General features: G+C 37.9%; 52 protein-coding genes and 1 other annotated feature (2 of these 53 running past the window's edge). Of the genes, 9 read left to right on the top strand and 43 right to left on the bottom strand.

The window, feature by feature from the left end:
* From priA to NV349_RS04795, 5 genes are all read right to left on the bottom strand, one after another.
* A protein-coding gene (gene priA / locus NV349_RS04815) for a primosomal protein N' (RefSeq protein ID WP_036124935.1) crosses the window boundary here: on the bottom strand, positions 1-1,742 show its 5' portion. 670 nt of this gene lie to the left of the window's left edge; the window shows 1,742 of its 2,412 coding nt (coding positions 1-1,742); its start codon is at positions 1,740-1,742; its stop codon lies off the left edge, out of view.
* Positions 1,739-2,743 carry a bifunctional phosphopantothenoylcysteine decarboxylase/phosphopantothenate--cysteine ligase CoaBC gene (gene coaBC / locus NV349_RS04810; RefSeq protein WP_271912496.1) on the bottom strand — a complete coding sequence of 335 codons (1,005 nt, stop codon included), beginning with the start codon at positions 2,741-2,743 and terminating at the stop codon, positions 1,739-1,741. The genes priA and coaBC overlap by 4 nt, the downstream gene beginning before the upstream one ends.
* 125 nt (positions 2,744-2,868) lie before the next feature.
* Positions 2,869-3,096: a DNA-directed RNA polymerase subunit omega gene (rpoZ, locus tag NV349_RS04805; RefSeq protein WP_036125003.1), complete on the bottom strand. Its 228-nt coding sequence runs from the start codon at positions 3,094-3,096 to the stop codon at positions 2,869-2,871.
* 4 nt (positions 3,097-3,100) lie between these two features.
* Entirely contained in the window at positions 3,101-3,718 is a 618-nt protein-coding gene (gene gmk, locus NV349_RS04800) for a guanylate kinase (RefSeq protein WP_036125005.1), read from the bottom strand.
* A gap of 43 nt (positions 3,719-3,761) precedes the next feature.
* On the bottom strand, positions 3,762-4,637 hold the full coding sequence (locus tag NV349_RS04795; RefSeq protein WP_036125007.1) for a YicC/YloC family endoribonuclease: 876 nt from the start codon (positions 4,635-4,637) through the stop codon (positions 3,762-3,764).
* A 261-nt stretch (positions 4,638-4,898) separates the two neighbouring features.
* Here NV349_RS04795 and NV349_RS04790 point away from each other — a divergent pair, with 261 nt between their 5' ends.
* From NV349_RS04790 to NV349_RS04760, 7 genes are all read left to right on the top strand, one after another.
* Complete coding sequence (locus tag NV349_RS04790) at positions 4,899-6,593, top strand: Rqc2 family fibronectin-binding protein (protein ID WP_036125010.1); 1,695 nt, start codon at positions 4,899-4,901, stop codon at positions 6,591-6,593.
* A gap of 247 nt (positions 6,594-6,840) precedes the next feature.
* Positions 6,841-8,526: a methyl-accepting chemotaxis protein gene (locus NV349_RS04785; protein WP_036125015.1), complete on the top strand. Its 1,686-nt coding sequence runs from the start codon at positions 6,841-6,843 to the stop codon at positions 8,524-8,526.
* Positions 8,527-9,435: 909 nt separating this feature from the next.
* Positions 9,436-11,091, top strand: a complete 1,656-nt coding sequence (locus NV349_RS04780; protein ID WP_271912495.1) for a peptide ABC transporter substrate-binding protein — start codon at positions 9,436-9,438, stop codon at positions 11,089-11,091.
* 128 nt (positions 11,092-11,219) lie between these two features.
* Positions 11,220-12,149: an ABC transporter permease gene (locus tag NV349_RS04775; RefSeq protein WP_036125020.1), complete on the top strand. Its 930-nt coding sequence runs from the start codon at positions 11,220-11,222 to the stop codon at positions 12,147-12,149.
* Positions 12,149-13,069, top strand: coding sequence for an ABC transporter permease (locus NV349_RS04770; RefSeq protein ID WP_271912494.1), 921 nt, complete (start codon positions 12,149-12,151; stop codon positions 13,067-13,069). Before NV349_RS04775 ends, NV349_RS04770 begins: the two co-directional genes overlap by 1 nt.
* 13 nt (positions 13,070-13,082) lie before the next feature.
* Entirely contained in the window at positions 13,083-14,138 is a 1,056-nt protein-coding gene (locus NV349_RS04765; RefSeq protein ID WP_271912493.1) for an ABC transporter ATP-binding protein, read from the top strand.
* Positions 14,131-15,057 (top strand): ABC transporter ATP-binding protein, encoded by a 927-nt coding sequence (locus NV349_RS04760; RefSeq protein WP_271912492.1) that lies wholly within the window; start codon positions 14,131-14,133, stop codon positions 15,055-15,057. Before NV349_RS04765 ends, NV349_RS04760 begins: the two co-directional genes overlap by 8 nt.
* A 390-nt stretch (positions 15,058-15,447) precedes the next feature.
* Here NV349_RS04760 and NV349_RS04755 read toward each other — a convergent pair whose 3' ends face one another.
* From NV349_RS04755 to NV349_RS04735, 5 genes are read right to left on the bottom strand one after another with little or no spacing between them, the layout of a single operon-like run.
* Positions 15,448-17,280 carry an oligopeptide ABC transporter substrate-binding protein gene (locus NV349_RS04755; RefSeq protein ID WP_271912491.1) on the bottom strand — a complete coding sequence of 611 codons (1,833 nt, stop codon included), beginning with the start codon at positions 17,278-17,280 and terminating at the stop codon, positions 15,448-15,450.
* 17 nt (positions 17,281-17,297) lie between these two features.
* Complete coding sequence (locus tag NV349_RS04750) at positions 17,298-18,197, bottom strand: ABC transporter permease (RefSeq protein ID WP_036125031.1); 900 nt, start codon at positions 18,195-18,197, stop codon at positions 17,298-17,300.
* A 35-nt stretch (positions 18,198-18,232) separates the two neighbouring features.
* Positions 18,233-19,195: an oligopeptide ABC transporter permease gene (opp4B, locus tag NV349_RS04745; protein ID WP_036125033.1), complete on the bottom strand. Its 963-nt coding sequence runs from the start codon at positions 19,193-19,195 to the stop codon at positions 18,233-18,235.
* 1 nt (position 19,196) lies between these two features.
* Positions 19,197-20,132 carry an ATP-binding cassette domain-containing protein gene (locus NV349_RS04740; protein WP_271912490.1) on the bottom strand — a complete coding sequence of 312 codons (936 nt, stop codon included), beginning with the start codon at positions 20,130-20,132 and terminating at the stop codon, positions 19,197-19,199.
* The gene (locus NV349_RS04735; RefSeq protein ID WP_089931966.1) at positions 20,129-21,142 is read right to left on the bottom strand and encodes an ABC transporter ATP-binding protein; all 1,014 of its coding nucleotides are present in this window, start codon (positions 21,140-21,142) and stop codon (positions 20,129-20,131) included. Before NV349_RS04735 ends, NV349_RS04740 begins: the two co-directional genes overlap by 4 nt.
* A gap of 736 nt (positions 21,143-21,878) precedes the next feature.
* Here NV349_RS04735 and NV349_RS04730 point away from each other — a divergent pair.
* A complete protein-coding gene (locus NV349_RS04730) occupies positions 21,879-22,667 on the top strand; it encodes an MBL fold metallo-hydrolase (protein ID WP_036125068.1) in 789 nt (262 codons plus the stop codon).
* Between the two features lie 74 nt (positions 22,668-22,741).
* On the opposite strand, the gene pyrE is transcribed toward NV349_RS04730, so the two are convergent.
* The 14 genes from pyrE to NV349_RS04660 all read right to left on the bottom strand — a co-directional run bounded on the left by pyrE (position 22,742) and on the right by NV349_RS04660 (position 38,001).
* Entirely contained in the window at positions 22,742-23,371 is a 630-nt protein-coding gene (pyrE, locus tag NV349_RS04725) for an orotate phosphoribosyltransferase (RefSeq protein WP_036125070.1), read from the bottom strand.
* 3 nt (positions 23,372-23,374) lie between these two features.
* Positions 23,375-24,079: an orotidine-5'-phosphate decarboxylase gene (gene pyrF, locus NV349_RS04720; protein ID WP_058843479.1), complete on the bottom strand. Its 705-nt coding sequence runs from the start codon at positions 24,077-24,079 to the stop codon at positions 23,375-23,377.
* On the bottom strand, positions 24,079-24,990 hold the full coding sequence (locus NV349_RS04715; protein WP_036125043.1) for a dihydroorotate dehydrogenase: 912 nt from the start codon (positions 24,988-24,990) through the stop codon (positions 24,079-24,081). The genes pyrF and NV349_RS04715 overlap by 1 nt, the downstream gene beginning before the upstream one ends.
* The gene (locus NV349_RS04710) at positions 24,987-25,760 is read right to left on the bottom strand and encodes a dihydroorotate dehydrogenase electron transfer subunit (protein ID WP_089931963.1); all 774 of its coding nucleotides are present in this window, start codon (positions 25,758-25,760) and stop codon (positions 24,987-24,989) included. The genes NV349_RS04715 and NV349_RS04710 overlap by 4 nt, the downstream gene beginning before the upstream one ends.
* A gap of 1 nt (position 25,761) precedes the next feature.
* Positions 25,762-28,959, bottom strand: coding sequence for a carbamoyl-phosphate synthase large subunit (gene carB / locus NV349_RS04705; protein ID WP_089931960.1), 3,198 nt, complete (start codon positions 28,957-28,959; stop codon positions 25,762-25,764).
* Positions 28,952-30,052, bottom strand: coding sequence for a glutamine-hydrolyzing carbamoyl-phosphate synthase small subunit (gene carA, locus NV349_RS04700; protein WP_271912489.1), 1,101 nt, complete (start codon positions 30,050-30,052; stop codon positions 28,952-28,954). The genes carB and carA overlap by 8 nt, the downstream gene beginning before the upstream one ends.
* Positions 30,052-31,329 (bottom strand): dihydroorotase, encoded by a 1,278-nt coding sequence (locus NV349_RS04695; RefSeq protein WP_089931957.1) that lies wholly within the window; start codon positions 31,327-31,329, stop codon positions 30,052-30,054. The genes carA and NV349_RS04695 overlap by 1 nt, the downstream gene beginning before the upstream one ends.
* Position 31,330: 1 nt before the next feature.
* Positions 31,331-32,209: an aspartate carbamoyltransferase catalytic subunit gene (locus NV349_RS04690; RefSeq protein ID WP_271913535.1), complete on the bottom strand. Its 879-nt coding sequence runs from the start codon at positions 32,207-32,209 to the stop codon at positions 31,331-31,333.
* Between the two features lie 194 nt (positions 32,210-32,403).
* Positions 32,404-33,714, bottom strand: a complete 1,311-nt coding sequence (locus tag NV349_RS04685) for a uracil-xanthine permease family protein (protein WP_058843474.1) — start codon at positions 33,712-33,714, stop codon at positions 32,404-32,406.
* Positions 33,715-33,731: 17 nt separating this feature from the next.
* The gene (gene pyrR / locus NV349_RS04680; protein WP_089931954.1) at positions 33,732-34,277 is read right to left on the bottom strand and encodes a bifunctional pyr operon transcriptional regulator/uracil phosphoribosyltransferase PyrR; all 546 of its coding nucleotides are present in this window, start codon (positions 34,275-34,277) and stop codon (positions 33,732-33,734) included.
* A gap of 240 nt (positions 34,278-34,517) precedes the next feature.
* Positions 34,518-35,429 carry an RluA family pseudouridine synthase gene (locus NV349_RS04675; RefSeq protein WP_036125153.1) on the bottom strand — a complete coding sequence of 304 codons (912 nt, stop codon included), beginning with the start codon at positions 35,427-35,429 and terminating at the stop codon, positions 34,518-34,520.
* The gene (gene lspA / locus NV349_RS04670; RefSeq protein WP_036125155.1) at positions 35,426-35,905 is read right to left on the bottom strand and encodes a signal peptidase II; all 480 of its coding nucleotides are present in this window, start codon (positions 35,903-35,905) and stop codon (positions 35,426-35,428) included. The genes NV349_RS04675 and lspA overlap by 4 nt, the downstream gene beginning before the upstream one ends.
* Positions 35,906-36,072: 167 nt before the next feature.
* Positions 36,073-37,641 carry a sodium/solute symporter gene (locus tag NV349_RS04665; protein WP_036125158.1) on the bottom strand — a complete coding sequence of 523 codons (1,569 nt, stop codon included), beginning with the start codon at positions 37,639-37,641 and terminating at the stop codon, positions 36,073-36,075.
* 24 nt (positions 37,642-37,665) lie between these two features.
* The gene (locus NV349_RS04660; protein ID WP_036125161.1) at positions 37,666-38,001 is read right to left on the bottom strand and encodes a DUF485 domain-containing protein; all 336 of its coding nucleotides are present in this window, start codon (positions 37,999-38,001) and stop codon (positions 37,666-37,668) included.
* Between the two features lie 203 nt (positions 38,002-38,204).
* Here NV349_RS04660 and NV349_RS04655 point away from each other — a divergent pair, with 203 nt between their 5' ends.
* The gene (locus NV349_RS04655; protein ID WP_271912488.1) at positions 38,205-39,401 is read left to right on the top strand and encodes a helix-turn-helix transcriptional regulator; all 1,197 of its coding nucleotides are present in this window, start codon (positions 38,205-38,207) and stop codon (positions 39,399-39,401) included.
* 104 nt (positions 39,402-39,505) lie between these two features.
* Here the strand turns inward: NV349_RS04655 and ileS are convergent, their stop codons facing one another.
* The 19 genes from ileS to mraY all read right to left on the bottom strand — a co-directional run.
* A complete protein-coding gene (gene ileS / locus NV349_RS04650; RefSeq protein WP_249645912.1) occupies positions 39,506-42,274 on the bottom strand; it encodes an isoleucine--tRNA ligase in 2,769 nt (922 codons plus the stop codon).
* A gap of 111 nt (positions 42,275-42,385) precedes the next feature.
* Positions 42,386-42,609, bottom strand: a binding site (T-box leader).
* A gap of 96 nt (positions 42,610-42,705) precedes the next feature.
* Positions 42,706-43,230, bottom strand: coding sequence for a DivIVA domain-containing protein (locus NV349_RS04645; RefSeq protein WP_036125171.1), 525 nt, complete (start codon positions 43,228-43,230; stop codon positions 42,706-42,708).
* A 95-nt stretch (positions 43,231-43,325) separates the two neighbouring features.
* On the bottom strand, positions 43,326-44,114 hold the full coding sequence (locus tag NV349_RS04640; protein ID WP_058843471.1) for a YlmH family RNA-binding protein: 789 nt from the start codon (positions 44,112-44,114) through the stop codon (positions 43,326-43,328).
* A gap of 273 nt (positions 44,115-44,387) precedes the next feature.
* The gene (locus NV349_RS04635; protein ID WP_058843470.1) at positions 44,388-44,669 is read right to left on the bottom strand and encodes a YggT family protein; all 282 of its coding nucleotides are present in this window, start codon (positions 44,667-44,669) and stop codon (positions 44,388-44,390) included.
* A 20-nt stretch (positions 44,670-44,689) separates the two neighbouring features.
* Positions 44,690-45,187 (bottom strand): cell division protein SepF, encoded by a 498-nt coding sequence (locus NV349_RS04630; RefSeq protein ID WP_036125175.1) that lies wholly within the window; start codon positions 45,185-45,187, stop codon positions 44,690-44,692.
* On the bottom strand, positions 45,171-45,875 hold the full coding sequence (locus tag NV349_RS04625) for a YggS family pyridoxal phosphate-dependent enzyme (RefSeq protein ID WP_305791377.1): 705 nt from the start codon (positions 45,873-45,875) through the stop codon (positions 45,171-45,173). Before NV349_RS04625 ends, NV349_RS04630 begins: the two co-directional genes overlap by 17 nt.
* Positions 45,876-45,993: 118 nt before the next feature.
* Positions 45,994-46,236, bottom strand: a complete 243-nt coding sequence (locus NV349_RS04620) for a PRC-barrel domain-containing protein (protein WP_230593885.1) — start codon at positions 46,234-46,236, stop codon at positions 45,994-45,996.
* A 128-nt stretch (positions 46,237-46,364) separates the two neighbouring features.
* Complete coding sequence (sigG, locus tag NV349_RS04615) at positions 46,365-47,138, bottom strand: RNA polymerase sporulation sigma factor SigG (RefSeq protein ID WP_004227313.1); 774 nt, start codon at positions 47,136-47,138, stop codon at positions 46,365-46,367.
* Positions 47,139-47,252: 114 nt separating this feature from the next.
* Entirely contained in the window at positions 47,253-47,960 is a 708-nt protein-coding gene (gene sigE / locus NV349_RS04610) for an RNA polymerase sporulation sigma factor SigE (protein WP_009373518.1), read from the bottom strand.
* Between the two features lie 13 nt (positions 47,961-47,973).
* The gene (locus NV349_RS04605; RefSeq protein ID WP_036125177.1) at positions 47,974-48,807 is read right to left on the bottom strand and encodes a sigma-E processing peptidase SpoIIGA; all 834 of its coding nucleotides are present in this window, start codon (positions 48,805-48,807) and stop codon (positions 47,974-47,976) included.
* Positions 48,808-48,998: 191 nt separating this feature from the next.
* Entirely contained in the window at positions 48,999-50,156 is a 1,158-nt protein-coding gene (gene ftsZ, locus NV349_RS04600) for a cell division protein FtsZ (RefSeq protein WP_058843469.1), read from the bottom strand.
* A gap of 53 nt (positions 50,157-50,209) precedes the next feature.
* A complete protein-coding gene (gene ftsA / locus NV349_RS04595; protein WP_036125235.1) occupies positions 50,210-51,493 on the bottom strand; it encodes a cell division protein FtsA in 1,284 nt (427 codons plus the stop codon).
* Positions 51,494-51,588: 95 nt separating this feature from the next.
* Complete coding sequence (locus NV349_RS04590; protein WP_036125237.1) at positions 51,589-51,960, bottom strand: small basic family protein; 372 nt, start codon at positions 51,958-51,960, stop codon at positions 51,589-51,591.
* Positions 51,961-51,963: 3 nt separating this feature from the next.
* Positions 51,964-52,683, bottom strand: a complete 720-nt coding sequence (locus tag NV349_RS04585) for a DUF881 domain-containing protein (RefSeq protein WP_058843468.1) — start codon at positions 52,681-52,683, stop codon at positions 51,964-51,966.
* Between the two features lie 121 nt (positions 52,684-52,804).
* Positions 52,805-53,530: a DUF881 domain-containing protein gene (locus tag NV349_RS04580; protein ID WP_036125243.1), complete on the bottom strand. Its 726-nt coding sequence runs from the start codon at positions 53,528-53,530 to the stop codon at positions 52,805-52,807.
* Entirely contained in the window at positions 53,511-54,341 is an 831-nt protein-coding gene (locus tag NV349_RS04575) for a cell division protein FtsQ/DivIB (protein ID WP_036125245.1), read from the bottom strand. The genes NV349_RS04580 and NV349_RS04575 overlap by 20 nt, the downstream gene beginning before the upstream one ends.
* A 20-nt stretch (positions 54,342-54,361) precedes the next feature.
* Positions 54,362-55,441 (bottom strand): putative lipid II flippase FtsW, encoded by a 1,080-nt coding sequence (gene ftsW / locus NV349_RS04570; RefSeq protein ID WP_058843467.1) that lies wholly within the window; start codon positions 55,439-55,441, stop codon positions 54,362-54,364.
* Between the two features lie 40 nt (positions 55,442-55,481).
* Positions 55,482-56,831, bottom strand: coding sequence for a UDP-N-acetylmuramoyl-L-alanine--D-glutamate ligase (murD, locus tag NV349_RS04565; protein ID WP_036125250.1), 1,350 nt, complete (start codon positions 56,829-56,831; stop codon positions 55,482-55,484).
* Positions 56,831-57,671, bottom strand: partial view of a phospho-N-acetylmuramoyl-pentapeptide-transferase gene (gene mraY, locus NV349_RS04560; RefSeq protein ID WP_036125252.1) — the 3' portion only. The gene runs 131 nt beyond the window's last position; only the last 841 of its 972 coding nucleotides appear in the window; the start codon falls outside the window, past its right edge; the stop codon is at positions 56,831-56,833. The genes murD and mraY overlap by 1 nt, the downstream gene beginning before the upstream one ends.

The following is a 57,671-nucleotide window of genomic DNA, read 5'->3' as shown; positions in this document are numbered from 1 at the left end:
AACACTCTTGCCTCAGGAAATAGTTTAAAAAGTTCTTCCTCGACTTTTTGTGTACCTGTACCAAAGTAACGAATATGATCGCTTTGACATTGTGGACATATTTTAGGAACAGATTCCTCGTAACCGCAATAATGGCATTTTAATTTCTCCGTTGTCCGATGATAGGTTAAGGAAATGTCGCAATTTGGACATTGTACAACCGTACCACAATCCCTACATAGAACAAACGATGAATAACCACGACGATTTAAAAACAGCACCATCTGTTCTTTTTTCTCAAGTCTTATACGAATCGCCTCAGCAAGAGAGTCTGAGAACATCGAACGATTTCCTTGACGAAGCTCTTCACGCATATCTGCAATAAAAACAGTCGGCAATGCTTGGTGTAAAGCACGTTGCGTTAATGAGAGTAGCGTATATACGCCCTTTTTAGCTCTGGCAAATGACTCTAGAGCTGGTGTTGCACTACCCAAAATAATAGGACATTTATAAAATTCGCTCCTCCATATGGCGACATCTCTTGCATGATAACGCGGCGAGTCTTCTTGCTTATACGTTGATTCATGTTCCTCATCCAAAATAATAAGACCAATATTCGTAAAGGGTGCAAAAATAGCGGAACGAGCACCAACTACTACTTTCACTTTACCTTGTTGAATTTTACGCCATTCATCATACTTCTCTCCAACAGATAATCCACTATGCATAACAGCAACCATCTCACCAAAGCGACTGCGGAATCGCTCAGTCATTTGAGGTGTTAAAGAGATTTCAGGTACCAACATAATGGCTTCTTTCCCTTCATCTAGCACCTTTTGAATAGCCTGTAAATAAACCTCTGTCTTACCGCTCCCTGTTACACCATGTAGCAAAAATGTTTGCGCTTGTTGCTGCTCTATAGCTGTAGTAATAGCTTGAAGAGCACCCCTCTGCTCCTCTGTTAATTGTAAGGCCTGTGTACGAGAAACTTTCTTCGTAAATGGATCACGAAAAACTTCCTCTTGAATAAACTGGGCAGCTCCTTTTTCAATTACTGCCTCTAATACCGATATCGAGACTCCTGTTTCCTCACAAATGTGCTGGGGTGATAAAATTTCTCCTAGATGTTGACACATCCATTGTAGTAATAGACGTTGTTTAACGGCTCTTTTTGACTGTTCCAAAGCCTGTTCTACAAGTTGCTGGTCTTCTGTAATTTGAACCATTCGGATTTCTTTTACATTGCCCTGCTGCTTCACAACATTCTCAATTGAAACAATGCTCTCTGCAACCAACTGCTTTAATAAAGGAAGTAAACCTGCTCGCTCAAATTCTTTAAAGTTAGCTTGTTGGCGTTTACCAAAAATGTACTGTACTTCTTCTGGTAGACTTTGAGACTGTTGTAATTTAATTATTTTTTCATACTTAGCCCGAAGTGCAGATGGTAACATCACTTGCAAGGCATCTATTTCATAGCAAATCGTGTTGTTCTTTAACCATTTCGCCATTAGCAGCATTTCTTCTGTCAGGACCGGCTCCATGTCTAAAATTTGAGTGATAGCCTTTAATTTATTCAGTGGTACATCTGTTTCCTTTTTCAAGCCAACGATAAAGCCTAAAACATTTCTTGGACCAAATGGCACTTTCACACGACAGCCTAATTCTATTACGTTTACCCATTCGAGAGGTACTTGATAATCAAAGGGACGGTCTACATGGTAGGTAGAGACGTCTACAATGACCTCTGCTATTAAAAAGCTCATTGCACCTCATCCTTTGTAATATGAGACCAGAGTGTCTGTGCAAAAAGCTGGGGATTTGTCGTAGCCAAAAATTGTCCATTAAGCTGAGCATTTTCACTAAAATCAATCCAGCTATCAGAAAGTATATTGATCATTGGTTTACCTTGCACTTGCTGTCCGAAAGTGATTGCATTCGTTCCTTCTACAGAAATAATCGGCGTTTCGTCGATGGTTGGTACATTCGCTGCATGTATAAAAAATGCTTGGGGATATTGGATTTTATAGGCTTCCAGTTGTTGAATAACATCATACAAATTGCTATTTTCAATTTCAATCACATGTGCCCCACGTATCCTTGCCTCATTCGCTAATGCTCGTCCAATAATGCCACTTGCCTGTGGGCTAATCATATGCTTTTCATCTAATGGTACTTGCAACGCACCTGCTGTCACAATTACGGTTTTACCTTTTAATGGTTTGGATTGTCCTGAAAAAAAAGCCTTTACTAGGGCCGTTATTTTTTCAGGTTCCTCTAAACGTCCCTTCCCGACATAGCCACATGCTAAAAACCCCTCTGAAGGCTCAATGAATTGGTATCCATCAGCTGATAGCCGATCTAAATTTCGTTTTACCGCTGGATGGTCATACATGTGTACATTCATAGCTGGTGCAATCCAGACAGGGGCTGTAGTAGCAAGCAAGGTTGTTGTGACCATATCATCAGCAATACCATTGGCTAATTTGCCAATCATATTGGCCGTAGCGGGAGCCACTAAAATCAAATCAGCCCAATCTGCTAAATCGATATGGGCAATCACACTTGAATCTTTTTCATCAAACGTGTCAAAATAAACGTCATTTTTGGACATCACTTGAAAACTTAATGGATTCACAAACTGTCTAGCAGAAGCTGTCATCATAACTTTTACATTGGCCCCTGCTTGTGATAGCTTGCTAACGAGCGCAACAGCCTTATATACTGCAATTCCGCCTGAAACACATAGTAAAATATTTTTATTCATGCTAGGTGTCGTCCTTTCAAATGATAAGCTCCCAAAGAAGGATTCCCTGGGAGCTCTCGGCATTCTGTATAATCAAAATCTACTGCGAACTAGCATGCATGTAACCCAACTACGTTACATGTATGTTAAATTTCGTCTTCGTACACAGCGGACTCATCCTGTGATACCTTCGTAAGTACACCTGCCGCTACTTCTTCAAGTGCTCTTCCTACGTATTTATGAGAAACATACTTGTGTAAACGTTCTGTATCTTGCTCTTCTTGCATTTGGCGAGCACGTTTAGAAGCAAGGCTCACTAATGAATATTTTGAATCGATTTCTTTTTTTAAAGCGTCCACTGATGGGTATAACATTGTTTTATTCTCCTCTCAACATTGACAAATATCTTTTTTCAACACGTTCTCTACGACAATGCTCGGCTTTAATAATCGCATTTATACGATCACAGGCATTCGTCACTTCATCATTCTCCACAACATAATCATACAAGCTCATCATTTCAAGCTCTTCACTTGCAGTAGCTATGCGTTTCGCAATGATATCCTCTGTTTCCGTCCCACGCCCAACTAAACGGTCTTTTAATTCCGTTAAACTTGGAGGGGCCAAAAAAATAAATAAGGCATCTGGTGCTTTTTTACGAATTTGTGCTGCACCCTGCACTTCGATTTCTAAAAATACATCACGACCTGCATCCAGTGTTTCATTCACATAGGCTAGTGGTGTTCCATAATAGTTACCAACAAATTCAGCGTGCTCTAATAAGCCACCTTGTTCAATTAACGTTTCAAATGCTTCACGTGTCTTGAAAAAATAGTCTACACCATCTACTTCCCCTTCGCGAGGATTTCGTGTTGTCATCGAGATGGAATACTCATAATTCGTATTCGGCTGAGAAAATAATTCTTTTCGCACTGTCCCTTTACCTACACCAGATGGGCCAGACAGAACAATTAATAATCCACGTTCTTTTATCATTTATTCTCTATATCTCCCTTAATTTATAACAGACACGTGCAAGTTATTCGATGTTTTGCACTTGTTCACGCATCTTTTCTAAAATTGTTTTCGCCTGAACAACAGCAACCGCTGCTTCTGTAGATTGATTTTTTGAACCAATCGTATTAATTTCGCGATGTATTTCCTGCATTAAAAAATCTAATTTACGTCCAACTGAAATGGTTTCAAGTAATGTTTCCTCCAGCTGATTAAAGTGACTATCTAGTCTGTCTAATTCTTCGGAGATGTCTACGCGTTCTGCAAAAATCGCTACTTCTGCTAGTAAACGATCATCTAGCAATGTGCCATCTGCGACTTCAGCAATTCGTTCTATTAATCGTGTACGATATTTTTCAACAGCAAGAGAAGAGCACAAACGAATCTGATTCACTTGTTCCATCAACTGTTCTTTATATTGTACAACAACTTCTTGTAATTCTTGCCCTTCACGTTCCCGCATTTGTACGAGCTGTTTAATTGCTTGTGAAATCGCTTGTTCAACAGCACTTAGCAAATCCTCTGGTGTAAGCTGTGGCTTTTGCTGTACAAGTGCCTGTTCTAGCGATAAAAGCTCTTGCATCGTCCATTTTTCTTCAAGTGGTACTTTACTTGCTAATTGCTCTTTTGCCTTACGATACGCTTCAATTAATGACCAATTAATTTCAATAGATTGCTCTACGTTCTCTAAGTCTTTCACATATACCATCACATCAATTTTGCCGCGTGACAAAGCTTGTGAAATTAGTTTCTTTGCAAAAATTTCTGCTTCAAGCCATTCTTTCGGAAATTTTGCGTTAATTTCTAAAAAACGATGGTTGACCGAGCGCATTTCCACGGTTAATTGAAAGTCTCTAGTTGTTGTGACACCTCTGCCAAAACCAGTCATACTACGCACCAAGGTTCGTCACACCTTTCTTTGCATACTGGGATTATTATAACATAAGCTCTGTCGATTATGACGACTCTCCCAAAAAAATTGGTTAGAATAAAAGCTAATTCTACCACAATTGAAGCTATATTTTAATATTCACCTAAAAAATGCTATGATAAACATACAAATTGTGTATTTGTCGGAGCTGACAGATAGCGAAAGCAACTACACCATGAAAAAAATACGAAAGTACCAAGATGCTTGATATCGTTGGAAAGAGGAATTCATATGGCATTTGATGGCTTATTTACTTATTCAGTAACGGCCGACCTACAACAGCTTGTCACTGGTCGGATTACAAAAATACATCAACCTAATGCACAAGAAGTTGTGTTACATGTGCGGGCAAACGGAAAAAATCAAAAACTACTGTTCTCCATCCACTCTTCTTATGCACGTGTCCATCTTACGGAGCATACGATTGAAAATCCAGCAGAGCCTCCCATGTTTTGTATGCTTTTGCGTAAACATTTAGAGGGTGGTTTTATTTCATCCATAAAACAACATGATTTTGATCGTATTATAATAGTAGAAATTCACAGTAAAAATGAAATTGGCGATCCTATTGTAAGGGAAATACACGCTGAAATCATGGGTAGACATAGCAATCTACTGTTGATTGATCAAGAACAGGGGAAAATTATTGATAGCTTAAAGCATTTACCTCCATCCGTAAATAGCTTCCGAACTGTGTTACCAGGTCAACCGTATATTGCACCACCCACACAAAATAAATGGAACCCATTAACGGTTACAGATGAAGAGCTAACAATGTTTTTCGCTGAAGCAAAAACGACCAAAGAGATCGTAACACAGTTAGCCGGTTTTTCGCCTCTTCACGCTGAAGAATTATTGTACCGCATGACAACAGCATCTAATGCACCAGCCTGTTTCAAGGAATTTATGACATCCTTTGCAAACGGTGGTATGAAGCCAATGTATGTACTTTCTAATAACAAAACGTATTTCTCACCTATTGAGTTGAGTCATTTGCAGGGAGAAGTAACTGTCTACCCTAATGTTCACGAGCTTCTCGACCGCGTATTTTTTGCACGTGCAGAACGAGACCGTGTGAAACAACAAGCAGGTGATTTAGAGCGCTGGCTACAAAATGAAATTGATAAACTATCCTTAAAAACGAAAAAGCTGACGAAGGACTACGAGCGTGCCTCCAAGCTTGATCAATTTCAGCTTTATGGTGAGCTATTAATGGCAAATATTTATGCCTTTGAAAAAGGTGTCAAAGAGGTAACGGTAACAAACTACTATAGTGAAACAGGCGAAGTGATTACGATTCCAGTAAGTGAACGTAAAACACCGATTGAAAATGCGCAAAGCTATTACACAAAATATACAAAGGCAAAAAACGCCTTGGTTATGGTTCAAGAGCAGCTTGAAAAAACGACAGAAGAAATTGCCTACTTTGAAATGCTGGCACAACAAGTACAGCAAGCTTCTCCAGGGGATATTGAGGAAATTCGCGAAGAGCTGGCAGAGCAAGGCTACTTAAAACTACGTCATGCCAAGAAAAAGAAAAAACAAGTAAAGCCAGAACCAGAGCGCTATGTTTCATCTACAGGTGTATCGATCTCTGTTGGAAAAAACAATAAGCAAAATGATATGTTGACGTTTAAAATAGCAAAACGCACAGATATTTGGTTGCACACAAAGGATATTCCAGGATCTCACGTTGTCATCCATTCAAGTGAACCAGACGACACAACATTACGAGAAGCTGCCACATTAGCCGCTTATTTTTCTAAAGCTAGAGAATCTTCTTCTGTGCCAGTGGATTACACAGAAATTCGACAGGTCAAGAAACCAAATGGGGCTAAACCGGGTTTTGTCATTTACTTTGAACAGAAAACACTGTATATTGACCCTGATGAGGCTGTCATTTTACAGTTAAAAAAACAGTCATAAGATAGAAACCGAGACAAAACATCTCGGTTTCTTCTTTTTTATAGTACAAACACGTAATCCGTACTATAAAACGATGAAAACAGCCATATCTTCATTGTTTTTTACAGACAATCTTCCTTATTATAATAACATTAAAAAAACATATGAATAATCTGAACTGTTTCTCCCATCAGTTATTGACTTCTCCCTTTCAGAAAAGCAATATTTAAATATAAAACTTGAATAGCATCAGAAAGGGCGTATCCACATGTCTGTAGGTAAAAAATTAAGCTTTGGTTTCTTTACAATTATTCTCACGCTAATCATTTCATTAATGATTATGTTCCTGCTATTTTCAAACATTGAAAAAAAGATTGAAAATGCATTAGAAGGACATGTCGCTCTTGTAGAGTTAGCAGATGATATTCAATTTGAAATGGCCATGCAAGGACTTTTCATTCGTGCCATTATCATTGAAGACAATCCAGCAAATAAAGAGAGTTTTACAAAATATGCAAGTATGCTAGATAAGCATGTAGAAGCAATAACGGAAAAAGCGGATTCAGCTGAAATGGAAACATATGCAAACGAGTTAGCTACATATAATGATGCTTTTAACAAGTCGGCAACCGAAGCACTGGCACTATTTGAAGCTGGTAATCTTGAAGGAGCTTTGCAAAAGGTCAATGGTGACGTACAGCAAGCCAATAGAAATATACAGGACATATCAGATAAAATTGGGAACTATCAAAAACAACAGCTTGACACGGTGACAAAAGAATCGAAACAGGCAGTATCCAACTCTCAAATTATTTCTGTCATTGCTATTATTATTGGTATTGCCCTAGGTGTTTTCCTAATATTCTACATACAACGCACTATTTCTCGTCCTTTAAAATCGGTAGTTCAAGCAGCTAACCATATTGCCAGCGGTGAATTGTTTCATGAAAATCTTACTCACTATTCAAAGGATGAAATTGGTCAGCTATCGACAGCTTTTAATGAAATGAAGGGAAATATAAAAAATTTATTAACCCATATTCAAGATAATGCAGAGCATTTAACAGCTTCCGTAGAAGAACTTTCTGCCTCAACTGAAGAAATCACTACCTCTGCAGACGAGATTACAATGCGTATAAATGAAACAGCTAATGCAGCTGTAGCCGCTACAGTTGCAGCCAACGAAAGCGCACATGCTATGGATGAAACGGCAGTAGGTGTTCAACGTATAGCGGAAGCAACTCAACAACTACATCATAATGCTGTTACAACATCTGAATTAGCGACAAATGGCAATAACACAGTAGAAGAAGCTCAACAACAAATGAATGTAATTCATGAATCAACACAAGTAATCAATACCCTTGTTCAAAAGTTGAGCAAACAATCCGAAGAGATTAGTCAAATCACAGCTGTCATTACAGCCATTACCGATCAAACGAATTTATTGGCACTTAATGCAGCGATTGAAGCGGCACGTGCTGGAGAGCATGGGAAAGGATTTGCCGTTGTTGCAGATGAGGTTCGCAAGCTAGCTGAAGAGTCCAAGCAATCAGCCAATCAAATTGTTACATTAACACAGGAAATTCAGGAAGATACACATAATGTAGAAAAAGCAGTTTTCGATGGGCTTCACTCTGTCACAGAGGGTGTAAAAACCATTGGACATGCAGGGCAAGCATTTGAATCAATCGTAAAAGCGATTAATACGATGACAGATCAAATAGAAGATATATCAGCTACTTCTGAAGAAATTTCAGCCAGTGCCGAACAAGTAGCCGCCTCTGTTGCAGAAATTGCTCATGGTGCTTCAACTAGCTCAGACAATACTCAAATCGTAGCAACAGCAAGTAAGGAGCAATCTATTACGATGCAACAAATAAATCAAGTTGCCTCTGATCTAAGTGAAAAGTCCTTAGATTTACAGAATCAAATCAATCATTTCAAACTTTAACTTAAAAAACAGTGCATTTCATATATATGAGAGCACTGTTTTTGTAATTTTCATACATATTATCCTCATGAATCCAGAAGCATATCTTTCTGAAAAGCTAATGAAGGCGGTTTCAATCAATTAAAAATCAGATTTTTAGTAATTATTTGCATAATCAATCCTTGTCAGCAAGACAAATGACATCCTTAAAAAAACACCATTAACATAGTTGGCTGTTTTGGGAGAATATGGTCAAAAATCAAGCAATACTTGAATTAATTGATAGATGAATAAAATAGGTTAGCATTGCATATATGCATGTATAGTCAGTTAGCTAGTAAATTATTTCAAAAAAATATAATTATCATCATTCACTTCTCGTTAAACCCAAAATTTCCTTAGAATGGGTACCTTTTTTCATAGATTTGCTCTATTTTTTCTTGTTCCTATCCACAATTGGTTAATCCTAGAAAATTACAAAACAAGTTTCTTATATATCATTAATAGATAAAAATAATCATGTTTCGCGATCATAAATTACAAGAAATTACCTCCAAAAGAAACTAATTCACTTAGTTTTACACAGATTTTCTACAAATCTATACAAATCCCTCAAGGTATTACATCCATGACTTTTGATTCATTTTTCAAATATCGATAATATTATCAAAAAAATAGGAATTTTCGGTATAGTAAATCATTTTTTTATTTTTGATTTATTTTTGATATTCAAAATAGATAATTATCAAAATATTATCATATAAACACTCTATTCCATTAGAGTGATAAATCAGAAAAATTTATCACTCTATTAAATGTCAGATAATACTATATAAATTTGAATCTTTTTTATTTTGTGCACAATGATTTTTTTGGTATATTAAATAGGAGCTTCACAAAAGGCTTAAAAATTGTATAAGGGGGATTCACATGAATAAAAACAAAAAGTTTTTATTATTAACAGTTCTTGCAGTATTTTCTTTAGTACTTGCTGCATGTGGCTTCGGTGGAGATTCGTCTGAAAAATCTAAAGACGATGGAAAAGATTCAGGTTCTTCTGGGACAGCTTCTAAAGACTTAAACCTAGTTGTAGCTTCTGAACCACCATCTTTACATCCACAACTTGCGACGGATTCTACATCTAGCGCAGTATTAATTAACATTTTTGAAGGTTTAACACGTACAGACAAAGAAGGTAAATCAACTCCAGCAATGGCTGAGAAATGGGATGTAAGTGAAGATGGGCTTACTTACACTTTCCATTTACGTGATGCAAAATGGACAAACGGAGATCCAGTAGTTGCTGGTGACTTCGAATATGCTTGGAAATGGGCTTTAAATCCTGAAAACCTATCGGAATATGCTTCTGTATTCTACCCAATTAAAGGTGCTGAAGCTTACAATCTTGGTGAAGGTTCTGTTGATGATGTAGCAATTAAAGCTGAAGATGATAAAACTTTAGTAGTTACATTAGCAAATCCGACTGCTTACTTCTTAGAATTAACTGCTTTTAAAACGTACGCACCTGTTAATCAAAAAGTAGTTGAAGGTAATGATGAATGGTACACTGATGCTGGTGAAAACTATGTAACAAACGGACCTTTCGTTTTAGATACTTGGAAACATAGTGACTCAATAGTTCTTAAGAAAAATACTGATTACTGGGATGCTGCAAATGTAGATCTTGAAACAGTTAATATCGGCATGGTTGAGAATGAAGCTACGGCAGTAACAATGTTTAAAAATGGAGAAATTGACTACTTAGGTTCTCCATACCAAACAGTAGCACTTGATGCAATTGATGGTTTCAAAGCTGATGGCTCATTACAAATTGAGGATTATGCAGCTATTTATTGGTACAAATTTAATACAAAAGATAAAATTACTGGAAACGCTAACATTCGTAAAGCTTTAACATTAGCAATTGATCGCCAAGGTTTAATTGACAATGTTACTAAAGGTGAACAAAAGCCTGCTCTAGGTATGGTTCCATCTGCAATTTCTGGTTTTGAAGAAGACCGTGGTTATTATAAAGACAATGATATTGAAGGAGCAAAAGCTGCACTTGAAGCTGGAATGAAAGAGCTTGGTATTTCTGATCCAAAAGAAATCAGTATCAACCTTTCATTTAATACAAGTGAAGGACATGCTGCTATCGCTCAATTTATCCAAGAAGGTTGGAGCAAAAACCTTGGAATTTCAGTAAACCTTGATAACTCTGAATGGCAAGTATATTTAGAAAAACTTAACCAATTAGACTATCAAGTTGGTCGTATGGGATGGATTGCTGACTACAACGATGCTTATACATTCTTAGAAATGTACGATACTGCTGCCAACGGTAATAACGATACTGGTTGGGAAAACGCTCAATATAAAGATTTATTGAAACAATCTATTTCAGAAATAGACACTGCAAAGCGTACTGAAATCTTAAAACAAGCTGAAGCAATTGCTATGACTGAATTCCCAGTTGGACCAATTTATTACTACACTAACTTATATGTTAAAGATGATAAAGTACAAAATATGTCTCCAGATAGAATCGGTATCATTCAACTTAAAGATGTTAAAATTGCTGAATAATTCTATTGTTTAATTAAGCTCTATAAAAAGAGAGCTGCCTCGTAGTCTCTTAGGCTCGAGTCAGCTCTTTTTAAAATACGAAGGCATATATTTGTCTGACAATTGACAAATAGAAGGAGGAGTTTTATGTGATTAAATATATTTTGAAAAGGCTGATGTATATACTTCTCGCGCTTTTCGTCATCGTAACGGTTACGTTTTTCTTAATGCGTCTCGCTCCTGGTAGTCCATTTGCGAGTGAACGTAATTTCCCACCTCAAATCGAGGAGAAGTTAAACGAAACGTATGGATTAAATAACCCTTGGTATATTCAATATAAAGATTATTTAATCGATACGGCCTCTTTCAATTTCGGTGAGTCAATGAAGTATAAAGCGCGTTCTACAAATGATATGATTTCTGAAAGTTTCCCTGTGTCTCTAACATTAGGGATTGAGGCTATGCTATTAGCAGTTGGATTTGGAGTTTTAATTGGCGTAGTTTCCGCGCTATACCATAATAAGTTCCCGGATTATTTGGCAACGTCCTTTGCGGTGCTAGGTATTTCAGTACCTTCATTTATTTTGGCGGGTTTAATGCAGTATTTCTTATCCTTTAAATTAGGATTGTTCCCAGTTAGTGGATGGAAAGGCTTTGGTTACAGCATTTTACCTGCCCTTGCGATTGCATTTTCACATATGGGCTTTATCGCAAAATTAACACGTTCCAGTATGCTTGAGCAAAACAATAGTGATTATGTAAAAATGGCTCGTGCCAAAGGAATTGGAAAATGGACAGTTGTTTTCCGCCATACATTACGAAATGCTCTTTTACCAGTTGTAACATACCTAGGTCCATTAACAGCTGGTGTGGTTACAGGTAGTTTCATTGTTGAACAAATTTTCGCTATTCCTGGACTTGGAAAACACTTTGTACAAAGTATTACAAACCGTGACTATACAGTCATTATGGGTACGACTGTGTTCTATTCCATCATCCTTTTATTTGCGGTATTAATCGTTGATATTTTATATAGTGTGATTGATCCGCGTATTAAACTGAAAGGAGCGAAAAAATAATGACACAGCAGCAAATTGAAAAAGATAAGTTCAAAATTGTTGGTGGCAATCATGAAGCAACGGAAAAATTAGCTGATAAATCCGTTTCCTTTTGGAAAGAAGTATTTCTCCGTTTCTCTCATAACAAAATGGCCATCATTGGGATAATTATTTTAATCATTGTTATTTTAATGGCTATTTTCGTACCAATGCTTTCTCCGTATAAATCAAGTGATCAGCTTGGTGTTTACAATGCACCTCCATCTGCACAATTTTGGTTTGGAACAGATGATCTAGGTCGTGATATTTTCGTTCGTATTTGGGAAGGAGCTCGTATTTCCCTATTTATCGGAATTGCAGCGGCAATTATTGACTTAATTATCGGTGTTATTTGGGGAAGTATTTCAGGTTTAGCAGGCGGTCGTGTTGATAATATTATGATGCGTATTGCTGACGTTTTAACAGCTGTCCCTTACCTTTTAGTAGTAATCGTACTGTTAGTTGTTATGCAACCAGGTTTATTCCCTATGATTATTGCCTTGTCTATCACTGGATGGATTAACATGGCACGTATTGTACGTGGTGAAGTATTATCTATTAAAAATCAAGAATACGTTCTTGCAGCTCGTACATTAGGTGCTAGTACAGGCCATTTAATTATTAAACACTTAGTTCCGAATGCTCTTGGTGCTATTTTAGTAACGATGACTTTAACAATTCCATCTGCTATCTTCACTGAATCATTCCTAAGTTATCTTGGTCTTGGAGTTCCTGCTCCAACAGCTTCTTGGGGTACAATGGCTTCTGATGGAAATAAAGCCATTGCGAATGCTCCATGGCGCTTGATTTTCCCAGCAGTATTTATCTCACTAACAATCTTTGCGTTTAACGCAGTTGGTGACGGCTTACGTGATGCCCTAGATCCAAAACTACGTAAATAAGGAGGTGGCCGAAATGAGTAAAACAATTCTTGAAGTTAAAGATTTAAAAATTAATTTTAAAACTTATGCAGGGCTTGTTCATGCTGTACGTGGTGTTAACTTTGATTTAAAGGAAGGTGAAACACTCGCTATAGTTGGTGAATCAGGTTCGGGTAAAAGTGTTACAAGTAATGCATTAATGAAACTAATTCCACAGCCACCTGGTATTTATGAGTCAGGACAAATTTTATTTAATGGCCGTGATTTAGTTCCGTTAACGGATAAAGAAATGTCTAAAGTACGTGGAAATGAAATTGCAATGATTTTCCAGGATCCTATGACAAGTTTGAATCCAACGATGAAGGTCGGACGTCAAATAACTGAAGTAATTTTGCAACACAAAAAGGTTTCCAAAAATGATGCGAAAAAACGTGCCATTGAGCTTTTAACACAGGTAGGTATCCCCTTCCCTGAGAAACGTTATAATCAATACCCACATGAATTTTCAGGTGGTATGCGTCAACGTGTTGTTATTGCGATCGCCCTTGCAGCTGATCCTAAGCTTTTGATTGCCGATGAGCCAACAACAGCCCTAGATGTAACTATTCAAGCACAAATTTTAGAGCTTATGAAGGAAATTCAAAAGAACTCGAAAACATCTATCATTTTCATTACACACGATTTAGGTGTAGTGGCGAATATCGCTGACCGTGTAGCGGTAATGTACGCTGGACAAATCGTTGAATATGGTACTGTAAATGATATTTTCTATAATCCAAAGCATCCTTACACATGGGGCCTACTTGGTTCAATGCCAGATTTAGATAATGATACTGATGAGCTATTACGTACGATTCCAGGCTCACCACCAGATCTTACGAATCCACCTAAGGGTGATGCATTTGCAGCTCGTAACGAGTATGCTATGGCGATTGATTATGAACAAGAGCCACCAATGTTTCAAGTAAGTGAAACGCATTTTGCAAAAACGTGGTTATTGCATCCTGACGCACCAAAGATTCCTCTTCCTGAAGCAGTTGCTAAACGTATTGAAGGGTATTTAGCAAAGGAGGCACAAGAAAATGACTAAAACTGGTGCTAAAAAAATTCTTGAAATTAAAAACTTAAAGCAGCATTTTGGATCACCAAGTAATCCAATCAAAGCCGTAGATGGTATTAGCTTCGATGTTTATGAAGGGGAAACACTTGGTCTTGTAGGCGAATCAGGTTGTGGAAAGTCAACAACGGGTCGTTCAATCATTCGATTATATGATATTACAGGTGGCGAGATTGTTTTCGATGGTGAAAACGTTCATGGAAAAAAATCTAAAAATGAGTTAAAGAATTTTAACCGCCAAATGCAAATGATTTTCCAAGACCCTTACGCTTCTTTAAATCCTCGTATGACGGCTGGTGAAATCATTGGTGAAGCCTTTGATATTCATGGCCTTTACAAGGATAAAAAAGAACGTCGTGCAAAAATTCAAGAGCTACTTGAAGCTGTTGGTTTAAACAAAGAGCACGCGAATCGTTACGCACATGAATTCTCTGGTGGTCAACGCCAACGTATTGGGATTGCCCGTGCGCTAAGCTTAGATCCTAAGTTTATCATTGCTGATGAGCCAATCTCTGCGCTTGACGTATCGATCCAAGCTCAAGTTGTTAACTTGTTAAAACAACTTCAAAAAGAACGTGGCTTAACATATCTTTTCATTGCTCATGACCTTTCGATGGTAAAATACATCAGTGACCGTATTGCTGTTATGTACCGCGGTAAAATCATGGAAATCGGTAAAGCAGATGATATTTACAATCACCCTGTCCACCCGTATACAAAATCTTTATTATCAGCAATCCCACTTCCTGATCCAATGTCAGAGAAACGTCGTCAACGTATTCCGTACAAGCATACTGAAGTTGACGAAAGTGCATCGTATCATGAAGTAGGCAACCAACACTATGTATATGGCACTGCTGATTTAGTTAAAACTTGGGTTAATAATCGATAAAACTTGAACTCCTGTCTACAGTTTTACTACTGTGACGGGAGTTTTTCCTTTTAAAAATCTTCCTCTTCTATATGTATGAAATTCCTTTTTGATATATGACAAGATTTACAATTATTTGGCATAATATGATTAGAATTGTTGAACATTAAAAAATGTACTAAAACTATTTTGTTTGCTTTTATTATGGGAACCAGTCCTACTCCTAATTGTGGCTTCAAGCTTTGCTTAGAGTGGCCTTAACCTCCTATCATTCACTAGACAATAGTCAGCTTATTAGGCTGTTGTTTTACGTTGAATAATTAATCTAATTATTCTTTTTTTAAGCTGTATTATTAAAAAAGCGGCTTTTCTTCTTTGTAGAAAAGCCGCTCTTTTAGATTAATAATAAAACTATTTAATAGGTTGATCAGCTAATAATTCAATTGTTTGAAGATTATCAGTAGTTCCATTATCATAAGAAGCATTCCAGTTTTTCACGCGTTTATTAACAGGAATTATTTCTGTACGGAAGAAAGTCGGCACTACCATTGCTTTTTCACTCATATATTCTTGCCACGCTCGGAATGCTTTTGTACGTGTATCTTGATCCATTGCCTCTTCTGAGTCAATAGCGTCTAATAATTTTGTTAATTCAGGTGATACATAACGGCTAAAGTTAAATTCAGCACCTTCACCATATAAACCTTTAGGAGATGGATTTGTTCCAGTTCCCCATGCAGCTTGATACATATCGATTTCTGGATCATCTGCTTGTACCTTATCATAGAAAGCATTAAATTCGATAAGACGACCTGTTGTTAATTGCACATCTAAACCTACTTCTTTCCAGTTTTGACGGAAATATTCAACAATCGCTTCATCTGTTTCAGAACCAGCCATTGAAGCTAAACGAATAGAGAATTTTTTACCATCTTTATCTTCACGAATACCATCACCATCAACATCTTTAAAGCCCGCTTTATCTAATAGCTCTTTTGCTTTTTCTGGATCATAATTATAGCCTTCTAATGTTGAATCATAGTATGATGCAAATACTGGTGGAATTAAGGAATTTCCGCGCTCACGTAATCCTTGATAGAACTTTTCAGCGACACCTTCAACATCCATTGCATAAGCAACTGCCTGACGTAATTCAATACTGTTCATTTTTGACTTTTCATCAAATACGTTTAGTTTATTTGTTGTATCATATTTTCCTAATTTAAAACCGATATAAGAATATGATAATTCTGGTCGACCTAATAATGCTATATTTTGTAAATCCTTAATGCTATCATACTGATTAGTTGGGTATGATGTAGCAATATCATATTTTCCAGTACGTAAAGCTTCACCGATTGAAGTTGGTGGAACAACCTCAAGTACTACTTTATCAACTTTCGGCTTACCTTTGAAATAATGTTCGTTTGCTACAAACTGCACAGACTCACCATTTACGACTTTATCAATTTTAAATGCTCCAAGTGTTACTGGATTTTTACGTACTGCATCTGAAGCAAGTAAATCTTTCACTGGAATAGATTCTAATTGATGTTTAGGCTCTGCATATGCCCATAAACCATCACCAATTGAATAAATAGCTGGTGATATTTTCTTTAGTTGGATTTTAATACTCTTATCATCGATTTTTGTAATACCTGAAATCGTGTCTGCTTGACCATTATGGTATTCTTCTGCACCAACAATATTTTTGAAATCATCATCATAGCGAACACCTGTATAATCTGGATGACCAATTAGTTCATATGGGAAAATTAAATCATCAGCTGTTAAAGGTGTACCATCTGACCATTTATAATCACCTTGAATTGTGACAGTTGCTGTTTTTGCATCAGCATCAACATCTAATTTTGCAATACCTTTGTCCGTAACAATGAAGTTGCCATCTTGTTCAAAAAGTACATTTGAAGCAAATGCTAAAATTTCTGAATCATAAGCATCTTCGTATAGCTCCCAGTTGAAAATTCCTTGGAATGGAGAGCTTGTTACAAGTCCTACGCGTAAAGTACCACCTTGGATTGCGTCTCCTTCATTTGTTACCTCCATTGGAAGTAACGAATCATTCGTTGCCTCAGATTCACCGGATTTTTCTGTTTCACCTGACTTTTCTGTATTATCTGTTTCTGAGCCTTTTTCAGACCCACTGCCTCCACCACCATTGCAGGCTGCTAAAATTAGCATGAATGCAAAAAGTACGGATAGGAATAACCAATTCTTCTTCATGTGTAAATCCTCCCCTTTTATCCTAATCGTTGTTTTGCGTCAGCCGCACGTCTTAGCGCTTGACCAACATAATTTATACCAAGCATCAAAACTAAAATTAATAATGATGCGGGCAACCAAATCCACCATTTTGTAGATAATACTATCGGGTTTGTTGCATAGCTTACTAATGTCCCTAAGCTAGGTGTAGAAGGAGGTAAACCAAAGCCTAAAAATGATAGACCTGTTTCAATACCCACATTCCCTGCAAAGTTTAACGTTAACTCTACTATTAGCAACGAACTTAAATTTGGTAGTATCCCTTTAAACATAATGGCAAAATCACTAGTCCCCATTGTTTTGGAGGCACTTACATAATCTCGTCGTCCTTCAGATAAAGCTTTACTTCGAACAAGACGTGCAGTACCTATCCATTGAAAGGCACTTAAAATCAAAATTAACTCTAAAACACCATATTTAGGAATAATTGTAACTAATACAATGATAATCATTAATGTCGGTAATGTCATAAGAAAATCAATGATACGCATAAATAAATTATCAATAAAGCCACCATAGTAGCCCATTATTATACCTAGTGCGATCCCTAAAGCATTTGCAATAAGAGTGATAGCAATTGCAATTAAAATAGAATTTTTCGCACCGATAATAAGCTGTCCATACATATCACGCCCAGCTTCATCAGCCCCAAGGATATATCCATTAACGCCAGGCTCTGTAAAGCGCTCTAATAATTTAATTCGTAATATTTCATCCTGGTTCATAAAAAAGGACATAATTAATATCGCAATTATAAGTAATGTTATTCCTATAAATGAAAATAATGCTAATTTATCTTTTCTAAATTCACGTATAACCACTTGAATTCCTGTTGGTGGAGTACTTTCAACTTTCACTACATCATTTTTTTGATCCATTTTATTCACCTCTCCTTATGCGTTCAATTTAGCTGTTAGTCTATGCGGATACGTGGATCAACAATGCTCATAATTATATCTGACAATAGACTACCTAATAACGCTAAGAAGCCATAAAGCATAACAAGAGCTGTAATAACACTATAATCGCGACTTGTTACGGAATGGATGAATAATTGCCCCATGCCCGGGAAGCCAAAAATTGTCTCTATGAATATCGAGCCGCCTAATAAACCTGTAATTGTAAAGCCAAGGAAGGCTGCAATTGGTAATAAGGAGTTACGGAAAATATGTCTTCTATAGATTTTTTTCATCGGTACACCTTTACTACGTGCTGTTTTAACATAATCCTGTGTCTTGGCATCGATAATTTCTGAACGTAAGTATTGAATAATCGTCGTTGTAGCTAAAATTGCATACGTCATTGCAGGTAATATTAAATGATACAAGCGATTCCAATAATACTCGAGTGTTCCAGGCTCTACACCTACATCGACTGTTCCGCTCGTTGGGAACCACATTAAACGGTATCCAAAGATATATAAGAAGATTAAACCCAATACAAAGGTCGGTATTGCATAGCTTATAAAGCTATACAGAGTAATCGACTTATCGTACAAAGTATCCTGTTTACGTCCAGCTATCATTCCTAATGGAATAGCTATTAAATAAACGAGAATGGTACTAAGTAGAGCGAGCCAGAATGTGTTTAATGCACGCTCGCCAATCAATGTGGACACTGCAAGTTTATATGTATAGCTTTGTCCAAAATCGCCCTGAAAGGCATTGATTACCCAATGGTAATATTGTACATACCAAGGGTCATAGTAACCCGCTTGAATTCTTAGTTCTTCAATTCTTGCAGGGTCTGTCTCTGGAGTAATTAACCCTGTAAAAGGATCTCCTGGCATTTGTTTTGCTAGGATAAAAATAATTAAGCTTAACACAAACATTTGAGGAATCATTAAAATTACTCTTCTAATAATTGTTTTCCACATTTCACATTCCTCCCGACATTGCAACCATATGTGTCTCTGAAATGGATTTCAGTGGATAGACTTTTCCATGCTCATCATAATATTTATGTTGCTCTTGTTGATAATTCTCTTCTACTTTTTGTCGAATCAATTTGCGCTCATCCCTAGTCTCTGGTTCGATATTCGGAATGGCTGATAGAAGCCGATTCGTGTAAATATGCTGTGGATTCTTATAAATATCATGTCTTGTACCAGTTTCCACAAAGCGGCCTTTATACATAATAGAAATATGATCACACATATGTTTAACAACACCTAAATCGTGGGAAATGAATAAGTAAGTAAGACCGTATTCATTTTGGATATCTTTCATAAAATTTAAGACCTGTGCCTGTACAGATAGATCTAGCGCAGAAACAGGCTCATCCGCAATGATCATTTTAGGGTTACATGCAACCGCTCGCGCAATGCCAAGACGCTGCTTTTGTCCTCCCGAAAATTCATGTGGATATTTAAGTAAGACATCCTCTGACATCCCAACAATAGCTAGTAGCTCTTTAATACGTTTGCGTTCCTCTTGATCACTAAGCTTCATGAAATTTCGAATGGGTTCTGCAAGAATATCAAGAACACGTTTCCTAGGATTCATACTTGAATGAGAGTCTTGGAAAATCATTTGAATATCTTTGTTATAGGCTGAATCACGCTGTCTTCGTTGATTTGTGACATTTTCGCCCTCATAAAAAATTTGACCAGAGGTGATTTTTTCTAAGCCAATGATCGCTTTTCCAGTAGTCGATTTACCGGATCCTGATTCACCTACTAATCCATAGGTTTTCCCTTTTTCAAACTCCATCGTCACGCCGTCCACCGCATATACTCGATCGACAATAGTATTAAAAAATCCACCACGTATTGGATAGTGAACATTTAAATCCTTAATCTGCATAAAGCTCATATAGCCCCGCCCCCTTCTTCACCTTCAAAATGAAAGTGTTTCCAGCAGGTACATCTCACAAAATGTCCTGGCGCAATTTCATGTAATTGAGGTTTTGTTTCGTGTGAAGATGCATCAATCCACGGAATTCTTCCTGAAAAACGACAACCTTCTCGAGGTAAATTTATTAGAGATGGTACCATCCCTTGAATGACCTCGAGTCTTTCATTTTCGCTATGTGTTTGTGGAATTGAATTTAGTAGCGAGCGAGTGTATGGATGTCTTGGATTATTGAATAACTCCCGAACTGGAGCCTCTTCCACTACTTCCCCTGCATACATAACTACAACTCGATCAGCCATCTCCGCTACAACACCCAAATCATGCGTAATGAGAATAATACCTGTCTCCGTTTCAGTCTGTAATGTTTTTAATAGGTCCAAAATTTGGGCCTGAATTGTCACATCTAAAGCAGTTGTCGGTTCATCAGCAATTAATATAGCAGGCTTACATGATAAGGCAATTGCAATCATAACACGCTGACGCATACCACCAGATAACTGGTGCGGAAATTGTCTAGCGACACGTTTTGGATTCGCAATCCCAACTTGATTTAGTAGTTCTAATACTCTTTCACTTCGCTGTTGTTTTGAAAGCTTAGTATGATAAATTAACCCTTCTTCTATTTGTTCGTTAATTCTCATTAAAGGGTTAAGTGCTGAAAGTGGGTCCTGAAAGATAAATCCTATGTCATTACCACGTAAGTTATTAAATTGTTGGTCATTCAATTGAGCTAAATTTTGATTATTATAAAAAATATCACCAGAAACCTTTGTATTTACTTCATTGTGCAAGCCTACAATAGTAGTCGCTAATGTACTTTTACCACAACCAGATTCTCCAACTATTGCTAATACCTCATTTTTTTTAAGGGAAAGTGAGACATCATCTACAGCAGCGTGGTATGTATCTTTAATGCGAAAACTTGTAGACAAATTTGTAATTGTTAATAAGTCTTTTGCTGTATTCAAACAATCTCTCCTCTATTATTCAATATTCTGAAAATACAAATGATACTTTATATCAGAATCATATTTAATTTTTCTCTCTTCCCCTCTCTTTTTCATTATAGCTAGTATAATTTTAATAATTTTTTCGCTTTAAACGCGTAAGCCGCTGATAGAATTATCTGAAAATTAAACCGTGCTATTATTTTAGCTAGAAAACATGTATAAACGCAAGTACCTTTTTCAAATTATTACAAACCAAAATATAAATTTCCACCATACCTCTTCCTTAAAAAAATAGTAATTTCAGTATTTAAAGTTAAGAATTATTTTACTTTTTCTTTACAAAGTTACAATTCTCACAAATGAATATTATATAAATATAATTAATGATATTTCACATTATATTTATTCGCGCAAATAAAATGCTTAAAAATTCAATTAATTCAGTATTTTAAAGCAAAAAGTAAAAAAAATACTTTTTATGAAAAAGTTATATTTCACACATTTTTGTTTTCAATAAATAATTTTGGACGTTGAAGTGCTAATATTTCAAATTACTTTAAAAAAATAATTTATAGCTATTAGTTTATAGCTATCTACCATACTTCTTAATTATTTCTGATTGCCGATTTTTTCTCCAATTTTCGATATAGAAATACTATTTAGAATATTTTTAAAGGAAATTACATGTTTTTATGTTAAAATTTCCAATGACAAAGTTTTATTAAATTATTTACATAAGGAAAGGTTGTCTGTGATGGCAAAAATTAATGATGAATGGTTTACAGTAGAAGAAATCAATAATGAAACATATGCTATAAGTGAATATGGTCATTGGGAAAAAGTACATTCCTTTTTATTGCTTGGAGAAAAACGGGCTGTTCTCATTGATACAGGTCTTGGCATTGATAATATTCAAAGGATTAGTAAACAATTAACCTCTTTGCCCATTTCTGTGATGACAACACATGTCCACTGGGATCATATTGGTAGCCATGGAGCATTTGATGATATTTATGTTCATAAGGATGAAGTTGATTGGTTAATCAATGGTATCCCTAAATTATCTATCGAACAGATTAGAAAGGATATTGGACGTAATATTACATTACCTACACCTAAAACGTTTAATCCATCGAATTACAAGCCTTTTCAGGGACAGCCTTCTGGATTTTTAGAAGATGGGGATGTTATAGATATGGGGAACCGAAAATTATCAATTCTCCACACACCCGGGCATTCGCCTGGCCATATTGCTATTTTGGATCATAAATATGGTTATTTGTTTACAGGGGACTTACTCTATGATCAAGCACCTATTTATGCATTTTTTCCAACTACTTCCCCCGAGGATTTAGTTCAATCTTTAGAAAAAATAGCTAACTTACCTTCGCTTACGAAAATTTTTGGTTCACATCACACATTAGGTCTTGATCCTTCTATTTTATTGGAGGTGAAACGGGCAATTATGACACTTCGTGAGAATAATCTAGTACGTTTTGGGACAGGTATTCATCGTTTTAATGGTTTTAGTATTCAATTTTAAATACCCTCATCCTATTTAATAAAGAAAGAAAAAAGCTGTTCTACAGGTCAAATAACCTATAGAACAGCTTTTCATTATAACTCTCCAGCCTTTAATTTCGCATGCCACTCTTTTAAAAATGGAATATCTTCTTCTTTAATAGCACCTGATTCGTTTGCTGCTTCAATTAAATAATCGAAGTTTGTTAACGATACATACTGAATGCCAGCCTCATCAAATGCTTGCTCAGCGCGTGGAAGATTATAGGTGTAGACACAAACTACGCCTAATACTTCACAGCCAGCTGCACGCAATGCTTCTACTGCTGTAATCGAAGAACCGCCTGTGGAAACGATATCCTCCACAACAACTACTTTTTGACCTGCTGCGTATTTTCCTTCGATTTGATTACCACGACCATGTTCTTTTGCTTTTGACCGTACATAAACCATCGGTAATTCTAAAATATCACTTACCCATGCTGCGTGTGGGATACCCGCTGTAGCTGTTCCTGCTACGATTTCTGTTGCACCAAAATTCTCTTTGATAACAGCTGCTAAGCCATTTGCTAATTGTTTACGAATAACTGGGTCTGAGATTGTTAAACGAGTATCACAGTAAATAGGAGATTTAATACCAGACGCCCATGTAAATAATTCAGTTGGATTTAATTCTACAGCACCCACTTTTAACATAGCGTGTGCAATTTCATTTTGTAATGTCATCATTTATGCCTCCCATAATTCACTTACGATTTTATATGCAGCTACTGGATCCTGTGCACCAGTTACGGCACGCCCAACAACGATGAGTGATGAACCGTCACGCTTTGCGCCATCTGGTGTGGCAATACGCTTTTGATCGTGTGCAGCACCGCCTGCTAGACGAATTCCAGGTGTTACACGTAGAAAATCATCTCCACACACTTCTGCAATTGCCTTCGCCTCATGTACAGAGCAAACTACACCTTGTAAACCTGCTTGTTTTGTAAGACTTGCATAATGTAAGACAGACTCTTGTAAAGATAGAGCAATTTGTTGTTCTGCTTGCATTTGTTCTTCTGTTGTTGATGTTAATTGTGTAACGGCTATTAATGCTGGACGTTCTTTGCCAGCAGGTGTACCCGCTTCAAGTCCTTCTAGTGCTGCCTCCATCATAGGACGTCCCCCAGCAGCATGCACATTGACTAAATCTACCCCTAGTTTTGCTAGACCCTTCATCGCCGAGCCTACTGTATTCGGGATATCATGTAATTTTAAATCAAGGAAAATATCATGACCTAAATCCTTTACTTTTCGAACAATGTCAGGCCCTTCTTGCATATATAATTCCATACCAATTTTCACGAAAAGAGGCTCATTGAACTGTTTTAGAAAATCAAACACTTCTTTTTCTCCTGGAAAATCTAGTGCTAATATTGGTTTCGTATTCATCAGCGATGGCTCCTTCCGATAATCTCTGTTATATGTTCTACACCTAATGCATCAAGCTTTGCTGGTAATTCTTCAATGATGTTTGGACAGACAAAGTGGTCAACAAAGTTTGCTGTTCCTACTGCTACAGCTGAAGCACCTGCAGACATAAAATCAATGACATCCTGTGCTTCTGTTACACCACCCATACCAATTATCGGAATATTGACAGCTTTGTACACCTCATAAACCATTCGGATTGCTACAGGTTTAACAGCAGGACCTGATAGTCCACCTGTTCCATTAGCAATGACAGGCTTTCCTGTACGCTCATCTAAACGCATACCTACCAATGTATTTATCATCGTAATACCATCTGCTCCACCTGCTTCAACAGCTAAAGCAATATCCACAATATTTGTCACGTTTGGTGATAGCTTCACATAGACTGGCACTTCAGACACAGCCTTGACAGCCTCAACAAGCTGACGTGCTGTTGCTGGGTCTGTCCCAAACTGGATGCCACCACACTTCACGTTAGGGCAAGAAATATTCAGTTCCAATGCTTTGACATTTGATGCTGCTGAAATACGACGCGCTACTTCCACATAATCTGCCGTTTCAGTACCAGCAACATTAGCGATAATTGGCACATCATAGCTCTCTAAAAATGTCAATTCTTCATTCATCACTTTTTCAATGCCTGGATTTTGTAAACCAATTGCATTTAACATCCCCGCCGCTGTTTCAGCAACACGTGGCGTTGGGTTACCGGCACGTGTTTCGACCGTTGTTGCCTTAATCATGATAGCACCTAGTTTTGACAAATCATAAAGCTGTGCATATTCACGGCCAAAGCCAAAGCAACCCGAAGCTGGCATAATTGGATTTTTTAACGCTAAGCCTGGTATTTGAATGGTTAAACGACTCATAGTGCCACCGTTCCTTTCAGGAAAACTGGACCATCAGAGCATACTTTAACATAGTCTTTTTCAACTTCATCAGTTGTTTTACATACACATGCAAAGCAAGCTCCAATACCACAGCCCATACGTTCTTCAAATGATAAATAACCCACTTTTTCAGGATAAAAGCCCTCTAATGCTTTTAACATCGGTAATGGCCCACAGGAATAAAATACATCAAACTTTGGGGCACTTGACTCTAATACAGTTGTTACAAAGCCTTTTGTACCTTTCGAGCCATCCACAGTCACATAATGTGTTTCACCAAGTGCACTAAATTCATCCTCATAAAAGCAGACATCCTCTGTTTGGAAGCCTAGGACATGGATGGTTTTCACACCACGAGCATTCAATTGTTTGGATAATTCATGTAAAGGTGGTACACCAATTCCACCGCCAACTAATAGTGCAGTGCCTCCCTCTTGTACCGCATCTACTGGGAAACCATTACCTATTGGACCAAGCACGTTGACTTGTTGACCTTCTCGATTCGTCGCCAGCACTTTCGTACCACGTCCTTCAGCACGATAAATCATAGTAAACTCATTGTTTTCTTTATCAATATTTGCAATACTAATTGGTCGACGTAAAAGCGGCTCCAATGAATCTGACACCTTTACATGGACAAACTGGCCAGGAGTCATCTCCTGAACCAGTTCACCATGAAGTGTCAGTTCGAAAATGTTTGTCGCAATTTGCTTTTGAGAGACGACCGTCATTTTCTCTTGACGTATCATATTAGTGTACTACCTCCGCTTTTGGCATTTGTTCTGCTGTAAATGTCATGGATTCGATAACACGAACCATTGCTTCTGCTGTATCTAAAGATGTTAGACAAGGTACGCCATTTTCTACAGACTCACGACGGATTCGGAAGCCATCACGAGCTGGCTGCTTCCCTTTAGTTAATGTATTGACAACAAGCTGAGCTTCACCATTTTGGATAAGGTCAATCAATGTTTGTCCTTTCGCACCAATCTTGCCAACAATATCTGTACGTACTCCTGCTTCTTCAAATGCTTTTGCTGTACCTTCAGTAGCTACAATGCGATACCCTACCGTAGAGAAACGTTTTGCTAATGCAATCGCTTCTTCCTTATCTTTATCAGATACAGTAAACAATACTGTACCTTCTGTACGAATTTCCATACCTGCTGCAACTAAACCTTTATAAAGGGCTTTTTCTAATGTTGCATCTTTCCCCATTACCTCACCAGTGGATTTCATTTCAGGTCCTAATGTAATGTCTACACGACGTAATTTTGCGAATGAGAACACTGGTACTTTTACAAATACACCCTTTTGTTCAGGCGCTAAACCTGTTGGGTAGCCCTGCTCTACAATAGATTTTCCAAGGATTGCTTTCGTTGCAATGTTAGCCATTGGAATATTTGTAATTTTACTTAAGAATGGTACTGTACGTGATGAACGTGGGTTTACCTCAATCACAAATACTTCGCCCTGTGAAATTACGTATTGGATATTCATTAAGCCAATGATGCCTAGGCCCTTCGCGAGACGAGTTGTATAATCAACTAATGTATCCTTTTGTGCCTGTGTTAATTTTTGTGGTGGATAGACAGAGATTGAGTCTCCAGAGTGAACCCCTGCACGCTCAATATGTTCCATAATTCCTGGAATTAGAACATTTTCGCCGTCACAGATAGCATCTACTTCGATTTCCTGTCCTGTTAAGTAACGGTCTACTAAAACAGGATGATCTGGAGATGCCTCCACTGCATTTTCCATATAGTGCTGTAATTCATCTTGATTGTAGACAATTTCCATTGCACGTCCACCAAGTACATACGATGGACGAACAAGTACTGGGAAGCCTAGACGCTCACTAATGGCAAGAGCCTCCTCTGTAGAAACGGCTGTTTCCCCTAGCGGCTGCGGAATGTTTAATTCACGTAAAGCCTGCTCGAACTTATCGCGGTTTTCTGCACGGTCAGTATCTTCTAAAGATGTACCTAAGATTTTTACACCATTTGCTGCTAATTTATCGGCCAGGTTAATGGCTGTTTGACCACCGAATTGAACAACAACACCAATTGGTTGTTCTAAATCGATAATATGCATAACATCCTCAATTGTTAATGGCTCGAAGTAGAGCTTATCAGAAACAGAGAAGTCTGTTGATACTGTTTCTGGGTTGGAGTTGATAATAATTGCCTCATAGCCAGCCTCTTGAATCGCCCATACTGAGTGTACTGTTGCATAATCGAATTCTACCCCTTGGCCGATGCGGATTGGGCCTGATCCAAGTACCACAACAGAAGGTTTTTCTGACTTAATAGATTCATTTTCTTCTTCATATGTGCCATAGAAATATGGTGTTTCCGATTCGAATTCCGCTGCACATGTATCAACCATTTTATAGACTGGAATAATGCCATGTTCTTTACGATAAGCATAAATGGCTTCTGGTGTTGTTTCCCAAAGCTCAGCAACCTTCTTATCTGCAAAGCCTAAACGTTTTGCTGTACGTAGGACATCTTTATCATTTTTATGGTCAGCAAGTGTTTGTTCCATATCCACGATATTTTTAAACTTATTTAAGAAGAATAGATCAATCGCTGACCATTCATGAATTTGTTCAATTGTTACACCTCGACGTAAAGCTTCACCGATAAAGAATAGGCGCTCATCTCCAGCTTTGCGGATACGTTTTTCAATCCAAGAATCTGAATTTTCCTCAGCATGCTTTAACTCTAAATGTACTTGACCGGTCTCAAGAGAACGAACCGCTTTTAACATAGCTTCCTCAAATGTGCGACCTAATGCCATTACTTCACCAGTAGCTTTCATTTGCGTACCAAGATTACGTTTAGCTGATTCGAATTTATCGAATGGCCAGCGAGGAATTTTAGCTACGATATAATCAAGTGCAGGTTCAAAACAAGCATATGTTGATCCTGTTACAGGGTTTTTAATTTCATCTAATGTTAAACCAACTGCAATTTTAGCTGCTAGCTTAGCAATTGGATAACCTGTTGCTTTAGATGCTAGTGCAGATGAACGCGATACGCGTGGGTTTACTTCAATCACATAGTAATTAAAGCTATATGGATCAAGTGCTAGCTGGACGTTGCAGCCACCCTCTATTTTAAGTGCACGAATAATATCTAGCGAAATATTACGTAGCATTTGGTTTTCACGATCTGATAGTGTTTGCGTTGGTGCTACAACGATTGAGTCACCTGTATGGATTCCTACTGGGTCAACGTTTTCCATGTTACATACAACAATGGCATTGTTAGCCGCATCACGCATTACTTCATATTCAATCTCTTTATAGCCAGCAATTGATTTTTCTAATAAACATTGTGTTACGGGTGAATATTTTAAACCCGATGTCACAATCTCTTCTAAATCTTGATCGTTGTAGCAAATACCGCCCCCTGTACCGCCAAGTGTAAAGGCTGGTCGAACAATGACAGGGTATCCAATTTTCGCAACAAATCTTTTGGCTTCATCTAAGTTATGAATAATATCAGACTCAGGAACTGGAGCACCTAGCTCATACATTAAATTACGGAATAAATCACGATCTTCTGCTTTATGGATAGCATCTAGTTTTGTACCAAGAATTTCAATACCAAGCTCGTCTAAAATACCTGATTTGTCTAACTCAATCGCCATATTTAAACCTGTTTGACCGCCAAGTGTTGGTAAAATCGCATCTGGACGCTCTTTACGTAAAATACGAGAGACAAAATCAAGAGAAATTGGCTCGATATATACTTTGTCCGCAATTTCTGTATCTGTCATGATTGTGGCAGGGTTTGAGTTGATTAAAATAACACGGTAGCCTTCTTCTTTTAATGAAAGACAAGCTTGTGTACCTGCATAGTCAAATTCTGCTGCTTGTCCGATAACGATTGGGCCTGAGCCAATTACTAAAATAGTTTCAATATCTGTACGTTTAGGCATGTTGTTTCCCCTTCCCTGCTTCTACTTCCATCATTTCGATGAATTCATCAAATAAGTGGTTTGAATCCTCTGGTCCTGGTGATGCTTCTGGGTGATATTGCACTGTGAAAATCGGATATTTCTTATGACGCACACCTTCACATGTTCCATCATTTAATGCGATATGTGTTAATTCTAAATCCGTTTCTTTTAATGAATCGATGTCGATAGCATAGCCATGGTTCTGAGATGTTAAATCTGTACGTCCTGTGCGTAAGTCTTTGACTGGGTGGTTACCACCGCGGTGTCCAAACGGTAGTTTGAAGGCTTTTGCTCCACTAGCTAATGAAAAGATTTGGTGTCCTAAACAAATACCGAACATTGGCACTTTTCCTATTAAGTTACGTACTGTTTCAATACCTTCCTGAACATCTTCAGGATTCCCTGGTCCATTGGATAGCATGATACCATCTGGATGCCAAGCTAAAATTTCCTCAGCTGGTGTATTATAAGGTACTACCAACACATCACAATCACGTTTGTTTAATTCGCGTAGGATTCCGTGCTTCATACCATAATCAATTAAGACAACTCGTTTACCACGACCAGGAGATGGATAAGCAGCTTTTGGAGATACTTCACGGACATGGTGTGTAATGGCTGGTGTCACTTGTAATTGTGCTACAATTTCATCCACATTTACTTCTTCATCAGCAGCCGTCAAAATCGCTTTAACCGATCCTTTACTGCGTATGATACGTGTTAATTTTCGCGTATCAATGCCTTCAATTCCTGGGATATCCTTTGCTGTCAAATAGTCATCTAAAGTTAAATCACAGCGGAAGTTTGAAGGTTTTTTAGCCAATTCACGCACAACGAATCCACGAATGGCTGGCGTAATCGATTCAAAGTCATCACGGTTAATGCCGTAATTACCAACTAAAGGATATGTCAATGTAACAATTTGTCCATAGAATGAAGGATCTGAAATCGTTTCCTGATAACCTGTCATCCCTGTTGTAAATACAACCTCACCTTGTGAAGCGCGCTCGCTACCAAATGCTGTACCTGTAAATACTGTGCCATCTTCTAAAACTAGTAAACGTTTTTTCATTACTCTGCCTCCTGATATACGATATTGCCTTCAAAAATCGTTAGTACTGGCCAACCCTTTGCCACCCAGCCGTTGAATGGTGTATTACGACCTTTTGATACAAAGCCATCTGCATCAATTGTTTGTTCTTTTTGAATATCAATTAAAATCATATCCGCTGAAGCGCCTACTGCTAATGTGCCATATGGCAGATCAAAAATCTCAGCTGCTCTCACTGTCATCCAATCAATTAATTGCTTTAAAGTCCATTTTCCTGTTTCAACAAATTGTGTATAAAGCAATGGAAAAGCTGTTTCGAAACCGACGATACCAAATGGTGCGCCAACCATACCGCAGCATTTTTCTTCTACTGTATGTGGTGCATGATCTGTTGCGATGCAGTCGATTGTGCCATCAAGTAGTGCTGCATGTAGAGAATCCTTATCATCAGCTGCGCGTAATGGTGGATTCATTTTCCAATTTGCATCGTCAGATGGTATATCCATCTCTTCTAGTAATAAATGATGTGGACAAACTTCTGCTGTGACACGAATACCTGCTGCCTTCGCATCTCTTACTGCACGCACCGATTCCTTCGTAGAAACGTGACAAACATGGTAGCGTGCCCCTGCCGCTTCTGCTAGTAGTACATCTCGTGCAATTTGTACTGATTCACAAATGGAAGGTATCCCTGGAAGCCCAAGCTCTTTATTACGCTTTCCTTCATGCATCACACCATCATAGATTAATGAGTTGTCCTCACAATGTGCTACAACAACCATATCGTGCTGGGCCGCATCTTTCATTTGCTCATACATCGTTGAGGCTAGCTGAATGCCTACACCATCATCTGAGAACGCTACGGCTCCATGTGCTTTTAATTCTTCAATATTTGTTCGAACCTCGCCCGATATATCCTTTGTTAGGGAACCATATGGGAGTACTCGAATAACAGCGCTGTCCTTAATGAGCCCATTGATGAGCTGCATGTTGTCAACCGAATCAGGTACTGGCTTTGTATTAGGCATCGCACAAATTGTCGTAAAGCCACCCTTTGCTGCTGAGGCGGAGCCTGTAGCAATGGTTTCTTTATGCTCAAATCCTGGCTCTCGTAAATGTGTATGAACATCGATAAAGCCTGGTGCCACGATTAAACCATGTCCTTCAATCAGTTCTGCACCTGCTACAGTCACATCCTGACCAATAGCCGTAATCTTTCCGTCTGCCATTGCAATATTGACTGTCTTCAATTCACCTTGTTCATCTAGCATTTGTACATTTTGAAGTACCTTTGTCATGTTATTCTCTCCCCTTTAAAATGGTTTCCATAATAGCCATCCGTGTGTAAACACCGTTCCGCACCTGTTCAAAAATTCGAGAGCGATCACACTCTACTAACTCAGAAGCAATTTCAACATCACGATTTACGGGTGCTGGATGCATAATAATGGCGGATTCTTTCATTTGCTTTTCTCGTTCAATTGTTAAACCAAACTCTTGATGGTAACCTTCCTTTGAGAAGCTTTTATTTACTTTATGACGTTCATGTTGCACACGTAGTAACATAATGACATCACTTATTTCGATCAGATTATCCCATGAATGATGCGCTTCAAAACCGCCAGACCATTCTTCTGGGCAAAGGAAATGAACATTTGCCCCTAAATTTTGTAATGCTGTTGCATTTGATTTGGCTACTCGACTATGAGAGATATCTCCTGCAATTGTGACATTCAACCCTTCGAAACAGCCAAACTCTTTTTTGATGGTATAAAGATCCAATAAGGATTGTGAAGGATGTTGCCCAGCACCGTCCCCTGCATTAATAATCGCTACATTAATACCACCCAGCAGCTCATTGTAATATTCATCTTCTGAAGCTCGAATGATGACAGCATCTAAACCAATCATTTCTAACGTTTTGACAGTATCATACATCGTTTCCCCTTTCGTAACACTCGAAAACCCTGCATCGAAAGGGATAACATGACAGCCAATTTTGTATTCTGCCATTTCAAAGCTTGTTTTTGTACGAGTACTTGGTTCAAAGAATAGATTGGCCACTTTGTACGGGCGAGATAACGATGATGTTTCACCATTTTCAAATGCTTGCGCAAGATCTAGGATTTGGTTAATCTCTTCTGTTGTTAAATGTTCCATCGATAATAAGTTCTTCATCATGTGACCTCCATTAGGTTGTGAATCGTGAACGTCTATGTATGACGTTCTCTGTATATAAAGTAAAAGCCCCGTTGATGTCATCAACGAGGCATAAGGAGGCGTGACAAACTACAGCAAGACATACATCCTACTTCAGCCTGTCCACAACTTCCCTTTTTTTGCCTCTCTGGACAATTCATTAAAAGGTACTACTATGAATCTTTATTTTGATTGTATTGTACAGGTATATCTGCTTCTTTCTTACCTGGTAGAATCGCATTCAATAGCACACCGATAATCGCGGCTAGCGCCATCCCTTCAACACTTAATGATTCAGAGATAACAAACTTGGCACCGCCAATACCAATGACTAATATGACTGAGGCAATAACTAGGTTACGGCTATTACCAAAATCAATATGATTATCTACTAGCATACGTAGGCCACTTGCTGCGATTATTCCGAAGAGTAAGATGGACACTCCCCCAAGTACTGCGGTTGGAATCGTTGCAATCACTGCCATTGCTTTCCCGAAGAATGATAGTAAGATGGCAACCACTGCTGCACCTGCAATAACGTAAATACTGTACACTCGAGTAATAGCTAGTACACCAATATTTTCACCGTAAGTTGTTTTCGGAGGCCCCCCGATTATAGCACTCACAAATGTTCCAAGTCCGTCTCCTAATAGGGAACGGTGCAACCCTGGCTCTTTAATATAATCTCGATCTACTACTTTTCCTAATACTAGCTGGTGACCAATATGTTCCGAAATTGTTACAATCACGATTGGTACCATGATAAGTAGAATTTTTGTTGTTATTTCAAACTCATAATGCACACCTGGTATTAAGAAATCAGGCATTGCGAAGAATTTTGCTTGGGCAATTGGTGTATAATCTACGATGTCTACGATCATGGAGTAAATATACCCTACGATTAAGCCCATCAAAATTGGCATAGTGCTTAAAATTCCTTTAAAGAAAATCGTAAAGATAATCGCTGTAAAGACCGTAACTAAAGCAGCTGAGAAGTGTAAAAAGCTATACTCTCCATTGACGTTCATGGCCATATTCACAGCTGTACCAGATAGTCCAAGTCCAATTACCATAATAACTGGACCTACCACGATTGGCGGCAAAATTTTCATAATCCACTTATAACCACTTTTCCAAATGATTAAGGATACAATTCCATACGTAATCCCGACAGCCATCGCACCGATCATGGCATTGCCTGGGTGGACACTCGAGCCATCATCATTTAAACCGCCTGCCGCAAGTATGATTGGTGCTATAAAGGCGAAGGACGACCCTAGATAGGCTGGTACTTGAAATTTCGTAATTAATAGGAAGAATAATGTAGCAATCCCGCTTGTTAAAAGAGCAATCGCTGGACTAAGTCCTACTAACTGTGGCACTAAAATTGTTGATCCAAACATCGCAAACATATGCTGGAAACTTAATGTCACAAGCTGAAGTGGAGTTGGTTTATCCTTAATATCTAAAACTGCATTTGACATATTGTTTCCTCACTTTATTATTCGTCTTCTTTATAAATAATGACGCAATCTTCTCCATCTACTTCTTGTAAGTTGACAATGATGCGCTCAGAGCCAGAAGTCGGAACATTCTTCCCTACATAGTCTGCTCTAATTGGCAACTCTCGATGCCCTCTATCCACTAGCACGGCTAGTTGAATTTGAGCAGGTCTCCCCAAATCCATTACAGCATCCAGTGCTGCACGTACTGTTCGTCCTGTATAAAGTACATCGTCTACTAAAATGATCTTTTGATTTTTCACTACATACTCAATATCAACTTGTTCTACATGTGCTTGTTCGTTTTCATGTTTGGTTGTTAAATCATCTCTGTATAGCGTAATATCAATTTCCCCTGTACGAATAGGTTTACCTTCAATTTTTTCAATTCGTTGTGCCAAACGTTTGGCTAGAAAGGCACCTCTTGTTTTAATGCCAACTAAAATACATTCATCGATTCCTTTGTTGCGTTCAATAATTTCATGGGCAATACGTGTGAGTGCCCTTGTCATTGATGGGCCATCTAATAATTCATTTTGTGCCATATCCGTTCCTCCTCTCTCTACTCTAGTGTCAGCCATGTGTCCATAAAAAAACCTCTCGAGGCGAATAGCCTGAGAGGGGTTGTATACGTGTCGAAAAAAGCATGTCGAAAAATTTGCAGCACAAATTTTTGCAACACTATCACATGTCCCTTCTCAGCCTCTCTGGACTGCTATTAAAGGTGAATATTTAGTTATGTTGTTCATTCACTGTGGTTAGTATAGACTTTCTTTTCTTATTCGTCAATGCCTATTTCGTAAATCATTTAATAATTGCTCATAATCAACTGGAAGTGGTGTTTCAAACTCCAAATATTCACCAGAAGAAGGATGATCAAATCCTAAAGTTGCAGCATGCAAAACTTGTCCACCAAAGTCTATTGTCTTTTTCGGACCATATTTTGGATCTCCCACTAGTGGGAAGCCGATATAATTCATATGCACACGAATTTGGTGTGTACGTCCCGTTTCTAAACGACATTCTACTAGTGTATAATCACCAAAACGCTCCACAACTTGGAAGTGTGTCACCGCATGTTTACCATTATCAACGACTGCCTGTTTTTGACGATCCTTTTGATCGCGACCAATCGGTGCATCAATTGTCCCCTTATCATGTGCGATATGACCGTGTACAAGGGCAATATATTTACGTGTCACCGTTTTATTCACTAACTGATTCACTAACGATTCATGGGCTGTATCATTTTTAGCCACCATTAATAGACCTGACGTATCTTTATCAATACGATGGACAATACCAGGTCGCATCACACCATTAATACCGGATAAATCCTTACATTGATACATTAAACCATTTACCAGTGTACCGGACATATGGCCTGGTGCTGGATGAACGACCATCCCCTTTGGTTTATTGACAACAAGGACATCTGCATCCTCATAAACAATATCCAAATCTAATTTTTCGGCTATTACATCTAGAATTTCTACTTCTGGTACATCAATCAAGATGACATCACCAGCTTTTACTTTATATTTTGCTTTTACAGCATCGCCATTCACTTTGATAATCCCATCATTAACCCAGTTCCCAATTTGTGTACGTGACCACTCTGATTGTAAGCTTGAAAGTGCTTTATCAATGCGCTCTCCTTGCTGCTGTTCTTCGATTGTATATGTTACTTGCGTCATTGTTTCACCTGTTTCTTTTCTTTTTTATCTTCCATAATCAAACCAATCATTAGTACAACGACAGCTATAGTTAATGCAGCATCTGCCACATTAAAAATAGGGAAGTCATAATTAATAATTGGAATTAAAACATCAACAAAATCGACCACTTCTCCTCTAAAAAGACGATCGATAAAGTTTCCTAATGCGCCACCAAGTAATAGCATTAAACCCACTTGAAAAACGGGCTTTCCTTTTGCCTCTTTATGATAAAAGTAGAGAATGGCACAAATGACAGCAACTGTTACGATACTAAATAACCACATTTGCCCTTCTAGCATCCCCCATGCTGCACCTCTATTACGATGAGATAAAATGCCAAACCATGGGTCCCACACAGCAATGCGTTCAGCATACTCCATATTTTTCACAATTAGCCATTTTGTCCATTGATCTAATAAAACAACAAAAGCAGCCAATCCATAATATTTATACACAGTCATTCCTCCGTTCACTCAACATCTTACCTATTCTACCATAACAGCACCCATCACAATAACTAATATCACATCAAAAGATGGCGGATGCCCAATCTCCTTCAAGAATATAAAAAAGCTATTTCTATTTACTTTTTAAGCAATAGAAATAGCTCTGACTTGTTGAGTTAAACGGTTTCAGATTCTTTCGAATGCACTCGCTTCATGAAATCATTGACATCAGCCGGAACTTTACGATCTAGTAGTGACACGATAATAACAGATAAGAAGCCAACCGGTACTGTCACAATACCTGGTATTTTAAACTGCAAGAAACTTGGTAATGTTCCTGGTAAAAAGATCATCCACATTGACACGCCAAGACCAATGAGCAATCCTGCAATGGCACCCTTCTCTGTCATGCCCCTCCACCAAATACCGAGAATAAAGATTGGCGTGAATGTACTTGCTGCAACCGTAAAGGCGAGCGCCACTAAATGACCGATGGATGCATCCTTGACAAGTAAACCAAGTGCTCCATATAAAATCCCTAATAATACAATGGCCACTTTACCAGCTACAACACGTTGTTTTTGTGTTATATCCTTTTTCATAATATTGGCATATAAATCATGGGCTAATGCGCCAGAGCTTGTAATAAATAGCCCTGAAAGATTAGAGAAAATAGCTGCAAATGCACCTGCAATTACTAAACCAAGTAACCATTTACCACCTAGCGCAAGGGCTGTCGTCGGAATGACCATGTTATTCCCACCTAATACTAAATCACGCATTACCTCCTCACTAGCTGTTCCCGAAATGAAAATAGATCGGCCTACAACACCTAAATAAACAGCTAATAAGAAAAACGTACTAGCAATGCCAATAGCCATGAGCGCAGATTTACGCGCTGCTTTAGCACTTGGGTTTGTATAAAAGCGTAATAATATATGGGGAAGCCCAATTGTCCCTAAGGCTAAACCAATGGTCATACTAATAGTTTGCCAAAATGTTGGGAAATAAAAGCCTGTGCCTGTCCAAGCGGCACCATCAAAATTCACATCATTACCATCTAAGGCATACGGAGAAGTTCCTGTAATAGGGCCACTGAATGAATGGATGGCAGCTAAAATTTTATCGTAATGCAAACCACCATAAACTGCAGCAATTAACATCACAATAAATGCGCCAAGGCGAATCCACAGCTCCAAAGCTTGGTTGATTGTCGTACCTTTCATTCCACCTATCCCTACATAAAAAACCATGACAACACATGTAAAGATAATGCCAAATTCATAGGAAGTACCAAAAAACATACTTAATATTTGAGCAGCACCTAGTAATTGAGGAGCCGCATAAAAGCCTGAGATGGCTAAAACGACTGCAACCGCTACGAGTCGAGCCCTGCTACTATGAAAACGATAACCTAAAAAATCAGCAACCGTAAATGCACCAAATCTTCTTAAAGGGCCCGCTACGAAAATAGCTAATAATGTTAATCCAATAGAGAAACAAAAAGCATAATAAGCACCATCATAACCTAGTTGAAATGTTAAACCAGCTATTCCAAGAAATGTTGCTGCACTTAAATAATCTCCGCCAATGGCAGAACCATTTGTAAACCATCCAAAGCTTCGGCCACCTACAAAGAAATCCGAAGCTGTTGCATTTCTCTTGGTTAAATACGTAATGTAGACAATCGTTCCCATTAACGCAACGGTCATTAACATCTTTGGTTCTAAAAGAGCTTCCATCATTCAACACTTCCCCCTTTGTTTCACCTACTTATTTGCTATATCGTATTTTTTTAAACGCTTCTCATACATGGCCGTATGCACATACGCAATAATAAAAGCCATAGCCATCATGACAATCGTTGTCACAAACCATGTGACTGTCATACCGCCCCATATTTTCTTGAATGCAAATGCTGGAGCAAACCAATTCATAACAGGAATACTAAAAATCAAAATAAAGTAAAATACCGTTAAGCCTAAACCTGTTGTAAATTCATCCTTCATAATTTTATTTGTTGTTGCATCTAGAGGCGGTAGATCTTTCACATCAATTGTTCCTGCCTCCACGTAGTCATAATCATGACTGCCTACTTCCGCCATAAGCTAACTCCCCCTTTGTCATATCAGCGAATAATTATCTGAAATTTCAAATTATTATGCACTACAATTATTTTATTCTATTTCAACCACAATATAGATATAAAATTTTGCTGTATTAGTACAAATAATTGCTATTTTAAGTTAAAATATTTTTATCTTTTCATTCGTAGGAGGCTGGTAGCATTTTAAAGGTGGTATGGTATATGGAAAGCTCATTTGATAAACAGCAAATGAGTGAATGGTTAAAAGAGGTTTTACCAAATGCTTTGGAGGAGTGTAAAGTGCCTAAGCGAGAAGATGAGGTCATTATTGTCTATGAGGTCAATCGGTTATTTGATTGGGTGAAGATTAATCGATTAAAAAGAAATTATCCTAATAGTATAATTGTCCCAATTGTTACAGAACACCTCACCTACTCGACTGGTATAGCAATTGAATTAGTTTTACCTGCACTTCTCATAAAACCATTACAGAAATCAAAATTTTTACGAATCGTAAAAAAACTGTACACATCCTATCAGGACAAGAAAGCAAGTACACTCACAATGCTTGAGCTATCACAACAAGTGTCCCAGCATCATACCTCTCCGTTCAGAGAAGCATTTTTGAAACGTCTTATACGTGGCGAAATTGATAATGAACAAGAAATCATTCAATCTGCATCATTTTTATCAACAAATTGTATTCCTAATATTGTGTTCTTAATTCAGGGCTATATCGATAGTGATGCTATTCCTCATGACGCAAGCAGTAACATTACAAATGTTTTTCGTCAGCATTTTGCCAATAAAGCACCCTTATCTTTTTTACATTTCGAACGCTACTTATTACTTCTCATGAGAATTCCGACTGAGTATAACTCTTTTAAACATTGGACAGTAGGCGAATCATGTCTATTGGAGGTCATCGAGACACTTAAAAAGGACTATTGTATCCATCTTTTCATGGGGGTTGGAGGAGTGTTTCAGGACGCAATGCACGTAAAGGAGTCCTATAGTCAAGCACGAAAAGCACGTAGAAAACCACCTATAGATAATATTCATATCAGATATTATGAAGATTTAACAAAGCATGTGCAGCTTCAAAAGGCCATTCATTATATTGAAGAACATTATGATGAGCAATTGACCGTTCGTGATGTTGCAAAATATATAAGCTTTAGTCCCACACATTTTAGCAGGCTATTTAAAAAAGAGACTGGTCGTAATTTCGTTGACTATGTTGCCTTTACACGCATCATCAAGAGCTTACCCTTTCTACGGAAGTACGACTATACCGTAGAAAAGATCTCCTCCACCTGTGGCTTTAATACACCTAATTACTATAGTTTAACCTTTAAAAAATATGTAGGAATCTCTCCAACGGACTATCGCAATACGACAGAAATTTTATTTAAATAATCTAACAAGAATCTGCAAAACCTCCATGAAAAAAAGCAAGCCCCCATCAAGGAGACTTGCGTATGATCTACAATAGAAATGCAGATTCTTATTATTCATTTCCGTTAAACGTAATATTTTTCTACAACTTCTGCACAGCGCGCACAAACTGTAGGATGTGCCTCATTTGCACCAATTGTTTCAGAAATTGACCAGCAACGCTCACATTTCTCCCCTGTTGCCTTCTCAACTACAATGGATACATGTTCAAGTGCTAAAGCTTCAGCAGGCGCCTCATCAATAGTAGCTACTTCAAAAGCAGAAACGATTGAAAGCTGTGCAAAGTCAATGTTCACATCATTCAATAAGGCTACAACATCCTCTTTGGCATATACTGTTACTTTTGCTTCTAGTGATTTACCTATTGTTTTAGCATTACGAGCTTCCTCTAATGCTTTTAAGATATCGTCACGTACATCAATAATATTTTCCCATTTTGTACGTAGGCTTTCAAAATTCTCTTGAACATCTACCTCTGGGAAGTCCGTTAATTGAACAGAAACTTCCTCTACAATACCTTGGGCATGTAGATAAGACCACATTTCATCTGTTGTATGAGGGATGATTGGTGTCATGATTTTAACCAATGTCATTAATGTATCGTAAATAACTGTTTGCATCGCTCGACGATCTTTATTGTCGTGACCTTCGATATAGACAACATCTTTTGCAATATCTAAATAGAATGAAGATAACTCGACTGCGACAAAATTATTGACGATGTGATAAACAGCAGCGAAATCATAACGATCATATGCTGCACGAACAGTTTGTAAGACATCCTGTAAACGCATATAGACATATTGATCCATCTCACGAAGCTCTGCATAGGCAACACGATCTTTCTTTGGATCGAAATCAGCGATATTGCCATGTAAGAAACGAAATGTATTACGAATTTTACGGTACACCTCTGATACTTGCTTTAACATATCCATCGAAATTCGTACATCCGCTGTATAGTCAACAGAAGCAACCCATAGACGAAGAATATCTGCTCCATACTGATCCATTACTTTTTGTGGAATGATCACATTTCCTAATGATTTACTCATTTTACGTCCTTCACCATCAAGAACAAAACCATGTGTTAATAGTCCTTTATATGGTGCATAGCCATTAATAGCAACAGATGTAATAAGAGATGAGTTAAACCAACCACGATGCTGGTCAGAGCCTTCTAAGTATAAATCAGCTGGATATTTCATGCCGCGCTCTACAAGTACACCTTGGTGGGATGAACCTGAATCGAACCAGACGTCCATAATATCATTTTCTTTTGTGAATTCGCCGTTCGGGCTACCTGGATGTGTAAAGCCCTCTGGTAATAATTCTTTTGCTGTTTTTTGGAACCAAATATTGGATCCATGCTCACGGAATAATGCTGAGATATGGCTAATTGTTTCAGGTGTAATAATTGGCTCTCCGTTTTCTGCGTAGAAAATTGGAATCGGCACACCCCAAGCACGTTGACGTGAAATAACCCAATCTCCACGATCACGAATCATATTATAAAGACGAGTTTCTCCCCAAGCTGGTGTAAATGCTGTAGCTTTTACAGCTTCTAACAACTCACCACGGAATGCTTCAACAGAGGCAAACCATTGTGGTGTCGCACGATAAATAACAGGTTTTTTCGTACGCCAGTCATGTGGATAAGAGTGCGTAAAGAAGTCAAGTTTTTCTAATGCATCTACTTCTTTTAGTTTTTCTGTTACAAGTTTGTTGGCATCATTATAAAACACGCCTTCAAAACCAGGTGCTTCATCTGTATAACAGCCGCTATTATCAAGAGGGCTAAGAATGCCTAAACCATATTGTTTACCAATATGATAATCGTCTTCCCCGTGTCCAGGAGCTGTATGAACACAACCTGTACCCGCTTCAGCAGTTACGTGTTCTCCTACCATAATAAGAGATTCACGATCATAAAATGGATGCTGCGCTACAAGACGATCAAGTGCTTCCCCTTTTACTTCTTGAACAACCTCATAGTCTTCCCATCCAAGGGCATTCGCTACTGATGTTAATAATTCTTTGGCAATGATGAATTTTTTATTAGCTACAGCAACTACAACATACATAAATTCAGGATTTAAAGAAATGCCTAAGTTTGCTGGTAATGTCCAAGGTGTTGTTGTCCAAATAATAAATTTAGCATCTGTTGGTACAATGCCTTTCGCATCTTTAATAGCAAAGCTAACATAGATTGATGGTGATTTGATGTCCTTATATTCAATTTCAGCTTCTGCTAAAGCAGACTCAGAAGATGGTGACCAATAAACTGGTTTTAAGCCTTTATAAATGTAACCCTTTTCAGCCATTTTACCGAACACTTCAATTTGACGTGCTTCAAATTCAGGCTTTAATGTAATATAAGGGTTTTCCCAATCACCACGAATGCCTAGACGACGGAATTGGGCACGTTGATTATCAATTTGCTCATATGCATACTCTTCACAAAGTTGGCGGAATGCTGCTACTGACATTTCTTTACGCTTTACACCTTTGTTTGTCAGTGCTTGTTCAATTGGTAGACCGTGCGTATCCCAGCCTGGAATATAATTCACATGGTAGCCAGTCATTGAACGATGACGTGTAATCATATCCTTCAATACTTTATTTAAGGCATGGCCGATGTGGATATCACCATTTGCATAGGGAGGACCATCATGTAGAACATATTCTGGACGATCGGCAGTACGTTCCATCTGTAATTTGTTAATATCCATGTCATTCCATTTTTCTTGCGTTTTTGGCTCATTCGCCGGTAGATTCCCACGCATTGGGAAATCTGTTTTTGGCATTAATAACGTATCTTTGTATTCAACCATTAAAATTCCTCCTTTATTTTACCCAAGCATATAGACAATTACTTCTAGGACAGTTATTGGCAAACGCAACTCAAACAATTCGCGAACAAATAAAAAAAGCCCTCAATCCCACTAAGGGACGAGAAGCTTCTACTCGCGGTACCACCCTACTTGTAGCACAAAAATATTGCACTACCTCTTTCAAGCACGTTAACGTCGTGCATCACGAAATAACCTACTTTTTTCAGCTATTTAGCTCAGAAGTGATGTTCAATGTTAGTTGCATGTTTGGGCTCTCACTGTCCCCAAATCGCTTAACTACGCCTAACAAATACTGTCTTCGTCTCTGCCTGTATGCATATCTTTTCAAAATAATTACTATTACAAAGTATATGAAATTCAAACAATGGCGTCAAGTTTCATTTGTCGAGTGCAACCATTAAAAAGAAAAGTTACATCTCTTCAGATTCTTGTGCTTCCTCAACAGATGCTTGAATTTCTGTTAAATCAATATCATATTGAAGCAAATGATCCCAGTCATCAGCATTAAGCAAATCAAGCTGTGCCTCAACAAGCATCTTGAAACGATTACGGAATACTTTAGATTGTTTTTTAAGCTCATCAATTTCAATCGTCACCTTACGAGCTTTTGTTAAAGCATCATTGACAATTCGATCAGCATTTTTCTCAGCCTCTTTTACAATGAGTTTAGCCTCTTTTTGTGAATTTCTTCGCACTTCATCAGCCGCTTCTTGTGCAACAACAATGGACTTCTGCAAAGTTTCTTCTAAGGAGCTAAAATGCCTCGCCTGTTCTAAGGCCATCTCTAATTGCTTATCAACCTCTTTTTTTTCACGTAACAAAATTTCGTAGTCTTTAATGATTTGGTCTAAAAATTCATTTACTTCATCTTCAGCATAACCTCTGAAAGCTTTTGTAAACTCCTTATTATGTATATCAATAGGTGATAATGGCATACAATCCTTCTCTCCTTTACATGTACATTCGTAATTTCTATTATACAATTGTTCCGACAACTTAGCAGTAAAAATTAATGAAATTTACTTCACTTTCAGCTTTTTTGGGCCAATCGACCGATTTGCAGACGGATTTTATCCTTTTTTGTACGGCCTTCTGTCATAATAATTTTCACACGACCGCTCCCTCGTATCGATAAAATATCCCCTTCTTGTAATTCAAAGGCAACTGTATCTCGCTCTGTCCAATTGACACGTACTTTATTCCCAGTAATCAAAGCTTGTGCCTTTTGACGTGACACATTTAAAATGGTAGCGATAATCACATCTAAACGCATGGATGAAACAGTATGAGATTCCTCAAACCACTCATCCTCATTGAAGAGAAGTGGCTCGTCTTGCTTTAAAGATTCAACATGTACCTTGACTTTACCAATACCCGTTAAATGCAAACGAACATAATCTGCTACCTCTTGTGCTACTACAAATTGCACCTGCTGCTCATTGACACGTATATCACCAAATTTACCACGATTCAAGCCTAATGATAACAAGGCCCCTAACACATCTGGATGCCGGAGCTGGACAAATTTCATAGGATAGTGAATTGTAAATACTGTCAGCTGAAAGTCTTCCTCCATAACTTCATAGTAAGCAGGATAAATAAGCATACGCTGTCTCTCTGCCCCGTCAAATAACCCTGCACATGCCGTTTTCAATGTGTCGTCCTGTCCGATAATAGATGTCACGATAAAACGCTGTCTGGGATCAAGAAAATCTGTTAGCTTAGGTGCATAGCGATCCTCTACCTCACGCTGCCAACTTATTACTTGTTCAATAAACGGTTGTTCATCTTTTCGAAAATGCTGAATTAAGTGTTCCATCTCGTTGTCTCCTCTTTCACTAGTTCTATATGCTTGGTGGGCTGGATGAACATAGTATTTCCAAGTTATGACGTCTTTGCATCATTGAGTATAATTTTTTTACATTTACTTGAAAAGCTCTTTTTTCCACTGGGGCAGTCTCATTATACAAGGATATTTGAACAGCCGTTAAACAAACCTTTATCACCCTCTATTTTTTTGAACCACCGTTGCTCTTTCCGTACAAAAACATTGCTAAATAAAAAATCCCCACCTAAGAGTGAGGATTTACTGCTAAACGAACATAAGAAATATTTTCTGGATGACTATAACAAGCCCTCGTTCAATAAAATTCAACATGAAGATAGCCACAATTGGTGAAATATCAATCATTCCAAGTGGTGGAATGAACTTTCTGAAAATCCCTAAATACGGCTCACACACTTTTTCAAGCATACGTCCAATGGCTGAATTTTGAGCGGCAGGCACCCAAGACATTAAAATATAGCCAATTAGCATAAATGAATAGATTCTAAATGCTAATGATACATAACCAAGTATTATAAAAAAAGTCATATAAACTACAATCCTCGCTATTAATTATCGTCTAAAATAAAGTTTGTAATTTCACCAGTCACTTCTACATTATCTGGCGTACAAAGGAAGATATCTTTACCGATACGTTGGATATCCCCGGCAAGTGCATAGACTGTACCACTTAAAAAATCAATAATGCGTTTACCTTGCTCTCGTTCAATACGTTGTAAATTGACGATTGCAGCACGCTTATTTTTTAAATGCTCCGCGATATCTTGTGCTTCTGCATAAACTCTAGGCTCAATTAAAACAACTTTTGCTCCCTTAGAGCTCATAGCTGCCTGCAAGCTTACAATGTTGTTAGGCGTTGCTGAACTTTGCGGCATAATTTCTTGAATAGGCGCCCTACGCTCTTTAATCGTTTTTTTAGGCTTTACGGAATGAATCGGTTGCTGTTGTTGTATGGGCTGTTGCTGCTGAATAGGAGCTTGCGTGATTTCTTCTTCTAGTTCTTCTTCAAGGTAAAAGAAGTTTTTAATTTTATTTTTCATGCTCATCCTGTTCCCCTCTTTCATTTCCAACAAGAGCCGTTCCGACTCGAACAAAAGTAGCCCCTTCCTCTACCGCAATTTCAAAGTCATTAGACATGCCCATTGATAACTCGGTACAAGGTGCATGTGCGAATCCTTGCTCGGCTATTTGCTGTTGACATTGTTTTAATTGCTTGAAAACAGAGCGAATGATTGCTTCGTCTTCTGTATTTGGTGCCATGGTCATTAAACCTACAACTTGAATCTTTGTAAAACTCTTTAACGCTTCTACAAAAGGCAAAACTTCTTCGATACTTAAGCCATGTTTTGATTCTTCACCCGAAACATTTACTTGTACAAAACATTTAACTGGCCGATCTGCTCTTTTTTCAATTTCTTCTGCTAGACTCAAACGATCTAAGGAGTGTAAATAATCAATGCTGTTAATGACTTGTTTTACTTTACGTGTTTGAAGTGACCCGATATAATGCCAATGTACTTCAGCGTGAATCTCTGCAATTTTACGTTGCAGGCCTTCAGGTCTATTTTCTCCTAAATGAGAGAGTCCTGCATCAATTGCTTCTTGTGTTCTTTCAACAGAAACTTCTTTCGTTACGGCAATTATTTGGACTTTATCACCCTGACGATTGCCTTTTTTTTCTGCTGCTGTTATTAAATCATGTAGTTTGTTTAAATTTGTTAAGATTTTTGTCACTGTTTTTCCCAACTTTACAACAATAGTTTCTTTTATTGTAACAAGCAATGCTTGATTTATCAATGAATAGCCTGACCTATGTCAGTTTACATTCACCACAATTTTATTAACATATGCCTTAGGAAAGTGCTTTAACTAAAATAACATCCTTGCCAACGACAAGCACATCTTTCATATACACTTTTCTTACAGACTCTTCCCCTTTAAAAAAACCAAGATATTTACGAGGCTCTGCAATCAAAAATGCTGTCACATAGCCCGTTTCTTTTGAGACTTCAGCATCTATTACAAAACCTATAAATCGCCCATTTCCTGCTTCAATCACTTCTTTTTGCTGTAATAATGAAAAACGCAATGACATACCTCCTCTATTCTTTATTTTTGTACATTCATTTCTATCATCAAACTTAGCTGTTACTTTATATTTATGTATCACTTGTTCATTGAATGAAGATAAAATGCGCACCGAATAATCCGATGCGCATTTTTTTATTTGTAATCTTTTTGCATTGTTTCAATAGCATTTTTTTCAAGACGTGAAATTTGTGCTTGGGAAATCCCCAATTCCTTCGCGATTTCCGTTTGCGTTTCACCATAATAGAAACGTTTTGCAACGATCATTTGCTGACGTTCATCTAGCTTTTGCAAGCTTTCCTTTACTGACACGTAGGCAACCCATTGATCCTCTGATACATCATCATCACGTAATTGGTCCATCATATAAACAGCGTCTCCACCGTCTGAATAAATGGGCTCCTGTAATGAAACTGGATCTTGAATGGCATCTAAAGCGAATAAAACATCTTCTTTTTTCATGTCAATCATCTCAGCAATTTCTTCAATCGTTGGTTCACGCAAATTATCGGTTATCCATTGCTCTTTTGCCTGCATTGCCTTATAAGCTATATCTCTTAGAGAGCGCGATACACGCAATGCATGATGATCACGCAGATGGCGACGAATTTCACCAATAATCATTGGTACAGCATATGTCGAAAATCGTACATTATGCTTTAAATCAAAATGATCAATGGCTTTCATGAGCCCAATACAGCCCACTTGAAATAAATCATCTGCCTGTTCACCCCGATAGGCAAATCTACCGACAATACTAAGCACTAACCTTAAATTGCACATGACAAGCTCTTCTCTAATCTCAGTTTCTCCAGCTTGTAAACGGATGAAGAGTTCCTTCATTTCCTCGTGCTTTAAAATTGGCAAAGTCGATGTATCTAAGCCGCAAAGATCTACTTTTGTTCGCATATTCGATTCCTCCGGATGTTATTCTCTGACTAAACCGTGACATCAGTTTGTCCGAGAGAAACAAGAATATGCACAAAAGCTGCGACCAATTTTAGGCAGGTTAAATTTCCCTTTCTACGAAATTGGTTGATTTAAATTTTCACGTAAATCTTGAATAATTTTCTTTTCTAATCGGGAAATATATGATTGCGATATGCCTAAATGATCTGCCACTTCTTTTTGAGTCATTTCAACTTTTCCATTGAGACCAAAACGACATTCCATAATATACCGCTCTCGCGCACCTAATAAATTAATCGCATGGAACATATGCTGACGTTCAATTTTCTTCTCAACATTATCAAGAATAATATGCTCTTCTGTTCCTAAAATATCTGACAGTAATAATTCATTTCCATCTGCATCAGAATTTAGTGGTTCATCTAGTGAAACTTCACCCTTCATACGACTTGTTTTTCGTAAATGCATTAAAATTTCGTTTTCAATGCAACGTGATGCATATGTTGCAAGCTTAATATTTTTATCAGTATTGAACGTTTCAATCGCCTTAATTAAACCAATCGAGCCTATGCTGATTAAATCTTCTATTGGCGTGCCTGTGTTATCAAAACGTCTTGCAATATATACAACAAGACGTAAATTACGTTCAATTAGTGTGTCTCTAGCACGTAAATCACCGTTCATAAAGGATGCAATGACTGTAACTTCTTCTTCTCGACTTAATGGCACTGGCAATGAATCATTTCCCCCTATATAGTACGTTTCACGACTCCGAAACTTACTCCATAATTTTTTCAAGCTAGCAAGTAGCCTAAGAAGCAATAGTTCTCCCCCTCTATGAGTTATTTGAAAGCGCTGAAAAATGTAAAATTGCTGCTGTGCTATGTGGAAAATTTTTAGCTTTCTTGGTTAAAACGATATATTCATTCGTTTTCACTTGTGAGGGCTCCCCCTTTATATGCCACTCATCAAAACGAAAACCAAGCACTACGGTTTGCTGCTGTACCGTATTAACATGAATAAATCGTATATAACGCTGATAATCTTCTGAAAACATGGATACATTGTACGGATCTGTTTCTTGCCATTCTATTAATGATTGACGGAACGCTGAAGGTAAATGTGGCCGTAAAGCTGTATAGGAAACAAAATGAACCGGCTTTCCTGATAATGGCTCAATAGCTTGATTACCTGTATCCACAAAAGCAGAAAGTGGTATGGTTGCCCCAAAAATTTTTAAAGTTGTATCAAAAACAAATTGACCACTTAAGCGTTCTAGCTTTACAAAACCCCATTGCTTGTAGAATGCAATAAGATTTAAAACTGCAAGTAAAAAGCAAATCATAATAAAATGGGTAACAGAAAGATTTTTCAAAAAAGGTTGTAGAGCTGTTAATAAACCGCCAATAACGATTGTTGCTGTTAATACAATAGGACCTTGCTTCTGAAAACTTCGAATCTTGAAGTGAAATGCTATACCAATTAGCAATATAAAACTAAGAATCGTCGTCCACAGCATTTGACCGCCAATGACAGCTACAAAACTACTACAAATTGAACTCATTAATAATCTTGAATTCTTCACCAAGACCCCTGTTACTCTTGCCGTAAACGTGAGTATTGCTAGATTAAAAAGCGTATTAATGAGCACCAGCCATTCTCCATACATAACAGCCGCCTCCTACTTACAAAGTTAGCACGTTATTCCCACAAATATTGTCAAACAATCGCATCATTTCCTGAAAATGTTTTGACAAAATACATGGTTTCCTTACACATTTGAACAACATGTTATGCAATATAAAAAGCTCGTACCCTACCTAAGTAGAATACGAGCTTTCTAGAAGATTTATGCTTGTTTTATCCGCGATTTTTGCGGTTACGTAAAAATGCAGGTACTTCAAGCATGTCATCCTGTGCATAATGTTGCTGATTTTGACGTGGCTGCTCTTGTTGAACATGCGTTTCTTGTCGTTGTTCACGAATCGGCGCCTGTTGTTGTGGAGCAGATTGTCTGTTTATGTTGAGTGACGGTTTTGCTGTATTACGTTGTTGCTGTAGTGCTTCTTCAGTGAAGCCAGTCGCAATAACTGTAACAATGATTTCATCTTTAAGATTTTCATTAATAACAGAACCAAAAATCATATTTACTTCTTCATCTGACGCAGAAGCTACGATATCTGCCGCTTCTTGTACTTCAAATAAACTTAGATTTGAACCACCTGTAATGTTCATAAGGACACCTTTAGCACCATCAATTGACGATTCAAGCAATGGACTTGAAATTGCTTTCTTCGCAGCTTCAGAAGCTCTATTTTCGCCTGTTGCGATACCAATGCCCATTAATGCTGAACCTTTGTTAGACATAATTGTTTTCACGTCAGCAAAGTCTAAGTTAATAAGACCAGGTGTTGCAATTAAGTCCGAAATACCTTGTACACCCTGACGTAAAACATTATCAGCTTCTCTGAAGGCTTCTAACATTGGTGTTGATTTATCAACAATTTGTAAAAGCTTATCGTTCGGAATCACAATCAGTGTATCTACTGATTCCTTCATGCCACCAATTCCACCGATTGCTTGTGTTTGGCGCTTACGTCCTTCAAACGTAAATGGGCGTGTGACAACCCCTACTGTAAGGGCTCCCAATTCACGTGCAATTTGTGCAATAACTGGGGCTGCACCAGTACCTGTTCCGCCACCCATACCGGCTGTCACAAATACCATATCTGCCCCACGAAGAACTTCTTCTAGCTGTTCTCTGCTCTCTTCAGCAGCTTTTTTTCCTACTTCAGGATTTGCACCTGCACCTAGTCCACGCGTTAATTTAGCACCAATTTGTAGCTTTATTTCCGCTTTGGATAAGTTTAATGCCTGTGCATCTGTGTTCACTGCGATAAAGTCAACGCCTTGTACACCATGTTCTATCATTCGATTGACCGCGTTGTTACCGCCGCCACCAACACCTATGACCTTTATTACTGCAAGTTCATCAACACTTGTATCAAATTCTAACATCTCTTTTTCCTCCCACGGTAACTCGACTCTGTATCATTCATTACGCATTCTAGTTAATCAAAAAACTTATCAAATAATTTTTTTGCTTTCCCGATTACGCTTTCTTTTGGTTCTGAAGGTGTAGAATACTCTTGCTTTTTATTTATAGCTGGTTGAGCCCCTACAGCTGCATATTCAACAGGTTGCGTATTCGTACTCTTACCGTAAAAATCATCTTCTAAATAGGCGTAACGAATAAGTCCAACTGCCGTCGCAAATGAAGGCTCTCTAACGCCAATATAATCGGGTGTATAGATTCTTACACGCGTTTGTAGAATTTGACGTGCCAATTGGGCTATTCCTTCAAGCTTTGCAACGCCACCGGTTAAAACAACGCCACCTGGTAAATCTCGAACACCTAAACGCGCCAACTCATCAATCACTAACTCCAATAATTCTTCTAATCTAGCGCCAATAATTTCTGAAATATAACGCTGACTGTACTGATCAGTTGAATCTGTACCTACAACAGGCACTTCAAAGACTTCGTCATCAGATGCATCGTCATAAAAGGCATGTCCAAATTGGTGTTTGATCTGCTCTGCTTGTTCTGTTGGTGTTTTTAAAACGATTGAAATATCTTTCGTTATATGATCACCACCAACTGGTATGACACCCGTATGCGTTAACAAACCCTCTTCAAATACCGTGATTGTTGTAGATCCGCCTCCTAAGTCTATAAAGGCAGTCCCTTGGTTTTTTTCATCTTCAGTTAATGCAAAGTAGCCTGATGCTAATGGCTGCAAATATATTTCTCGTATACTTAAACCAGCTCGTTCTACACAGCGAAGAACGTTGTGTAGAAGCGTTTTGGAAGTCGTTATCATTGTTGCATCCATCTCAAGGCGGATGCCAATCATACCACGAGGATCTTTAATTTCATCAAGGTTGTCTACAATAAACTGTCTTGGAATGATGTTAACTAATTCACGTTCAGGAGGTATCGACATGACTTGTGCAGATTCTACCACTCTGTCTAAATCATCATCTGTAATTTCTCTATTTTCACTATTCACAGCGACAACACCTTTAACTAGCTGTAACATCGTCTGGTTAGCTGGAACGCCTAAAACGACTTCATGAATTTGATAACCTGTCATTCGTTCGGCTTGTTCTACTGCTTTTCGAATAGATTGTACTGTTGCATCAATATCAACAATTGCACCTTTTCGAACGCCATTCGATTTTACATTTCCGACGCCAATTACATGTAATTGCCCGTCACTCATTTCACCTATTAATACCTTGATAGAGGAGGACCCAATATCAAGTGAAATGTATAAATCTTGCTGATTCAATTCGCTGCACCTCCTTGAAAAATGCTCTTATTTTCATTCTATTGTAAATTTGGCATAATGTCTAAGCAAATCGAGTATTTTGGTCAATTTTTCTCTCATTCTATGGAAGTTCTTTTTCTCTTGTGACGTTTTTCATCTAAGCGGGTTAGTAATATACGCCTAATTATTGCTATATTTTGGAACAAACGTACTCCAAAAGCGAAAATGGCTGCTAAATACAAATCAATCCCTAAGTTCACGCCTATAAAGGCTAAACCCGCTGCTAGAACTATATTAAAAAAGAATCCTGATACAAATACTTTATCGTCGTAAACTTGCTGTAATTGCGCGCGAATACCACCAAATAATGTATCTAAAGCTGCTAAAACAGCTATTGACAGATAATTTTCATACATAGAGGGGATTTGTATATTTGTTAACAAGCCAAGGGCAAGTCCAAATAGCAAACCTAAAAATGGTAGCCACATATATTAATCTCCTTTTTTTACCTCTGCTAAATAATCATTTGTCAATGGCTGATCAAATGCTGGAATTTGTAACTGCTCAGTTGGCTCTTCAATCACTAAATTAAAATTATCTAAATAAAATGAGTCTACAAATGTTGAGGCTTGTAGTGAATTATACAATTTTTGTGCTGCTTTATAATTGCTTGTCCCAACATGAATCTCGAAAGTAGGGGAAGACAATGGTATACTATTCACTGTTGTCTTACCATTTATATCCCGAATGGCTGTTGTTTGTACAACACGGTTGCCATCAATGGAAACACTCGTAGCATCATTTTTAAAAAGCGTATTTAATAACTGAGTTAATAAATCGGGTGAAATTTCTTTAATTTCATACCCCATTTCAATTAATTCTGGTGCAGGTTCAACATGTAGTATGACGCCTGCCCCCATAACTTCTGTTAATCCTGCCTGTAGCTTTAAACGATTTAATGTTTCATTTAAAGCTGCTTGCTGATTTACTTTCTCAGATTGCTCATAGCGATCCACTACTTCATGAAGTGAGCGAATTTCTGCCAGTAATGCGGAATGTCTTTGTTTTTCTTGTGCTAATTCCTCTCTTATTGCCCAAATATCTCGTGTATCTCGCTCAGCTGGTTTTTGTATGGTATTGTATTGTACCGCTATCATCAAACCGATAATAAATAGCACGATCGTTATTCGGGTGTACATATTTCTTTTCAAAATAGCCCCTCCTAGACGTATCGCATGCCCCGCAGAATTCATATTTGAATTGTAAATACTACAATCGTCTATTTATCTGGAGGCTAAGTTAGACTTTAAGTAGGATCAATAAAGCTTGTCCTTAACTCTCTACTTTTACTTTTGGCATTGTCAGCTTTTGATTTTCTTCCAATGACACGATAATATTGTCATTTAATAGCTGATCCACCACACCACCATTTAAATTTAAAGAAGCCATTAAAGTTTCTGAATCACCTACTGCTTCTATCACAAATGGCGCTGGGTGCTGTGTCCCATCAATTGTTATCACTGGTCCATTACAGCGAATATAGGAATTAGCCATAACACGTTGTCCATTGATAGCAATGGCTTGAGCACCTGAAATTTTCAGTTCGTTCAACAATTTAAAAACATGGCTTTCATGAACGATATAATCATTTGGATTCAAAGATTTCGGATCATAGTCTCCATCTTGAAGAGTTACACGTATGCCTTTTCCCTCACTTTTTAGTTCACCAAGTAATAAACGTAAATCCTCTGCTTGTTCAACAAGCTTCTTATAATCCTTTTCATTTGAAGCAAATGATTTTTCATACTTTCGAATCTGTTCTTGTAAATTATTTAGCTCTTCTGTAAGCTCTTTATTGCGTTCTTGTTGAGTGATTAACTCCTCACGATAAGAGTCCTCTTGCTCAAAAAGCTCTGAATTAATAGTGCCTGCTTCCCGATTGTCTTTTGCTTGGTTGTATGAATAGCCTATGATAAATCCTGTTGTTACACAAACAATTAGTAATTCAAATTGTTTTCTAGAAAAAAAACTCCCTTTGCTATTCTTCTTGTTGTTCATCTTCCGTCACTTCCTGGTTAACCATTTCCCCATCTGCACTTGCTTCCAAGTCAATACTTATCTTGTTGTACTCCTCATTAAAAGGACGATAGTATGAACCGACCTCTAAATCGATCACACCTTTTTCTAAGTTGGCAATTTGCGCAACGATCGAGGGGTAGTAATCTAACTTTTCCGCCAGCGTCTGAATCACAGCACGTACTTCATAGCCATCATTCATATAAAGCTTGACCGCATTTGGATTCGCATCATTACTATTCGTGTTAACTTGAGAAATTAAAGCCAAAACTTCCGGCTTTAATTGCGCTAGCTGCTCAACAAGCTTATTAATGGTTTTTTCACCGGTTATCCCGATAAAAACAGGTGCATCAATTGGTGTATCATTACCAGTTTGTTCAAAGCGTTTGCCGTTTTCTAGCAAAGGATAGTAGGTGCCGTCTCCAGCTAAGTACGCAACCTTTTTCCATTCTTTTATTTCAATTGTAACGCCTTGTAGCCAGTTACGTTTAACATGTGCTTCTTTTACCCATTTATCCTTTAATAAAATCTGCTCAACATCTTCCACTTTGAAACCCCACATTGATTTACCTGGAACAAGGGTACTTGTCTCCAAATAATATTCGTCATTCGCTAGCTTAGCACCATGAACTGTGATTTTCTTGATATTGCTATATGGAGATTGAAAATAAAGGAGTACTGCTAACACAATAAAGAAAAGTAATATTAGCACTATAAATTTCCGGTTAGTACGCTTTTTTCGTCGCTTTTTAAGCGTAGGTATGCGATCTTCTATATCGATTACTTTCTCCAAAAAGTACTCCTCCTTTATATTTATTTCGCTAATTGATAAATAATACCTATTATTAACCACATTGTTACTAAAGATGTACCTCCGTAGCTAATAAAGGGCAATGTAACACCCGTTACTGGCACTAAACCTATTACGACAGCTATATTTAGAAATGCTTGCACCATCAACATCGTAACAAGCCCGATAATCGCATAATAGGATGTTCGATTTTTAGCCTGTACAGCAAATTTATAGCCTGCATAAATTGTCAGAACAAAGAGCGCTAAAATGACAAGGCCACCAATTAATCCGACTTCTTCTAAAATAATCGCGTAAATAAAATCATTTTGCGGTTCAGGTAAATAAAGGAATTTTTGACGACTTTGACCAAAACCATGACCGAATATCCCTGCTGGACCAATTGCCATTAAGGATTGCACTGCTTGGAATCCACTTACTAGGGGATCTGCCCATGGATCAAGAAATGCTTCTATACGCTTTAGACGATAGGGTGCTGTCGCAATGAGCCCTACCAATCCAGCAACACCAACTAGCATAATCATGGCGTACAGTTTTAGAGGATAGCCAGCGACAAAAAATAATAAAAACACAGAGACAACAAGAATAAATACTGAGCCGAAATCAGGCTGCAACATAATAAGGGCAACGGGTAGTAGAAGAATCGCCCCATGGCGCCAATTAACAATCGGTTTTCCTGTTTTATGTTGCGCTAATATATGACTCAAGTACACAATGACTGTAATTTTCGTTAGCTCTGCTGGCTGAATTGTTAATGGACCTAAACCAATCCAGCTTTGCGAGCCATTTCTCACAAGCCCAATACCTGGAATTAGTACGAGAACAAGTAAAATTAACGAAAATATATAGGCCATTTTCCAAAAGGACTGCTCTCTCAAAATATTTAATCGAATCGTGATTAAAAATACGATAATGGCTACCACAAAGTATATGCTTTGCTTCATATAAAACGGCATTTTTCCACTATAATGAACGGCACTCCAGTAGGTACCTGCAGAATAGACGAAAACAATGCCGATTATTGATAGCATCAAAGTTGTGACGAGCAATAAGTAACTTTCTTTACCTCTCAGTAATGCCATCCTTCCAAGTCAAGTATATTCTAAAATAGTTACAGGCTCATTACAGCTTCATTACAGCATCAATAAAAACATCTCCGCGTATTTCAAAGCTGTCATATTGATCCCAGCTTGCACATGCTGGAGATAGTAAGATAATATCTCCCTCTGCCGACATCGGTGCTGCATAGTGTACAGCGTCTTCTACATTTTGGGCAATGACTGTCTGTTGGACACCACACGACTTTGCAAATTCTACAAAGCGTAAGCCTGTTTCTCCAAATGCAACAACACCTTTTACATGCTGCATACAAGGGCGAAGTTCTTCAAAAGAATGTCCACGATCTAAGCCACCTGCGAGTAAAATAATAGGTGCTTGGAAAGCATCTAAAGCACTCTTTGTTGCTAAGCAGTTGGTTGCCTTAGAATCATTGTAAATCTTTCGACCATTCCATTCGCGAACGAATTGTGTACGGTGACGAACGCCACCAAAAGTCGCTAACACCTCTTCCATCTTCGCCTTGTCACAGCCAACTAAAATACAAGCTGCAACGGCTGCTAGGATGTTTTCTAAATTATGCTTGCCAGGCAGGGCGATATGAGCACGCTCCATATATGGCTCACCTTGCCAATAAATCGTTGTCTCATCTGCACTAATGCCGCTTGTAGTACGTCCCTTTGAACTGAATGGAACTTTTTGAGCATTCGATTGTGCTGCATATCCAACAACAATCGGTTGATCCGCATTATAAATAAAATAATCACTATCATCTTGATTACGTGTCACACCAAACTTTGCTCCAGCATAATTGTCAAATGTCCCATGATAATCAAGATGTGCATCATAAAGATTTGTTAAAATAGCGATTTTTGGCTTAAACGTTTTTATTCCCATCAATTGGAATGAAGACAATTCAGTTACAATGATGTCATCTTTATTAGCTTCTTTTGCGACACCACAGGCTACTGTCCCAATATTCCCCGCAATTAGAGGATTTTTACTCCCACTATTTAACATATCAAAAATTAAAGTTGTCGTTGTGGTTTTGCCATTTGATCCTGTTATACCAATAAATGGCGCATCGCTAATTAAATAAGCAAGCTCAATCTCTGTCCAGACAGGTATTTCACGACGAAGGGCATCAGCCACAATTCGATTGCTATATGGTATCCCAGGATTTTTGACTACTAATTCAAAGCCTTCATCTAGTAAATCTTCAGGATGACGACCACAAATCACTGTAATCCCCTTTTGTAATAAACCTTGTGCATCTGGACTTTCATCAAATGGTTTGGAATCATTGACGGTTACAAAGGCGCCAAGCTCATGTAAAATTTCAGCAGCGGCTACACCACTCTTTGCTAGACCTAACACAAGTACTTTTTTATGTTGTAAATCTGTATAGTTTTTCATTAGAACGCCTCCGATAAGACTGCAATCAATGCTACTGCTAGAGCAGTTGACCAGAAGACAAGCACGACTTTCCATTCTGACCAACCTGATAATTCAAAGTGATGGTGGATAGGACTCATTTTAAAAATACGCTTTTTGCGAAGCTTAAAGCTACCTACCTGTAAAATAACGGATAATGTTTCGATAACAAACACTAAACCAACTAGCAAAAGCAAGAATTCTTCCTTTACTAGCACAGATACCATCGCTAATGCCCCACCTAATGCTAACGAACCCGTATCTCCCATAAATACCTTGGCAGGATTGGCATTAAATAATAAAAATCCTAATAAAGCACCTGTTACAGCAAATGTAAATAGTGCAATATCCGCTTGATTTTGGAAGAGCGCAATAACGCCAAATGCTGCAAAGGCAATTGAAGCAGTGCCTGCCACTAGCCCGTCTAAACCATCCGTCAAATTTACGGCATTGGAGAAGCCTACTAGCCAGAAAATTAAAAAGGCTACATAGAATACCCCAAGATCTATTGTCCACTCAGTAAACGGAATAGCGAGCGTTGTATCAAATGATCCTACATACAGCAGGAAATAAGCAAGAATAGCAATAACAATTTGACCAATCAACTTCTGAAGAGAAGTTAAACCTAAATTTCTTTTAAATACAACTTTTAAACCATCATCCAATAAACCTATTAAACCAAACCCTGCTAATACTAATAAAAGTACTACGGTTTGTGTCGTTAATAAATCTAAAAAGCTACCTACACCAACAGTTGTAAGGACGATAGATATTAAAAAAATGATTCCTCCCATTGTTGGTGTACCAGCTTTTTTCATATGT

The organism is Lysinibacillus sp. OF-1 (genome assembly GCF_028356935.1).
GTDB classification, from domain to species: Bacteria; Bacillota; Bacilli; order Bacillales_A; family Planococcaceae; genus Lysinibacillus; species Lysinibacillus fusiformis_D.
The sequence above is the reverse complement of the archived record's forward strand: the minus strand, read 5'-3'. Positions and strand labels throughout refer to the sequence as shown.

What these genes read in the sequence shown, in the direction of transcription:
- NV349_RS04630 (WP_036125175.1), bottom strand. Translation starts at nt 45,187, where the DNA reads ATGAGCATGAAAAATAAAATTAAAAACTTCTTTTACCTTGAAGAAGAA.
- NV349_RS04675 (WP_036125153.1), bottom strand. Translation starts at nt 35,429, where the DNA reads ATGACGCAAGTAACATATACAATCGAAGAACAGCAGCAAGGAGAGCGC.
- rpoZ (WP_036125003.1), bottom strand. Translation starts at nt 3,096, where the DNA reads ATGTTATACCCATCAGTGGACGCTTTAAAAAAAGAAATCGATTCAAAA.
- ftsZ (WP_058843469.1), bottom strand. Translation starts at nt 50,156, where the DNA reads ATGTTAGAATTTGATACAAGTGTTGATGAACTTGCAGTAATAAAGGTC.
- NV349_RS04780 (WP_271912495.1), top strand. Translation starts at nt 9,436, where the DNA reads ATGAATAAAAACAAAAAGTTTTTATTATTAACAGTTCTTGCAGTATTT.
- NV349_RS04730 (WP_036125068.1), top strand. Translation starts at nt 21,879, where the DNA reads ATGGCAAAAATTAATGATGAATGGTTTACAGTAGAAGAAATCAATAAT.
- ileS (WP_249645912.1), bottom strand. Translation starts at nt 42,274, where the DNA reads ATGGTTGAATACAAAGATACGTTATTAATGCCAAAAACAGATTTCCCA.
- pyrF (WP_058843479.1), bottom strand. Translation starts at nt 24,079, where the DNA reads ATGAATACGAAACCAATATTAGCACTAGATTTTCCAGGAGAAAAAGAA.
- NV349_RS04750 (WP_036125031.1), bottom strand. Translation starts at nt 18,197, where the DNA reads ATGGATCAAAAAAATGATGTAGTGAAAGTTGAAAGTACTCCACCAACA.
- gmk (WP_036125005.1), bottom strand. Translation starts at nt 3,718, where the DNA reads ATGATAAAAGAACGTGGATTATTAATTGTTCTGTCTGGCCCATCTGGT.
- NV349_RS04715 (WP_036125043.1), bottom strand. Translation starts at nt 24,990, where the DNA reads ATGAGTCGTTTAACCATTCAAATACCAGGCTTAGCGTTAAAAAATCCA.
- carB (WP_089931960.1), bottom strand. Translation starts at nt 28,959, where the DNA reads ATGCCTAAACGTACAGATATTGAAACTATTTTAGTAATTGGCTCAGGC.
- NV349_RS04695 (WP_089931957.1), bottom strand. Translation starts at nt 31,329, where the DNA reads ATGACAAAGGTACTTCAAAATGTACAAATGCTAGATGAACAAGGTGAA.
- NV349_RS04655 (WP_271912488.1), top strand. Translation starts at nt 38,205, where the DNA reads ATGGAAAGCTCATTTGATAAACAGCAAATGAGTGAATGGTTAAAAGAG.
- NV349_RS04685 (WP_058843474.1), bottom strand. Translation starts at nt 33,714, where the DNA reads ATGTCAAATGCAGTTTTAGATATTAAGGATAAACCAACTCCACTTCAG.
- NV349_RS04620 (WP_230593885.1), bottom strand. Translation starts at nt 46,236, where the DNA reads ATGTCATTGCGTTTTTCATTATTACAGCAAAAAGAAGTGATTGAAGCA.
- NV349_RS04580 (WP_036125243.1), bottom strand. Translation starts at nt 53,530, where the DNA reads ATGAACAACAAGAAGAATAGCAAAGGGAGTTTTTTTTCTAGAAAACAA.
- NV349_RS04790 (WP_036125010.1), top strand. Translation starts at nt 4,899, where the DNA reads ATGGCATTTGATGGCTTATTTACTTATTCAGTAACGGCCGACCTACAA.
- NV349_RS04605 (WP_036125177.1), bottom strand. Translation starts at nt 48,807, where the DNA reads ATGTATGGAGAATGGCTGGTGCTCATTAATACGCTTTTTAATCTAGCA.
- NV349_RS04635 (WP_058843470.1), bottom strand. Translation starts at nt 44,669, where the DNA reads ATGACTTTTTTTATAATACTTGGTTATGTATCATTAGCATTTAGAATC.
- pyrR (WP_089931954.1), bottom strand. Translation starts at nt 34,277, where the DNA reads ATGGCACAAAATGAATTATTAGATGGCCCATCAATGACAAGGGCACTC.
- NV349_RS04755 (WP_271912491.1), bottom strand. Translation starts at nt 17,280, where the DNA reads ATGAAGAAGAATTGGTTATTCCTATCCGTACTTTTTGCATTCATGCTA.
- NV349_RS04765 (WP_271912493.1), top strand. Translation starts at nt 13,083, where the DNA reads ATGAGTAAAACAATTCTTGAAGTTAAAGATTTAAAAATTAATTTTAAA.
- murD (WP_036125250.1), bottom strand. Translation starts at nt 56,831, where the DNA reads ATGAAAAACTATACAGATTTACAACATAAAAAAGTACTTGTGTTAGGT.
- NV349_RS04645 (WP_036125171.1), bottom strand. Translation starts at nt 43,230, where the DNA reads ATGCCATTATCACCTATTGATATACATAATAAGGAGTTTACAAAAGCT.
- NV349_RS04640 (WP_058843471.1), bottom strand. Translation starts at nt 44,114, where the DNA reads ATGGAACACTTAATTCAGCATTTTCGAAAAGATGAACAACCGTTTATT.
- NV349_RS04785 (WP_036125015.1), top strand. Translation starts at nt 6,841, where the DNA reads ATGTCTGTAGGTAAAAAATTAAGCTTTGGTTTCTTTACAATTATTCTC.
- sigG (WP_004227313.1), bottom strand. Translation starts at nt 47,138, where the DNA reads ATGCGAACAAAAGTAGATCTTTGCGGCTTAGATACATCGACTTTGCCA.
- NV349_RS04740 (WP_271912490.1), bottom strand. Translation starts at nt 20,132, where the DNA reads ATGAGCTTTATGCAGATTAAGGATTTAAATGTTCACTATCCAATACGT.
- NV349_RS04690 (WP_271913535.1), bottom strand. Translation starts at nt 32,209, where the DNA reads ATGAAGAACTTATTATCGATGGAACATTTAACAACAGAAGAGATTAAC.
- NV349_RS04770 (WP_271912494.1), top strand. Translation starts at nt 12,149, where the DNA reads ATGACACAGCAGCAAATTGAAAAAGATAAGTTCAAAATTGTTGGTGGC.
- NV349_RS04760 (WP_271912492.1), top strand. Translation starts at nt 14,131, where the DNA reads ATGACTAAAACTGGTGCTAAAAAAATTCTTGAAATTAAAAACTTAAAG.
- pyrE (WP_036125070.1), bottom strand. Translation starts at nt 23,371, where the DNA reads ATGACATTACAAAATGAAATTGCACACGCTATGTTAAAAGTGGGTGCT.
- carA (WP_271912489.1), bottom strand. Translation starts at nt 30,052, where the DNA reads ATGAAAAAACGTTTACTAGTTTTAGAAGATGGCACAGTATTTACAGGT.
- NV349_RS04665 (WP_036125158.1), bottom strand. Translation starts at nt 37,641, where the DNA reads ATGATGGAAGCTCTTTTAGAACCAAAGATGTTAATGACCGTTGCGTTA.
- NV349_RS04710 (WP_089931963.1), bottom strand. Translation starts at nt 25,760, where the DNA reads ATGATACGTCAAGAGAAAATGACGGTCGTCTCTCAAAAGCAAATTGCG.
- NV349_RS04590 (WP_036125237.1), bottom strand. Translation starts at nt 51,960, where the DNA reads ATGTGGCTACCATTTTTAGGTTTGCTATTTGGACTTGCCCTTGGCTTG.
- NV349_RS04660 (WP_036125161.1), bottom strand. Translation starts at nt 38,001, where the DNA reads ATGGCGGAAGTAGGCAGTCATGATTATGACTACGTGGAGGCAGGAACA.
- opp4B (WP_036125033.1), bottom strand. Translation starts at nt 19,195, where the DNA reads ATGTGGAAAACAATTATTAGAAGAGTAATTTTAATGATTCCTCAAATG.
- ftsW (WP_058843467.1), bottom strand. Translation starts at nt 55,441, where the DNA reads ATGGCATTACTGAGAGGTAAAGAAAGTTACTTATTGCTCGTCACAACT.
- coaBC (WP_271912496.1), bottom strand. Translation starts at nt 2,743, where the DNA reads ATGAATAAAAATATTTTACTATGTGTTTCAGGCGGAATTGCAGTATAT.